General features: G+C 76.0%; 45 protein-coding genes and 1 pseudogene (1 of these 46 running past the window's edge). 18 read left to right on the top strand and 28 right to left on the bottom strand.

The annotated features are described in order from the left end of the window. Together ACFVVA_RS29805 and ACFVVA_RS29800 are read right to left on the bottom strand one after the other, a co-directional pair. Positions 1 to 988 (bottom strand): serine/threonine-protein kinase (locus ACFVVA_RS29805; protein WP_387693877.1); only part of this gene is annotated, 988 nt, incomplete at its 3' end. 29 nt (positions 989 to 1,017) lie between these two features. Beyond that, positions 1,018 to 1,797 (bottom strand): serine/threonine protein kinase, encoded by a 780-nt coding sequence (locus ACFVVA_RS29800; RefSeq protein WP_387693879.1) that lies wholly within the window; start codon positions 1,795 to 1,797, stop codon positions 1,018 to 1,020. Positions 1,798 to 2,105: 308 nt separating this feature from the next. Between ACFVVA_RS29800 and ACFVVA_RS29795 the strand changes: the two genes are divergently transcribed. After that, positions 2,106 to 2,513 (top strand): hypothetical protein, encoded by a 408-nt coding sequence (locus ACFVVA_RS29795; RefSeq protein WP_387693876.1) that lies wholly within the window; start codon positions 2,106 to 2,108, stop codon positions 2,511 to 2,513. Between the two features lie 288 nt (positions 2,514 to 2,801). After that, positions 2,802 to 3,584: a glucosamine-6-phosphate deaminase gene (gene nagB / locus ACFVVA_RS29790; protein WP_359899350.1), complete on the top strand. Its 783-nt coding sequence runs from the start codon at positions 2,802 to 2,804 to the stop codon at positions 3,582 to 3,584. Positions 3,585 to 3,693: 109 nt separating this feature from the next. Here nagB and ACFVVA_RS29785 read toward each other — a convergent pair whose 3' ends face one another. From ACFVVA_RS29785 to ACFVVA_RS29775, 3 genes are all read right to left on the bottom strand, one after another. Continuing rightward, the gene (locus tag ACFVVA_RS29785) at positions 3,694 to 4,824 is read right to left on the bottom strand and encodes an aminotransferase class I/II-fold pyridoxal phosphate-dependent enzyme (RefSeq protein WP_387693875.1); all 1,131 of its coding nucleotides are present in this window, start codon (positions 4,822 to 4,824) and stop codon (positions 3,694 to 3,696) included. Further along, positions 4,821 to 5,477: a transcriptional regulator gene (locus tag ACFVVA_RS29780; RefSeq protein ID WP_387693874.1), complete on the bottom strand. Its 657-nt coding sequence runs from the start codon at positions 5,475 to 5,477 to the stop codon at positions 4,821 to 4,823. Before ACFVVA_RS29780 ends, ACFVVA_RS29785 begins: the two co-directional genes overlap by 4 nt. A gap of 108 nt (positions 5,478 to 5,585) precedes the next feature. Next, entirely contained in the window at positions 5,586 to 7,196 is a 1,611-nt protein-coding gene (locus tag ACFVVA_RS29775; protein WP_387693873.1) for a beta-propeller fold lactonase family protein, read from the bottom strand. A 313-nt stretch (positions 7,197 to 7,509) separates the two neighbouring features. Between ACFVVA_RS29775 and ACFVVA_RS29770 the strand changes: the two genes are divergently transcribed. The 5 genes from ACFVVA_RS29770 to ACFVVA_RS29750 all read left to right on the top strand — a co-directional run bounded on the left by ACFVVA_RS29770 (position 7,510) and on the right by ACFVVA_RS29750 (position 12,324). Next, positions 7,510 to 7,971: an RrF2 family transcriptional regulator gene (locus ACFVVA_RS29770; protein WP_387693872.1), complete on the top strand. Its 462-nt coding sequence runs from the start codon at positions 7,510 to 7,512 to the stop codon at positions 7,969 to 7,971. Between the two features lie 73 nt (positions 7,972 to 8,044). Continuing rightward, complete coding sequence (locus ACFVVA_RS29765; protein ID WP_387693871.1) at positions 8,045 to 9,226, top strand: globin domain-containing protein; 1,182 nt, start codon at positions 8,045 to 8,047, stop codon at positions 9,224 to 9,226. 193 nt (positions 9,227 to 9,419) lie between these two features. Further along, complete coding sequence (locus tag ACFVVA_RS29760) at positions 9,420 to 10,184, top strand: (Fe-S)-binding protein (RefSeq protein ID WP_387693870.1); 765 nt, start codon at positions 9,420 to 9,422, stop codon at positions 10,182 to 10,184. Continuing rightward, complete coding sequence (locus ACFVVA_RS29755) at positions 10,181 to 11,626, top strand: lactate utilization protein B (RefSeq protein ID WP_387693869.1); 1,446 nt, start codon at positions 10,181 to 10,183, stop codon at positions 11,624 to 11,626. Before ACFVVA_RS29760 ends, ACFVVA_RS29755 begins: the two co-directional genes overlap by 4 nt. Continuing rightward, the gene (locus tag ACFVVA_RS29750) at positions 11,623 to 12,324 is read left to right on the top strand and encodes a lactate utilization protein C (RefSeq protein ID WP_387693868.1); all 702 of its coding nucleotides are present in this window, start codon (positions 11,623 to 11,625) and stop codon (positions 12,322 to 12,324) included. The genes ACFVVA_RS29755 and ACFVVA_RS29750 overlap by 4 nt, the downstream gene beginning before the upstream one ends. A gap of 6 nt (positions 12,325 to 12,330) precedes the next feature. On the opposite strand, the gene ddaH is transcribed toward ACFVVA_RS29750, so the two are convergent. After that, complete coding sequence (gene ddaH / locus ACFVVA_RS29745; RefSeq protein ID WP_387693867.1) at positions 12,331 to 13,158, bottom strand: dimethylargininase; 828 nt, start codon at positions 13,156 to 13,158, stop codon at positions 12,331 to 12,333. Between the two features lie 286 nt (positions 13,159 to 13,444). Continuing rightward, complete coding sequence (locus ACFVVA_RS29740) at positions 13,445 to 14,338, bottom strand: 4Fe-4S domain-containing protein (protein ID WP_387693866.1); 894 nt, start codon at positions 14,336 to 14,338, stop codon at positions 13,445 to 13,447. Positions 14,339 to 14,556: 218 nt separating this feature from the next. Between ACFVVA_RS29740 and ACFVVA_RS29735 the strand changes: the two genes are divergently transcribed. Continuing rightward, positions 14,557 to 15,339 (top strand): SGNH/GDSL hydrolase family protein, encoded by a 783-nt coding sequence (locus tag ACFVVA_RS29735; RefSeq protein ID WP_387693865.1) that lies wholly within the window; start codon positions 14,557 to 14,559, stop codon positions 15,337 to 15,339. A gap of 149 nt (positions 15,340 to 15,488) precedes the next feature. Here the strand turns inward: ACFVVA_RS29735 and ACFVVA_RS29730 are convergent. Next, a pseudogene (locus ACFVVA_RS29730) lies at positions 15,489 to 15,614 on the bottom strand (DUF2809 domain-containing protein); the annotation flags it as partial. A 387-nt stretch (positions 15,615 to 16,001) separates the two neighbouring features. On the opposite strand from ACFVVA_RS29730, the gene ACFVVA_RS29725 reads away from it, so the two are divergent. Continuing rightward, entirely contained in the window at positions 16,002 to 17,450 is a 1,449-nt protein-coding gene (locus ACFVVA_RS29725) for a DUF2252 domain-containing protein (RefSeq protein ID WP_387693864.1), read from the top strand. A gap of 86 nt (positions 17,451 to 17,536) precedes the next feature. Here the strand turns inward: ACFVVA_RS29725 and ACFVVA_RS29720 are convergent, their stop codons facing one another. Genes ACFVVA_RS29720 through ACFVVA_RS29710 form a run of 3 tightly spaced genes read right to left on the bottom strand, consistent with a single transcriptional unit; the run spans position 17,537 to position 20,365 of the window. Next, a complete protein-coding gene (locus ACFVVA_RS29720) occupies positions 17,537 to 18,232 on the bottom strand; it encodes an alpha/beta fold hydrolase (protein ID WP_387693863.1) in 696 nt (231 codons plus the stop codon). A 28-nt stretch (positions 18,233 to 18,260) separates the two neighbouring features. Continuing rightward, positions 18,261 to 19,805, bottom strand: coding sequence for an MFS transporter (locus ACFVVA_RS29715; protein WP_387693862.1), 1,545 nt, complete (start codon positions 19,803 to 19,805; stop codon positions 18,261 to 18,263). Beyond that, complete coding sequence (locus ACFVVA_RS29710; protein ID WP_387693861.1) at positions 19,802 to 20,365, bottom strand: helix-turn-helix domain-containing protein; 564 nt, start codon at positions 20,363 to 20,365, stop codon at positions 19,802 to 19,804. The genes ACFVVA_RS29715 and ACFVVA_RS29710 overlap by 4 nt, the downstream gene beginning before the upstream one ends. A 288-nt stretch (positions 20,366 to 20,653) precedes the next feature. On the opposite strand from ACFVVA_RS29710, the gene ACFVVA_RS29705 reads away from it, so the two are divergent. Beyond that, complete coding sequence (locus tag ACFVVA_RS29705; RefSeq protein WP_387693860.1) at positions 20,654 to 21,904, top strand: DUF5685 family protein; 1,251 nt, start codon at positions 20,654 to 20,656, stop codon at positions 21,902 to 21,904. A gap of 4 nt (positions 21,905 to 21,908) precedes the next feature. Here the strand turns inward: ACFVVA_RS29705 and ACFVVA_RS29700 are convergent, their stop codons facing one another. From ACFVVA_RS29700 to ACFVVA_RS29690, 3 genes are all read right to left on the bottom strand, one after another. Next, positions 21,909 to 22,106 carry a hypothetical protein gene (locus tag ACFVVA_RS29700; protein ID WP_387693858.1) on the bottom strand — a complete coding sequence of 66 codons (198 nt, stop codon included), beginning with the start codon at positions 22,104 to 22,106 and terminating at the stop codon, positions 21,909 to 21,911. After that, a complete protein-coding gene (locus ACFVVA_RS29695; protein ID WP_387693857.1) occupies positions 22,099 to 22,242 on the bottom strand; it encodes a hypothetical protein in 144 nt (47 codons plus the stop codon). Before ACFVVA_RS29695 ends, ACFVVA_RS29700 begins: the two co-directional genes overlap by 8 nt. Positions 22,243 to 22,502: 260 nt before the next feature. Further along, positions 22,503 to 23,066 carry a TetR/AcrR family transcriptional regulator gene (locus tag ACFVVA_RS29690; RefSeq protein WP_387693856.1) on the bottom strand — a complete coding sequence of 188 codons (564 nt, stop codon included), beginning with the start codon at positions 23,064 to 23,066 and terminating at the stop codon, positions 22,503 to 22,505. 100 nt (positions 23,067 to 23,166) lie between these two features. Here ACFVVA_RS29690 and ACFVVA_RS29685 point away from each other — a divergent pair, with 100 nt between their 5' ends. From ACFVVA_RS29685 to ACFVVA_RS29675, 3 genes are all read left to right on the top strand, one after another. Further along, the gene (locus ACFVVA_RS29685) at positions 23,167 to 23,649 is read left to right on the top strand and encodes a DUF1348 family protein (RefSeq protein WP_387693855.1); all 483 of its coding nucleotides are present in this window, start codon (positions 23,167 to 23,169) and stop codon (positions 23,647 to 23,649) included. A gap of 53 nt (positions 23,650 to 23,702) precedes the next feature. Continuing rightward, entirely contained in the window at positions 23,703 to 23,864 is a 162-nt protein-coding gene (locus tag ACFVVA_RS29680) for a hypothetical protein (protein ID WP_387693854.1), read from the top strand. Between the two features lie 130 nt (positions 23,865 to 23,994). Then, positions 23,995 to 25,062 (top strand): trypsin-like serine peptidase, encoded by a 1,068-nt coding sequence (locus ACFVVA_RS29675; protein ID WP_387693853.1) that lies wholly within the window; start codon positions 23,995 to 23,997, stop codon positions 25,060 to 25,062. A gap of 73 nt (positions 25,063 to 25,135) precedes the next feature. On the opposite strand, the gene ACFVVA_RS29670 is transcribed toward ACFVVA_RS29675, so the two are convergent. The 3 genes from ACFVVA_RS29670 to ACFVVA_RS29660 form a co-directional block, all read right to left on the bottom strand. After that, positions 25,136 to 25,720, bottom strand: a complete 585-nt coding sequence (locus ACFVVA_RS29670) for a hypothetical protein (RefSeq protein ID WP_387693852.1) — start codon at positions 25,718 to 25,720, stop codon at positions 25,136 to 25,138. A gap of 58 nt (positions 25,721 to 25,778) precedes the next feature. Beyond that, positions 25,779 to 26,174: a MarR family winged helix-turn-helix transcriptional regulator gene (locus tag ACFVVA_RS29665; RefSeq protein WP_387693851.1), complete on the bottom strand. Its 396-nt coding sequence runs from the start codon at positions 26,172 to 26,174 to the stop codon at positions 25,779 to 25,781. Positions 26,175 to 26,286: 112 nt separating this feature from the next. Beyond that, the gene (locus ACFVVA_RS29660; protein WP_387693850.1) at positions 26,287 to 27,183 is read right to left on the bottom strand and encodes an alkaline phosphatase family protein; all 897 of its coding nucleotides are present in this window, start codon (positions 27,181 to 27,183) and stop codon (positions 26,287 to 26,289) included. A 334-nt stretch (positions 27,184 to 27,517) separates the two neighbouring features. On the opposite strand from ACFVVA_RS29660, the gene ACFVVA_RS29655 reads away from it, so the two are divergent. Further along, positions 27,518 to 28,780, top strand: coding sequence for a serine hydrolase domain-containing protein (locus tag ACFVVA_RS29655; protein ID WP_387693849.1), 1,263 nt, complete (start codon positions 27,518 to 27,520; stop codon positions 28,778 to 28,780). 128 nt (positions 28,781 to 28,908) lie between these two features. Here ACFVVA_RS29655 and ACFVVA_RS29650 read toward each other — a convergent pair whose 3' ends face one another. Both ACFVVA_RS29650 and ACFVVA_RS29645 read right to left on the bottom strand, forming a co-directional pair. Continuing rightward, a complete protein-coding gene (locus ACFVVA_RS29650) occupies positions 28,909 to 31,293 on the bottom strand; it encodes an ATP-binding protein (RefSeq protein ID WP_387693848.1) in 2,385 nt (794 codons plus the stop codon). Between the two features lie 326 nt (positions 31,294 to 31,619). Next, entirely contained in the window at positions 31,620 to 34,268 is a 2,649-nt protein-coding gene (locus ACFVVA_RS29645) for a BTAD domain-containing putative transcriptional regulator (RefSeq protein WP_387693847.1), read from the bottom strand. 325 nt (positions 34,269 to 34,593) lie between these two features. On the opposite strand from ACFVVA_RS29645, the gene ACFVVA_RS29640 reads away from it, so the two are divergent. Beyond that, positions 34,594 to 37,464 (top strand): BTAD domain-containing putative transcriptional regulator, encoded by a 2,871-nt coding sequence (locus ACFVVA_RS29640; protein ID WP_387693846.1) that lies wholly within the window; start codon positions 34,594 to 34,596, stop codon positions 37,462 to 37,464. A 111-nt stretch (positions 37,465 to 37,575) separates the two neighbouring features. Here the strand turns inward: ACFVVA_RS29640 and ACFVVA_RS29635 are convergent, their stop codons facing one another. Both ACFVVA_RS29635 and ACFVVA_RS29630 read right to left on the bottom strand, forming a co-directional pair. After that, positions 37,576 to 38,214, bottom strand: coding sequence for a sigma-70 family RNA polymerase sigma factor (locus ACFVVA_RS29635; protein WP_387693845.1), 639 nt, complete (start codon positions 38,212 to 38,214; stop codon positions 37,576 to 37,578). 275 nt (positions 38,215 to 38,489) lie between these two features. Then, positions 38,490 to 38,867, bottom strand: a complete 378-nt coding sequence (locus ACFVVA_RS29630) for a hypothetical protein (protein ID WP_387693844.1) — start codon at positions 38,865 to 38,867, stop codon at positions 38,490 to 38,492. A gap of 273 nt (positions 38,868 to 39,140) precedes the next feature. Between ACFVVA_RS29630 and ACFVVA_RS29625 the strand changes: the two genes are divergently transcribed. Then, positions 39,141 to 40,118 (top strand): hypothetical protein, encoded by a 978-nt coding sequence (locus tag ACFVVA_RS29625; protein ID WP_387693843.1) that lies wholly within the window; start codon positions 39,141 to 39,143, stop codon positions 40,116 to 40,118. Between the two features lie 261 nt (positions 40,119 to 40,379). Here the strand turns inward: ACFVVA_RS29625 and ACFVVA_RS29620 are convergent, their stop codons facing one another. From ACFVVA_RS29620 to ACFVVA_RS29600, 5 genes are all read right to left on the bottom strand, one after another. After that, positions 40,380 to 40,886: an RICIN domain-containing protein gene (locus tag ACFVVA_RS29620; protein WP_387693842.1), complete on the bottom strand. Its 507-nt coding sequence runs from the start codon at positions 40,884 to 40,886 to the stop codon at positions 40,380 to 40,382. A gap of 139 nt (positions 40,887 to 41,025) precedes the next feature. Beyond that, complete coding sequence (locus tag ACFVVA_RS29615) at positions 41,026 to 42,267, bottom strand: S8 family serine peptidase (protein ID WP_387693841.1); 1,242 nt, start codon at positions 42,265 to 42,267, stop codon at positions 41,026 to 41,028. Then, complete coding sequence (locus tag ACFVVA_RS29610; protein WP_387693840.1) at positions 42,264 to 45,614, bottom strand: right-handed parallel beta-helix repeat-containing protein; 3,351 nt, start codon at positions 45,612 to 45,614, stop codon at positions 42,264 to 42,266. The genes ACFVVA_RS29615 and ACFVVA_RS29610 overlap by 4 nt, the downstream gene beginning before the upstream one ends. Positions 45,615 to 45,712: 98 nt before the next feature. Beyond that, positions 45,713 to 47,197: a hypothetical protein gene (locus ACFVVA_RS29605; RefSeq protein WP_387693839.1), complete on the bottom strand. Its 1,485-nt coding sequence runs from the start codon at positions 47,195 to 47,197 to the stop codon at positions 45,713 to 45,715. Between the two features lie 92 nt (positions 47,198 to 47,289). Continuing rightward, positions 47,290 to 47,727, bottom strand: coding sequence for a hypothetical protein (locus tag ACFVVA_RS29600; RefSeq protein ID WP_387693838.1), 438 nt, complete (start codon positions 47,725 to 47,727; stop codon positions 47,290 to 47,292). A 143-nt stretch (positions 47,728 to 47,870) separates the two neighbouring features. On the opposite strand from ACFVVA_RS29600, the gene ACFVVA_RS29595 reads away from it, so the two are divergent. Beyond that, a complete protein-coding gene (locus tag ACFVVA_RS29595) occupies positions 47,871 to 48,305 on the top strand; it encodes a DUF4259 domain-containing protein (RefSeq protein WP_387693836.1) in 435 nt (144 codons plus the stop codon). Positions 48,306 to 48,311: 6 nt separating this feature from the next. On the opposite strand, the gene ACFVVA_RS29590 is transcribed toward ACFVVA_RS29595, so the two are convergent. Further along, positions 48,312 to 50,720 carry a hypothetical protein gene (locus tag ACFVVA_RS29590; protein WP_387693835.1) on the bottom strand — a complete coding sequence of 803 codons (2,409 nt, stop codon included), beginning with the start codon at positions 50,718 to 50,720 and terminating at the stop codon, positions 48,312 to 48,314. Next, the gene (gene eccCa / locus ACFVVA_RS29585; RefSeq protein WP_387693834.1) at positions 50,720 to 54,682 is read right to left on the bottom strand and encodes a type VII secretion protein EccCa; all 3,963 of its coding nucleotides are present in this window, start codon (positions 54,680 to 54,682) and stop codon (positions 50,720 to 50,722) included. Before eccCa ends, ACFVVA_RS29590 begins: the two co-directional genes overlap by 1 nt. 203 nt (positions 54,683 to 54,885) lie before the next feature. On the opposite strand from eccCa, the gene eccD reads away from it, so the two are divergent. Beyond that, positions 54,886 to 54,958, top strand: the start of a protein-coding gene (gene eccD / locus ACFVVA_RS29580) for a type VII secretion integral membrane protein EccD (RefSeq protein WP_387693833.1). The gene runs 1,286 nt beyond the window's last position; only the first 73 of its 1,359 coding nucleotides appear in the window; it begins with the start codon at positions 54,886 to 54,888; its stop codon lies beyond the right edge, outside the window.

Here is a 54,958-nt window from a genome sequence, read left to right as displayed (position 1 = left end):
GGACGGCGGCGCGGCGGCGCCGGCCCGGCGGGGCGGCGGCCCGGGCGACCAGCAGGGCCAGCCCGGTCCGGGTCCGCTCCTCCCGCCCGGGGGCGAGGCAGGCGGTGACCACGGGCCGCCAGCGCGCCGGCAGCGCCTCGTCCAGCCGCAGCGGCGCGGCGCCCCGCGCGTACGCCTGGGCGGCCAGCGAGCGGGCCCGGGCGGTCGCGCCGAGGAAGGGGTGCAGGCCGCCGGTGAGCAGCTGGTGGGCGATCACGCCGAAGGCCCAGACGTCGGCGCTGGGGCGCACGGCGACGCCGCGGGCGCCGGTGCGCTCGGACCACCACTCGGGCGGGACGTGGTCGGGCGAGCCGAGCGGAGGGGCGTAGGCGTGGGTGCCCTCCAGCTCGGCGGTGAGGCCGAAGTCGGCGATCTTGGCGGTGCCGTCGGGCATCAGCAGGACATTGGCCGGTTTCAGGTCCCCGTGCACCCAGCCGGCCCGGTGCATGTGGGTCAGCCCGGCGCAGACCTCGGTCAGGATGCGTTCGGCGCCGGGCACCGCCGTACCGGGGCGGGCCTCGGCCAGCAGGTCCTGGAGGCTGCGGGCGGCGCGTTCCATCACCAGGGCGACGGCGCCGTCGAGCGCCGGGTGGTCCGGGTCCTCGACGGTGGCCACGGCGAAGGTGCGGATCAGGTGGGGATGGTCGGCGCGGCGGCTGAAGCGCTGCTCGCTGCGGGCCATCCGGGCCACGGTCCGGCGCTGGCCGGGGCTGAACCGGGCCGCGCCGAGGATCTTGACGGCGGCCGGGCCGCCGTCGGGGCCCTCGGCGGCGTGCACGCTGCCCCAGGCGCCCGCGCCGAGGAAGGCGCCGAGGCGGTAGCCGGCGATCGGGTAGCCCGCCGGGACGGCGAACGGCGGGCCACCGGGCGCGGTCCCGCCGCCGGGCGGCTCGGACTCCGGCCCGGGCGGGGCGGCGGACGGGTCAGCGGTCCCGCCCCCGGGCGTCACGGGCTCCGGCCCGGGCGGGGCACCGGGCGTCACGGCCGGGCGGCCGGGCGCCGGGGCGGGAGCAGTGCGAGGTGCTCCTCCCGGACGAGGTCGAACCTCAGCGCCAGCGCCACCAGTTCCTCGCGCTTTCCGCCGCCGGGGCCCTCCTCGTACGGCTCGCGCAGCCGCAGCTTGGTCGCCACCAGGTAGTCGATGTGGTAGTTGACCGCCGAGCGGCTCAGTCCGCGGCAGCCGGGCAGGGCGCGCAGCCGGGCGAGCACCTCGGTCACCCCGGGGACGGCCGCGGCGGAGGGCGAGCGCAGTCTGGGCTCGCAGAGCGCGAGCAGGACCAGGAAGTACTTGGCGGTCGGGTCCAGGGCGAACGGGCTGACGGTGCGCTCGCCCTCGGCACCGGTGGGCCGGCCGGCGAGGTAGGCGTGCTGCGGGGCGAAGACCTTGAAGGCGGCGGGCCCGCCGAGGGCGGGCAGCAGCACCCGGGAGAGTTCGAACGGGACGGGCGCGCCGATCCGGCCGGGCGCGACCTTGACGTGCTCCCCCGCGCCCTCCAGGTTCTCCACCACGTAGGTGGCCGAGGTGCTGAAGTTGGACAGCCGCCAGTAGTCCTCGGCCGCGACCACCTCTCCCGCCCGGCGGGAGACGCCCTGGTCGGGCAGCGGGATGGGGACCGGCCGGCCGGGCTCCCCGCGCCCGAACACCGCGGTCTCGCCCGGGCCCATCCGCAGCAGGCCGGGGGTTTCACCGGGTGCCACCTCGGGCCCCGGGCCGGGAAGTTGCACGATGACCGTGTCGACGCGGCACCTCCGTGGGATCGGGCCGATGGTATCCGTCCGATTCGCCCCGGGGGCAACCCGCCACCCGGACGGGTGAGCGGAGCACCGGGGCACCGCCAACCCCGCCGGGCCGTGCGCGGGTTGCCGACGTCACCCGCCGTTTCCCGATGAACTGATCGTCCGTCAGGACTGGAGTTGTCCGTGTGCTGAACGGGTGGCGAATGGTTGCAGGATGTAGTTGAACCGTCACCATGAGTGTGACGCAACGCACACACGCCGAGTTCACAATGTGTGCAAGACTCATCTCAAGGAGTGAGATTCCCTTAATTTCCAAGGAGGTTCGCATCATGCGCGCTCGGATCGCAGCTGTGGTCATGGCGGCGGCAGGGATAGCCGGCCTGTCGGCGGCCCCGGCCACAGCGGCCACGGCGACGTCCGGCACCGACGGCGCGGCCTGCGCCGCGGTGCTCAACCGGCCCTGCGTCTCGCACCAGGCCGACGGCGAGGGCATCGTGGGCGTCGCCCGGGTCAGCGCCGACCGGGGCCAGTTGACGCTGGTTCGGGTCGAGATCCGCACCCAGGCCGCCTGGGGCAGCCCGTGGAAGACGGTCGCCACCGCGACCACCGTGCGGTTCGGCTCCGCCGAGGCGGTCACCCCGCGGGTGACCGCCACCGGCCCCCGCGTGATCTGCGCGACCGCCGGCCCCGCGCTGGACGTCGCCCAGCAGGTCACCACCTGTACCAACCCGTTCTGACCGCGGGGCCGCCGAGGCGCCGCACCCGCCCGCCCCACGCCGTCCGTACGACCGGGCAGCCGTCCGGACGACCGGTGAGCGGGAAGCCGTAGAGGACACGAACGCCGGGCCGGCCGTCGGGACATCCCCCGACGGCCGGCCCCGGCCGTTCCCACCTGGCAGAACGGGCAGGGGCGGAAGATCGCCCGCCAGTCGGACCCGGGTGGACCTGGGGCACCCCTTCACGGCAAACTGGTCTAGACCTCGGAGGTCTAGACCTCAGACTCGCCTCAGAACGGTGGACCCAGTATGGAAATCGTGATCGTCCCTGACGCCCGTGCGGCCGGCGACCTCATCGCCGCGGCGATCACCGATCTGCTGACCGACAAGCCCGACGCCCTGCTCGGCGTGGCGACCGGCTCGACCCCGCTGCCGATCTACCAGGCCCTGGCCGAGCGGGTCCGCGACGGCCGGCTGGACGCCGCCGAGGCGCGCATCTGCCAGCTGGACGAGTACGTCGGCCTGCCCGCCGGCCACCCCGAGTCGTACCGGTCGGTGGTGCTGCGCGAGGTCGTGGAGCCGCTCGGCCTGACCGAGGACTCCTTCCTGGGCCCGGACGGCAACGCGTCCGACATCGCCGCGGCGGCCGTCGCCTACGACCGCGCGCTGGCCGAGGCCGGCGGCGTCGACCTCCAGCTGCTCGGCATCGGCACGGACGGCCACATCGGCTTCAACGAGCCCTGCTCCTCGCTCTCCTCCCGGACCCGGATCAAGACCCTCACCCGGCAGACCCGGGTGGACAACGCCCGCTTCTTCGACAGCATCGACGAGGTCCCGCACCACGTCATCACCCAGGGCATCGGCACCATCCTGGAGGCCCGCCACCTGGTGCTGCTCGCCACCGGCGAGGCCAAGGCCGAGGCCGTCGCGCTCGCCGTCGAGGGCCCGCTGTCCGCGGTCGTCCCCGCCTCGGCGCTCCAGCTGCACCCGCACGCCACCGTGGTGGTGGACGAGGCGGCCGCCTCCCGCCTCAAGCTCGCCGACTACTTCCGCGACACCTACGCGGCCAAGCCGGCCTGGCAGAAGCTCTGACCACTCCCGGGCGGCACCCCTGACGGGCCGGGGTGCCGGCCGCCGACTCCCCTCGGTGGCCGGCGCCCCGGCCGCTTCGCGTCCGCACCGGGCGCGCCCCGGGTGCGCCTCAGCGCTTGCGGAGCCAGTCGCCGAAGGCCGCCAGGCCGGGGCCCGGGTCGCGGCGGCCGAGGCCGATCCGGAAGCGGTCGGCCGGGGTCGGGGTCAGCTCCGAGCGGAAGATGCCGGCGGGCAGCAGCAGCACGCCCGCCTGTTCGACCAGGGCGGTGCAGAACTCCGCCACGTCGCCCGGGCCCCGGTAGCGCGGGTAGGCGACGCAGCCGCCGTCCGGCGCGCGCCACTCGAAGAGGTCGGCGAACTCGGCGAAGAAGGCGTCGAACCGCGGCAGGTTCTCGGCGATGATCGCGCGGTTGCGGGCCAGGATGTGCTCGCGGGCGGTGATCGCGATCCGGGCCAGCACCTCGCTCGGCGCCGAGTTGCAGATCGTGGTGTAGTGCTTGGCCCGCTCCAGGCGCGAACGCAGTTCCCGGTCCCGGCAGGCGATCCAGCCGATCCGCAGGCCGGGCAGGCCGAGCGACTTGGAGGTGACGTTGAGCGACAGGGCCCGCTCGGAGAGGTCGGCGGCCTGCGGCAGGGCGCGGGCCGGGTCGTGCTCCAGGCCGCGGTAGACCTCGTCCGAGAAGAGCCGGATGCCGCGCTCGTCGCAGAGCTCGGCCAGCCGGACGAAGTCGGCGGCGTCGATCACCTTGCCGGTCGGGTTGTTCGGGAAGTTGACCGACAGCACCCTGGTGTTGGGGCGCAGCGCCGCCTCGACCGCGTCCAGGTCCAGCGCCCAGTCCCGCTCCGCGTCCAGCGCGACGCCGGTGACCTCGCACAGCGAGAGCGGAACGGTCTCGGCGGACTGGTAGTTGGGGGTCAGCACCACCGCGTGGTCGCCCGGTTCGAGCAGCACCTGCATGGCGAGGTTGAGCCCCTCCTGGGCGCCGCCGAAGCAGATCACGTCGTCCTCGCCGACCTGCTCGTACATCCCGGCGACGGCGCGGCGCAGCCCGGGGTCGCCGAAGGTCTCGGTGTAGCCGAGGGCCAGGGTGTCCCAGGCCTCGCGGTCCTCGGGACCGGCCAGGGCGAGCAGTTCGGCCATCGTCATGGTCTGCGCGTCGGAGGCGGTGAGGTGGTACCGGGCGGTGAACTCCCAGCGCGAGAAGTGGGTTTCGAGCCGGAAGTCGGGGAGCTGGGTCACTGGTGGTACTCCTTGGCGGGGCCCGCCGGGTGCTGCTTGAGCTCGGCGAGCATGCTATACGCGGTGGAACGGGAGATCCGCAGCGCGGTGGCGACGACCGGGACGGCGCGCCGGACGGCGAACACCCCGGCCCGGTCGAGTTCGGTCAGGACGGCGAGCCGGTCCTCGCGGGTGAACCGCTCCAAGGGGCGACCCCGGTCGCGGACGTACCCGCCGACCACGTCGTTGATCCGCTCGGTCCAGTCGCGCTCGAAGAGCGGTTCGGGGCGCGGCGCGGTGGGGGCGGCGAAGCCGGCCAGCAGGGCGGCGGCCTGCTCCAGCGGGCCGCGGTCGAGGTTGACGCAGAGCACCGCCGTCGGCTTTCCGGTCTCGTCGCGCAGCACGGCGCTGACCGAGGAGAGCCGCCGGCCGTCGGGCAGCAGCTTCTCGTAGGGGCCGTAGACGTCGGGGGCGGAGGGGTCGATCCCGTCCAGTTCGCCGAGCAGCGAGGGGTCGCCGGGGGCCCGCGGGGTCATCGGGTTCCAGATGGCGAGGACCCGGTCGGTGGCGGTGTCGTGCAGCACCACCTCGGCGTACGGGCCGAGCAGCAGGGCCACGGCGCGGCAGACCGGGGACCAGGTCGGCACGCGTGGGTCGGGGTTTTCCGCAGACATGATCGGACTGTACGTCCGGGCCGGACACTTCGTCCAGGGCTTTCGCGCACCGGGCCCCGCCGAAGGATCTCGGCGGGGCCCGGTGCGGCTGCCCGTGTGCGGCGGGCGCTACTTGCAGGTGATCAGCAGCCCCAGGATCGCGGAGCAGCTGCGGGTGGCCCGGCTGGTGGCGGGCGACGGGTCGGCGGGCGCCCCGGCGGTGCGGGCCACGGTGACGTCCCAGCTGCGGAGCAGCGAGAACAGGCCGACCCCGACCGAGAAGTGCCGGGTGGTGCTCGCGCCCTTGGCCAGTGGCGCGGTCAGCGCGCAGCTGAGCTTCCCGGCGGCGACGGTGCAGTCGCCGGAGGTCGTGGTCAGTCCGGCGGGCAGGTCGGCGGTGACGGTGGCCGCGGCGACCGGGTCGGGGCCCTGGCCGGTGAGGGTGACGGTGTAGTCGACCCGGCTGGAGAGCAGCCCGGCCACCGGGGTCGCGGTGAGCGCGACGCCCAGGTGGGCGGCGGGGGCGGTGTAGGTGAAGCGGTCGGCGGCGACGGCCGCGCTGGTGCCGCCGGGCCCGGTGACCCGCACGTCCACCGGCCCGGTGACGGTGGTCGCGGGGGCGGTCGCGGTGCAGCTGGTCCGGGTGCAGCTGAACGAGGTCGCGGCGCCGGCCGCGCCAAAGGTCACGGCGGTGGCGCCGGCCAGGTCGGTGCCGGTGACGGTCACCGTGGTGCCGCCCGTCCCGGAGCCGCCGTTCGGGCTGATCGCGGTCACGTCCGGTACCGGCAGCGGGAAGTCCACCACGTCGACGGTGTTGCCGGTGAAGTCGGCGAGGTAGCCGTGCCGCCCGTCGGCGGTCAGGGCCAGGCTGTACGGGGCGGCGCCCACCGGGACGGTCGCGGTGACCGTCCGGCTCGCGGTGTCCACCACGCTCAGGGTGCTGTCGGCGTAGTTGGAGACGTAGGCCGCCGCGCCGTCCGGGGAGAGGGTCACGGCGTAGGGGCCGGAGCCGACCGCGACGGTGCCGAGGACCGTGCCGGCCGCGGTGTCGATCACCGCGGTGGTGCCGTCGTCGCCGTCGGCGGCCCACAGCCGGGTGCCGTCCGGGCTGAGCGCGAGCCCGAAGGCTCCGTGGCCGACCGCGACGGTGCCGCTCACCGTGCCGCTCGCGGTGTCGACCACGGTGACGGCCTTGTCCCCGGAGGCGGCGACGTACAGCCGCGCGCCGTCCGCGGAGACGGCCAGCCCGTGCGGTTCGGCGCCGACCGGCACGGTCGCGGTCACGGTGCCGGACGACGTGTCCAGCACGCTCACCGTGTTGGCGGCGGCGTTGCTCACGTAGGCCCGGGAGCCGTCCGGCGCGAGGGCGAGGCCCCAGGGCTGGGCGCCGACCGGGACGGTCGCGGTGACGGCGTTGGTCGCGGTGTCCACGACGCTGACGGTGTTGTCCAGGTGGTGCGTCAGGTAGGCCCGGTGCCCGTCGCGCGACACGGCGACGGCGTAGGAGCCGCTCCCGGCGGTGAAGGTGCCGGACACGGTGTTGGTCGCGGTGTCCAGCACGCTGACGGCGCCGCTGCTCTGGCTGGTCACGTAGGCGTGGCCGCCATCCGGCGTCAGCGCGACGCCCGCCGGGTAGGGCGCCACCGCCACGTGCGCGGCGACGGCCGGCGGCGGCGTGACGGCCTCGGCCGTCGCGGGCAGCGACAGCAGTGCGGCCGTGGTCGCGACTGTCGCGGCCACGGCCGTCCGGGCACGGAATGCGCGGGGTATGCGGGGTGCACGGGAGGCACGGGGTGTTCTCATGGATCTCTCCAGCTGCTCGGCACGTACGGGTGGTGCGGATGTGGTGGTGTTCGGAGCAGGGGGAAGCGTAGGAGCCTCTCTGACTTTCCGTCAGGGAGTGACTACTAATGTCGCCAAATGTTCAGATCCGATCGCAGCGCGGCACAGCCAGGCCCGGCATCCGCCTCCCCGGGGGCGACGTGACCACGGTCTCGGTCGGAGTCGTGCAGAAAATTGGAGTTGGAGAGTCGTATTCGGTAGCGTTCCGAACGTGAGGCTGACCAAGAGCACCGACATCGCCCTGCGGATCGCCATGCGACTGGCCGTCCTGGGCGAGGGCGACAACCCGACCACCCGCGAGGTGGCCGAGTCGGTCGGTGTGCCGTACACCCACGCGGCGAAGGTGGTCAGCCGGCTGCAGCACCTGGGGGTGGTGGAGGCCCGGCGCGGTCGCGGCGGCGGGCTGATGCTCACCTTCGCCGGGCGCACCGGCTCGATCGGACTGCTGCTGCGGGAGCTGGAGGGGGTCGGCGACGTGGTCGGCTGCGAGGACGACCCGCCGTGCCCGCTGCGGGCCGCGTGCCGGCTGCGCGGGGCGCTGCGGAACGCCCAGGAGGCGTTCTTCGCGGCGCTCGACCACCTCTCCGTCGCCGACCTGGTGGCCTCCCCCACCGGACCGGTCCTGCTCAGCCTCACCACCGGACCCCCTGACACCGCCGGACCCACCGGCTGATCAGCCCACCCGGGGCCGCGCACCTCTTTGCGGCCTTTAATGCGAATCTCAGATACCAATAAGGAGTCGTCTGATGCTGTCCGCGAAGTCCGCCGAGGTCATCGAGGCCACCCTGCCCGTCGTGGGCGCCGCCATCGGGGACATCACCCCGCGCTTCTACGACCGGATGTTCGCCGCTCACCCGGAGCTGCTGCGCGACCTCTTCAACCGGGGCAACCAGGCCAACGGCAGCCAGCGCGAGGCCCTGGCCGGCTCGATAGCCGCCTTCGCCACCGCCCTGATCGCCAACCCGGACCAGCGGCCGGACGCGATGCTCGCCCGCATCGCCCACAAGCACGTCTCCGTCGGCATCGCCGACGACCAGTACAAGATCGTCCACGAGCACCTGTTCGCCGCCATCGTGGAGGTGCTCGGCGAGGCCGTCACCCCCGAGGTCGCCGCCGCCTGGGACGAGGTCTACTGGCTGATGGCCAACGCGCTGATCGCCGTCGAGGACCGGCTGCGCGCCGAGGTCGCCGCCGGCGGCGACCCGGCCGACCTGTGGCGCCCCTACACCGTGGTCGCCCGCGTCCAGGAGACCGAGGCCGTCACCACCTACCTGGTCCGCCCGACCGACGGCCGTCCGGTGCCCGCCTTCCGCCCCGGCCAGTACGTCTCCGTGCGCACCGAACTGGCCGACGGCGCCCACCAGATCCGCCAGTACAGCCTCTCCGGCGGCGCCGACGGCGCGCTGCGCTTCAGCGTCAAGCGTGAGGACGGCGGCGAGGTCTCCGGCCACCTGCACGACCACCTGAAGGCCGGCGACCCGATCGACCTGGCGCCCCCGCTGGGCGACATCGCGCTGGCCGACGGCGACGGGCCGGTGCTGCTGGCCTCCGCCGGCATCGGCAACACCCCGATGACCGCCATGCTCGACCACCTGGCCACCACCGGCTCCACCCGGCGGATCGTCTCCGTGCACGGCGACCGCGACCAGCTGAGCCACGCCTTCCGGGCCGAGCTGGCACGGCTCACCGGCACGCTGCCGAACGCCACCTCGCACGTCTTCTACGAGCAGCCGCTCGGCGAGTGGCCGGCCGAGCGCACCGGCCTGGTGGACCTCTCCACCGTCGAGGTCCCGGCCGGCACCACCGCCTACCTGTGCGGGCCGCTCCCCTTCCTGCGCGCCGTTCGCGAGCAGCTGCTGACCGCGGGCGTCCCGGCGGCGGACATCCACTACGAGGTGTTCGGCCCGGACCTCTGGCTCGGCGCCTGAGGCCCTGAGGTCCTGAGGTCCTGACGACCCGAGGCCCCGGGGCCCGAGGTCCCGGGCCGAGGTCCCCCCGCGGCACCGGTCCGCTCGGTACGATCACGAGCGGACCGGTGCCGTTCGGCCTCCGGCGCCCTCCGCGTGTCCGCACGTCCGTACACCGGTACGTCCGGCGGGAGTTCGGCAGAAGGGAGCCCGGATGCGGGTCGCGCTGTTCGCCACCTGCGTCAACGACGCGCTGTTCCCCGCCACCGCGGTGGCCACCGTCCGGCTGCTGGAACGGCTCGGCGTGACGGTGGACTTCCCCGCCGGGCAGACCTGCTGCGGTCAGCCGCAGTACAACACCGGCTACCGCAGGGCCTGCGAGCCGCTGGTCCGGCGGACCGCGAAGGCCTTCGCCGGGTACGACCACGTGGTGACGCCCTCCGGCTCCTGCGTGGCGATGGTCCGGGACAACTACCCCCGGATCGGCGCCCGGGCCGCCGCCGAGGGCCGGGGCACCGAACTCGCCGACCTGGCCACCGGCCTGGTGCCCCGGGTGGTCGAACTGACCGAGTTCCTCACCGACGTGCTCGGCGTCGAGGACGTCGGCGCGTACTTCCCGCACACCGTGACCTACCACCCGTCCTGCCACGGCCTGCGCCTGCTCGGCCTCGGCGAGCGCCCGCGCCGGCTGCTGGGCGCCGTCGAGGGCCTGGAACTGGTCGAGCTGCCCGGGGCCGAGGAGTGCTGCGGTTTCGGCGGCACCTTCGCGGTCAAGAACGCGGCGGTCTCAGCGGCCATGGCCGAGGACAAGCTCGCCAACGCGCTCGGCACCGGCGCCCGGATCCTGTGCGGCGCCGACAACTCCTGCCTGCTGCACCTCGGCGGCACCCTGCGCCGCACCGGCGCGCCCCTGCGACCGCTGCACCTGGCGGAGATCCTGGCCAGTACCGAGGAGCACCCCTGGAGGCCGTCCGCATGAGCGCGCGCAGCGAGCGGACCGGGAGCCCGGCCGGCACCTTCCTCGGCATGCCCGCCTTCCCGCAGGCCGCCGCCGGGGCCGTACGGGACGAGCGGCTGCGCGCCAACCTCCGGCACGCCACCCGCACCATCCGGGACAAGCGGGCCCGGGCCGTCGCCGAGCTCGCCGACTGGGCGGAGCTGCGCGCCGCCGGGAAGGCGATCAAGGACCACACGCTGCGCCACCTCGACCGCTACCTGGTCGAGTTGGAGGAGACCGTCACGGCGGCCGGCGGCACCGTGCACTGGGCCGCCGACGCCGAGGAGGCCAACCGGATCGTCGCCGGGCTGGTCCGGGCCACCGGACGGACGGAGGTGGTCAAGGTCAAGTCGATGGCCACCCAGGAGATCGAGCTCAACGAAGCGCTGGCGGCCGAGGGGATCACCGCCTACGAGACCGATCTCGCCGAACTGATCGTGCAGTTGGGCGACGACCGGCCCTCGCACATCCTGGTGCCGGCGATCCACCGCAACCGGGCCGAGATCCGGGAGATCTTCGCCGACCGGATGGCCGCCTGGGGCCGCCCGGCACCCGCGGGCCTCACCGACTCCCCCGCCGAACTCGCCGAGGCCGCCCGGCTGCACCTGCGGGAGAAGTTCCTGCGCGCCGAAGTCGCCGTCTCCGGCGCCAACTTCATGGTCGCCGAGACCGGCACCCTGGTGGTGGTCGAGTCCGAGGGCAACGGCCGGATGTGCCTCACCCTGCCGCGGACCCTGATCTCCGTGGTCGGCATCGAGAAGGTGGTGCCGACCTGGCGGGACCTGGAGGTCTTCCTCCAACTGCTCCCCCGCTCCTCCACCGCCGAGCGGATGAACCCGTACACCTCGCTGTGGACCGGGACGACCGAGGGCGACGGCCCGTCCGAGTTCCACCTGGTGCTGCTGGACAACGGCCGCACCGCCGCGCTCGCCGACCCGGTCGGCCGCCAGGCGCTGCGCTGCATCCGCTGCTCGGCCTGCCTCAACGTCTGCCCGGTGTACGAGCGGGCCGGCGGGCACGCCTACGGCTCGGTCTACCCGGGGCCGATCGGTGCCGTCCTGACACCCCAACTGCGCGGCACCGCGAGCGCGGTGGACGCCTCGCTGCCGTACGCCTCCTCGCTCTGCGGGGCCTGCTACGAGGTCTGCCCGGTGGCGATCGACATCCCCGAGGTGCTGGTGCACCTGCGCGAGCGGGTGGTCGAGCAGGGCGGGCACCCGCTGGAGCGGGCGGCGATGGCGGCGGCCGGCTTCGTACTGGACCACCCGGCGGCGCTCACCGCCGCCGAGCGGCTGGCCGGGCGCACCCGCGCGCTGCACCCGCGCCGGCTGCCCGGGCCCGGGCGGGCCTGGACCGACACCCGGGACCTGCCGGAGGTGCCCGCCGAACCGTTCCGCGACTGGTGGCGGAGGAACCGCACATGACCACCCCCGACCGCACGCGACCCGACGGCCCGTCCGGCTCGCGGGAGTTGATCCTCGGCCGGATCCGGGCCGCGCTCGGCGACACCGCCGGGGTGGCCGAACAGCCGCCGCCCCGCGACTACCTGACGGCGCACGTGCCGACGGACGACCCGGCGGCGCTGCTCGACCTGCTGCACCGCAACCTGGCCGACTACCGGGCCCTGGTGCACCGCTGCCGCGAGGACGAACTGCCGCGGCTGATCGCCCGGTTGCTGGTCGAGCGGGGCAGCCGGACGGTCGTGGTGCCGGCCGGCCTGCCGCCCGGCTGGCTCGCCGCCGCCGAGGCCGAGGGGGTCGCGCTCCTCCCGGACGACGGGACGCCGACCGCCGCCCGGCTGGACACCGCGGACAGCGTGGTGACCGGCTGCGCGCTGGCCGTCGCCGAGACCGGGACGATCGTGCTGGACGCCGGCCCGGGTCAGGGCCGGCGGCTGCTCTCGCTCGTCCCCGACCACCACGTCTGCGTGGTGCGGGCGCCGGAGCAGGTCGTCGCCTCGGTGCCGCTCGCCCTGCCGCGGCTCGATCCGGTGCGCCCGCAGACCTGGATCTCGGGGCCGTCCGCCACCAGCGACATCGAACTGGACCGGGTGGAGGGGGTGCACGGGCCGCGCACCCTGGAGGTGCTGCTGGTCACGGCGGCGGAACGGGACGCCGGGTAGGGCGGGTCAGTGCGGCCTGAGCTCCAGGGTGCAGCACTTCGCCCCGCCGCCGCCCTTCAGCAGCTCCGAGACGTCCACCGGGACCGGCTGGTAGCCGTGCTCGGCCAGACGGCCGGCCAGGTTCTTGGCCGCCTCCGGCAGCAGCACCCGGCGGCCGTCCGAGACCGCGTTGAGCCCGAACACCTCGGCGTCGGCCCGGTCGGCGAGGACCGCGTCCGGGTACAGCGCGCGCAGCACCGAGCGGCTGTCGGCGTCGAACGCCTCCGGGTAGTACATGACGTGGTCGTCGGCGAGCACCGCCAGTGCGGTGTCCAGGTGGTAGAAGCGCGGGTCGACCAGGGTCAGGGTGACCACCGGGACGCCGAACAGCTCCCCGGCCTCGGCGTGCGCGGCGCGCGAGGTGCGGAAGCCCGTCCCGGCGAGCACCCGGCGGCCCACCACCAGGTGGTCGCCCTCGCCCTCGTTGACGTGCCCGGCCCGGCGCACCTCGCGGTAGCCGTGCTCCCGGAACCAGGCCAGGTAGGCCTCCGACTCGGCGGCCCGCTCCGGGTGGCGGAAGGTGGCGACCAGGGCCCGGCCGTCCAGCACGGTGGCACCGTTGGCGGCGTACACCATGTCGGGCAGGCCGGGCACCGGGTCGATCAGCTCGACGGTGTGGCCAAGCCGGCGGTACGTCCAGTAGAGCCGCTCCCACTGGCGCAGGGCGAGCGCGGTGTCGGTGGGCTGGGACGGGTCCATCCACGGGTTGATCGCGTAGTCCACGGTGAAGTGCGTCGGCCGGCACATCAGGTAGCGCCGCGGCCGGGCCTGGCGCTCCGGTGTCTGCGTGAGCATGACTCAACCATCCTTGGATCGCGGGGAGTTCGTCGCACGGAGTTCGGGGTTCGCGAGGCCGAACACCTTCGTTCCCAAGGCGGCTGCCCCGGCGGAACCGTTCGCACACCCGGGCGGGCGCTCCCGGCGGTCGCACGCCCCCGCGCACCCGGCGCAGGCACCGGCGCACCGGCCCTCCGGCGCCCGCGGGCGGGCCGCGCCGCCCGTGGACCCCGGCCGCCCCGACGGACCGCCCTGCCCGTGGACCGCGGCTACCGCGACGGACGGCCCTGCCCGTGGAGCCCGGCTACCAGCGGACCGCGCCGAAGTCCACCGGCCCGGGCCGCAGCTCCCGGCACCGCTCCGCCAGCGCCCGCAGCCGGCGGTCCGCCTCCTCGGCGGACATCCGGCGCCGCCCGCCGTGGCCGGGCAGCAGCCACTCGAAGCGCAGAACGCCCAGGCCGCGCCGCAGCGAGGCGGCGAGCTCCTCGATCGAGTACCAGGTCACCGACTCCGCCACCTCGATGTCCCCGGTGGTGCGGGACCAGTACAGGCTGTCGCCGCTGAAGCAGTACCGCTGGTCCGCGAGGTAGAGCACGCTGCCCCGGGTGTGGCCGGGGAACGGGTGGGCGACCAGGCCGGGCGAGACCTCCGTCGGCCCGGTGCCGCGCAGCACCCGGTCGGCGTCGGGCGCGGCCTCCAGGTCGCCCTCGTGGATCCAGAGCCGGGCCCCGAGGCGGTCGGCGTACGCCCGGCCGTGCGCGGCGTGGTCGCGGTGGGTGAGCAGGACGTCGGTGACCGGGCCGAGCGCGGCGTACCGGGCGGCCAGGGCCTCGCTGTAGCGCGGCGTGTCGACCATCACCCAGCCGGTCGGGCGGCGGCAGAGGTAGGAGTTGGCGCCCGCGATGCGGCGGGAGTTGTGGCCGAGCAGCAGCAGGTCGTCGGCGAGGGCCAGCGGGAACGGGTCCTCGGCCGGGTCCAGCGGCCCGGTGCCGGGGCGGATGGAGCGGGTCGGGCAGGCGTGGGCGGCGGCGAGCAGCTGTCGGCGCTCGGCCGCGTCGCGCGGCTGGCGGACCAGCTCGGAGCGGCCCTCGTGCTCGCGGACCAGGCCGGGCGCGAGCTGCCGGGCGACGTCGCAGTTGGTGCAGCGGTCGTCGATGGACCAGTTCCCGGGCGGGCCGGGGCGCGGGTCGGTGGTCATGGATGCCTTCCCCCAGGAGGACTGCGGCCGGAGCCGGCCGCTCCCTTCGAGCATCCGCCGGACGGGCCGGAAAGCGGAAGGGGGTGCCGATCTTGTGCTTTCCGGGGACCGGGTCTCTGCGGGCGCAAGCGCCCGGTTCGGGTACGTGGCCCATCTCACGTGCCGCCGGGGTCACCTACGGTGGCGTAGGTCACTTGATTAGGTGAACTATCTCTTTCATGCCGAATCTCCAGGAGACCCTTGACCTCGATTCGTACGCCGCCCTCGGGGACAGCTTCACCGAGGGTCTGAACGACCCCGGCATCGACGGCAGGTTCGCCGGCTGGGCCGACCGGCTCGCCGGAATCCTCGCCGACGGACGCCCGCCGGGCGACTTCCGCTACGCCAACCTCGCCGTGCGCGGCCGGCTGCTGGACCAGATCACCGCCGAGCAGGTGCCGCAGGTCCGCCGCCTCCAGCCCGACCTGGTCACCTTCTGCGCGGGCGGCAACGACATCCTCCGGCCGGGCAGCGACCCGGACGAGGTGGCCGGACGCTTCGAGGCCGCCGTCGTCCAACTCACCGAGAACGCCGGGACGGTGCTCGTCTGCACCGGCTTCGACACCAAGGACGTGCCGCTGCTGAAGCACCTGCGCGGCAAGATCGCCACCTACAACGGACACGTGCGCGCCGTCGCCGACCGCAACGGCTGCCAGGTGGCCGACCTGTGGTCGCTGCGCGCGGTGCAGGACCGCCGCGCGTGGAGCGAGGACCGCCTGCACCTGTCCCCCGACGGCCACCAGCGGGTCGCCCTGCTGGCCGCCCGCTCGCTGGGCCTGCGCACCGCGCAGGACCCGGAGGCCCCGTGGCCGGACGCCCGCGTGCTCACCCCCGCCGACCAGCGGCGGGAGAACATCCAGTGGGCCCGCGAGCACCTGCTGCCCTGGGTCGGCCGGCGCCTGCGCGGCGAGTCCTCGGGCGACCACGTCGAGCCCAAGCGGCCCGAGCTGCTTCCGCTCTGACGGTCCGTCGGTTCACTCCACCGGACGGCTCCGCCGGCCGCTGCGACTCGGGAGGTTCGCAGCAGCCGGTGGAGCGCGCCGGCACAGCCCGCGCCGACCAGGTACCAGAACAGGTCCGGCGGGTTGAAGGTCGAGCCCAGCACCAGCCGGGCCAGGACGCTGTGCCGCCCCCAGGCGTCCGGCAGGCCGGTGAGCTGGAACAGCTCCACCGCCCAGCTCAGCGCGGCGGCCAGGACGGCGGCCCGGCCGGGGCGCAGCCTCGGCGCGGCCAGCACGAGCAGGGCGTACAGCAGGACGGTGTAGAGCGCGTCCCCGGCGTCCTTGGCGAGGTCCCCGCCCAGCGCCGCCCGCACCCCCAGCCCGGCCGCCACGGTCAGCGCGGCGGCGGCCCCTGCCGCCAGGCGCACCCGAAGGCCTGTCCCCCCAAGATCGTTCACCCGCCCCACGCTACCCCGCGCCGCACGCACTCCGCCCCGGCCTCCCGCCGCCTCCCCGGAGCCCGCACGCTCCGCCCCGCGCCCGATCCCGACCCGCGCCACCTGCGCCCCACAACCGGACCCCCTTCCCCCGGAACCACCGCGCGACGCCGCACGTCACTCCCCCCGACGAACGTCCGCGCAGGTCGCGGGCGGGACGAGGACCGGAAGGGACGGGCGGGACAAGTGGCGCACGCGGGTGGGGCCGAGGCGGCCGAGGATCGGTCGGGGCCGACGGCGGGGCGGGACGAGCGGACCCGGCGCGGGTTCGCGGTGGCCGGGTTCGCCCCGGCGCAGGACGGGAGGGCGCGGGAGCGCGGCAAGGAGCTGCGGGCGCGGGTGCCCCGGGAGCGGCACGCGGAGTTCGCGCCCGCGCCCGACCGGCCGACCGCCGTGTCCGCGCTGGAGACCTCCAACACCGGCCGAATAGCCCGGCTGGTACCGATCCGGGTCGGCCGGATGGCCGCGAGCCCGTTCGCGTTCCTGCGCGGGTCGGCCGGACTGATGGCCGCCGACCTCGCGGGCACCCCGGTGACCGGGGTCGGCGCGCAGCTGTGCGGGGACGCGCACGCCGCCAACTTCGGCCTGTACGGCGACGCCCGCGGCCAGATCGTGCTGGACATCAACGACTTCGACGAGACCGTCCCCGGCCCCTGGGAGTGGGACCTCAAGCGGCTGGCCGCCAGCCTGGTGCTGGCCGCCCGCGAGGCCGGGGCGAGCGAGAGCACCGCCCGCGAGGCCGCCCAGCACGCGGCCGGCTCCTACCGCCGGACGGTGCGCACGCTCGCCAAACTCCCCGGGCTGGACGCCTGGAACGCCATCGCGGACGAGCAGCTGGTCTCCTTCGCCGAGGCGCACGACCTCGCCGAGGTGCTGCGCAAGGTCGGCGCGAAGGCGCTCGGCAACACCAGCGCGCGGTTCGCCGCCCGCAGCACCGCCCGCACCGCGGACGGCGGTTGGCGCTTCACCGCCGCTCCCCCGGTGCTCACCGAGGTGACCGACGCGACCGCCCGCGCCGTCGCGCACGCGCTCGGCCCGTACGTCGAGACGGTGCCGGCCGAGGTGCGCACCCTGCTGTCCCGCTACCGGGTGCAGGACGTGGCGTTCCGGGTGGTGGGCACCGGCAGCGTGGGCACCCGCTCGTACGTGGTGCTGCTCACCGACCACCGGGACCAGCCGCTGGTGCTGCAGGTGAAGGAGGCGCGTCCCTCCGCGCTGCTGCCGTACCTGCCGGCCGGGCCGCGGTCCGTGCCGGACGGGCACGAGGGCCGCCGGGTGGTGCTCGGGCAGAAGCACATGCAGGTGGTCAGCGACACCCTGCTGGGCTGGACCACGGTCGACGGACTCCCCTACCAGGTGCGGCAGTTCCGCAACCGCAAGGGCAGCGTCGACCCGGCCGCCCTGCAGCCGTCCCAGCTGGACGACTACGCCCGGATCACCGGCGCCCTGCTGGCCCGGGCGCACTCCCACACCGCCGACCCGGGCCTGCTGGCCGGGTACTGCGGCAAGGGCGAGACCCTGGACGAGGCGGTCGCCGCCTTCGCGGTCGCCTACGCGGACCGTACCGAGGCCGACCACGCCGACCTGCTGACGGCGGTGCGCAACGGGCGGCTGCCCGTCGAGCACGGCGTCTGACCCACCCGGCCGCGGCCCCGCTCAGCGGGGCGGCGGCTCAGCGGGCCGGCGGCTCAGCAGGCCCTGCGGATCGGCGGGCCGGCGGCTCAGCGGGCCAGGAACGGCGCCACCGCGGCGACGAACTCGGCGGGCCGGGCACCGTGCACCAGGTGCCCGGCCTCGACGGTGACCAGGCGGCAGTCCGGGATCAGCCGGGCGAGTTCGGCGATCCGCTCCTGCGGGATGTGGCTGGCCGGGCCGCCGGCCACCGCCAGGGTGCGGGCCGTGATCCTCGCCAGCCCCGCCCGCCAGGCCGGGTCGGGGTCGTCGAGCTGGGCCCTGACGGCCCGGACCATCGCCCAGTCGAAGTGCACCTCCGGGTCCGGATCCTCGGGCAGCGCACTCGCCGGGCGCGGGTACAGCGCGGGGATGTCCTCCAGGACCAGCCGGTCGATCCGCCCCGGCGCGGCCTGGGCGAGCAGGTAGGCGACGGCGCCGCCCATCGAGTGGCCGACCAGGTCGACGCGGGCGAGTCCGAGGGCGTCGAGGAAGGCCAGCACGTCGTCCCGCATCGCCTCCAGCGAGTAGGCGGCGGTGCGGGAGCTGCCGCCGTGGCCGCGCAGGTCGAGCGCGTACACGTGGTGGCCGGGGGCGAGCCCGGGCAGGACGGGTGCCCAGTCGGCGGCGCGTTCGCCGAGGGCGTGCAGCAGGACGAGGGGAGGGCCGCCGGGGCGTCCGCTCTCCCGGTAGGCGAGCGTCACCCCGGGCAGGTCCACGGTCCGGTTCCGTACGGCGTCGGTCATGCCCGCCACGGTACGCACGGACCACCGGCTAGCGGACCGGCGTTCGCCCTCGGCGGATCGCGACCGGCTCGCCCTCGCGCTGCTCGCGGTCCGCGGCGCGGCCGGCGAACACCGAGGCCAGGACGGCGAGTCCGGCCACCGCGGCGCACACCGTGCTCGCCGTCAGGAAGGCCGAGCGGTGCCCGCCACCGCCGGCGGTCTCCCGCAGGTAGACCCCGGACAGGGCCGAGATCGCGACGGCCGCCGCGATCCGCTGCGCCATCTGCAGGATCGCCCCGCTCACCCCGGCCGCCTCGGCGGGCGCGTGGCGCAGCACGAACGCCTGGTTGGTGGAGCCCATCAGTCCGACCGAGGCGCCGCCGAGCAGTTGCAGCAGCGCCAGCAGCCAGGGCAGGACGGCGGCGGGCGCCCAGTGCGCGAGCAGCCCGCTGAGCAGCATGGCGAGCGCCGAGCCGACCATCCCGGCGGTGACGGTGCGCCGGCCGTAGCGCTGGACGACCCGCCAGGCGAGCGCGGAGGCCGTGCCCATGGCCACGGCGGAGGGCAGCGCGACCAGCGCGGCGCCCATCGGGGACAGGCCGAGGCCGTCCTGCAGGAACATGGTCAGGACCAGCGAGGCCGCGAGCGAGGAGCCGAACTGGGCCATCGCGGTGGCCGTCCCGAGGGCGTACGGCGCGGAGCGGGTCAGGGCCGGGTGGATCAGCGGCCGGCCGCCGGCCCGGGCGTAGCGGCGCTGCCACCAGGCGAGCGCGCCGAGCAGCAGCAGGGCGGTGGCCGCGAAGGCGAGCCAGCCGGTCCAGCCGGGTGGCCGGACGAAGGGCAGCATCAGGGCGAGGGTGAGCGCCCCGACCAGCAGCAGGCCGAGGAGGTCGAGGTTGGCGCCGCGCGCGCTGGGGCGGGGCCTCGGCAGGTGGCGGGCCGCCAGGACGACGGTGGCCAGGCCGAACGGGACGTTGAGCAGGAAGGTCAGCCGCCAGCCGTTCTCGGGGCCGGCCAGGGCCAGCACGGCGCCGCCGATCGGCGGGCCGAGCGCGAAGGCGAGGCCGCCGGTGACGGCGTACATGCCGAGGGCGCGGGCCCGCAGCTGGCCGTCGAAGACGTCCTGGAGGGTGCCGATCATCTGGGAGTTGACCAGGCCGGCGCCCGCGCCCTGGAGCAGCCGGGCCGCGATCAGCACCCCGGGCTCGGTGGCGGTCGCGGAGACCAGGCTGACCAGGGTGAACAGCGCGAGGCCGGTGACGAAGAACCACTTGCGGCCCTTGACGTCGCCCAGCCGCCCGCCGGGGATCAGCGCGAGGCCGAAGGCCAGCGAGTAGCCGGCGACGATCCACTGGAGGTCGGCGGGCCCGGCGTGCAGGCTCTCGCGCAGGGCAGGGATGGAGGTGTTGAGGACGGACTGGTCGAGCAGCGTGGTGAAGCCGCCCGCGACGCAGACCAGCAGGATCCGGCGCCCGGCGGCGTCGAAGCGCTCCTTGGGCTTTCCGGATCCTCCGGGCTTCCTGCTGTCCTCGGGCTCCCTGCTGCCCTCGGGCTTCCCGGGCTCCCCGGCTATCGGGTCGGCGGCGGCGCTCACGGTTCGACCACCACCAACGCGTACCGGGCCTCGTCCGGGCCGAGGCTGCGGAAGCGGCTGGTGACGCCGACGTAGCGCAGGCAGTCGCCGGGGCGGAGCGGCTGCGGCTCCCCGTCCACGGTCAGCTCCAGGTTCCCCTCGAACAGCCACAGGTGGTGCTCCCGGCCGGGCGTACAGGCGCGGTCGTACGCGATGTCCGCGCCGGCCGGCAGCCGGCCCTCGATGATCTCCGCCCGCAGCGAGCCGTGCGGCGGCGAGACCGACCGGCGGACGAACCCGGTCGTCCCGTCCCGCCAGACCTGCTGCTCCCCGGCCCGCACCAGCCGGGCCGGGCCGGACTCCACCTCGGCGAGCAGCCGCGACATGGTCCGCCCGTACACGGCGCACAGCCGACCGAGCAGCGCGGCCGTCGGACTGACCTCCGCCCGTTCCACCCTGGACAGCGTCGAGCGGCTGACGTCCGCCAGCCGCGCCAACTCCTCCAGGGTCCATCCGCGTTCCAGCCTCAGTTCGGCGAGCCGTTGTGCCAGCCGCTCGTCGGCGGCCGTGTCGATTCCCATATTCGCGATGCTATCCCGGATCTGAGATCATCTCACCGGCTCCGGGCCCGCGACTCCGGCCGGCCGGCGCAGCCGGGACGGCGGGCAGGGGGGCGGGCAGGGGGCGGGCAGGGGGCGGGGCGGGGCGGCGAGTGGCGGGTGTCGGGCGGCGCACCCCCGGGGAGGCGCGTCCGTCACCTCCGGCCGGTCGCCGGGGCTTGACGGGGCCTCGGCCCGAGCGGGGCGCCGATCATATGATGTGCGGCGGATCGTGGCCGGTCGGCGGCCCGTGAAGCAAGGGGGACCAGCGTGTTCGGCATCATCAGACCGTGCAGGCACCGATTGTCGGAGCGCCTGCAGACTTCCTGGATGGCCCACCTGTGCGGGCTCTGCCTCGCACTGCGGGACGACCACGGGCAGCTGGCGCGAACGGCGACCAACTACGACGGTCTGATCATCTCCGTGCTGGTCGAGGCCCAGGCCGCCCGGGAGGACTCCTCCTGGCGCCGCACCGCCGGGCCCTGCCCGCTGCGCGGCATGCGGACCGCCTCCGTCGCCAAGGGCGAGGGCGCCCGGCTCGCCGCCGCCGTCTCGCTGGCACTCGCCTCGGTCAAGATCCGCGACCACGTCGAGGACCGCGACGGCGTCTTCGCCCGCCGCCCGGTCGCGGCCGGAGCCCGTGCCGTCACCCGGCGCTGGGACCGGCAGAGCGCGGGCAGCGCCTCCACGGTCGGCTTCGACACCGCAGTGCTGCTCGACGCGGCCTCCCGGCAGGGCGAGTTGGAGCGCTCACTGCGGCCCGGCGGGTCCGTCCTGCTGGTCACCGAGCCCACCGAGACCGCCACCTCGGCCGCCTTCGCGCACACCGCCGTGATCGCCGGGCGCCCCGGCAACGCCGCCCCGCTCGCCGAGGCCGGACGGCTGTTCGGCCGGCTCGCCCACCTCCTCGATGCCGCCGAGGACCAGGCCGCCGACGCGGCCTCGGGCGCCTGGAACCCGCTGACCGCCACCGGCACCGACCGCGCCGAGGCCGAACGGCTCTGCCGTGACGCCGTCCACGGCATCCGGCTCGCGCTGCGCGAGGTCGAACTCGCCGACCGCACCCTCGTGCACGTCCTGCTCGCGCACGAGACCGAGCGGGCGGTGGAGCGGGTCTTCGGACCGGCCCGGCACGGGGCGGCCTGTCGCCGCCCGGACGCGGCGGGCACCGCCACCGGCGAGCACCCGCGCCAGGCGCCGCCGCAGCAGACGCCGCCCGGCCAGGCGCCGATCCCGCCGTGGGTGCCGCAGGGCCCGGGGTTCACCCCGCCCGGCGAGAAGCCGCCGAACCCGCGCAACCTGCTCGCCGGGTGCGCGATGTGGGCGCTGATGGCCTGCACCTGCCAGCTGCTCTGCTGCGACCACGAGGACCCGTTCAGCCGCGAGCGCCGCGAGGGCTTCTGCGTGCGGAACGACTGCGAGTGCGGTGACTGCGGCGGCTGCGGCGACTGCTGCCAGTGCTGCGACGGGGACTGCTGCGACGGGTGCGACTGCTGCTCGTGCGACTGCGGCTGCAGCTGACCGGTCAGTCCCTCCGGTCGGCGCCGCCCTCCCGCTCCCGGCCGCCCACCACCGGCCCGGGGTGCCCCCGCAGCACCCCGGGCCGGTCCGCGTTCCACTCCCGCCCGGCCTCCCCGCGCCGCCAGAGCGGCAGCACGGCCACCGGCAGCACCGCCACCGGGCCCGGCCCGGCACACTCGGGCGGCTCGGCGCACTCAGGCATCGCGCCCCGCCGCCTTCCGGTCCACCACCAGCGAGTCCTCCAGCCGCGCCAGCAACCGCCGGAACCGCTCGGTGTCCTGCTCCGTCATCCGCCCCTCGGGCGACACCCCCGGCCGCTCGGCCGCTCTCTCGTCCATGCGCCCGAGGCTAGGCGGTGGCGATCAATGGGCGATAAACGCGCGTTCGGGCGAAAAGCACTCGCCCGGTGCGGTTCGACCGGGAACGGCCGCCCCGCGTGGCGTCCCCTCCGCACCGCCGGCACCGCCGACACCATCGGCACCGCCCGAGGCCGCCCGGGACCACCCGCCGCCGACGGGCAACGACGGCCCGCACGCGGCGTTCGCCACGGGCGACGGGTGCGCTCGCCCCCCGGCCCCGCCTCGGCCCCCTCCCCCGACTACCGCCCCGGCGTCGCGGCCAGCAGCAGCCGGGCGGCCTCCCTCGCGTCGGCGGCGGCCGTCGGATCGCCGTGGACGGCCGCGCTGGTGATCGCCCCCTCGGCCAGCAGGGTCAGGTGGACGGCCGTGGCGGACGGGGCTCCGGCGGCCTGGGCCAGGCCCGCGAGGTAGCTCCCGAACTCCGCCTTGTGGTGCCGGGCAGCGGCCACCACCGCGGGGCTGACGGCGCCCAGTTCGCCGAGCGAGTTGACGAACGCGCAGCCCCGGAAGCCGGGTTCGGCGAACCACCGGCCGAGCCAGTCGTAGACCGCGAGCAGTTGCTCCCGCGGGTCGCCGCCGGTGCGCGAGACGTACTCGGCGAGGCTCGCCCGCCAACGGCCGTCGCGGCGCAGCAGGTAGGCCTCGACGAGCTCGCCCTTGGACGGGAAGTGCTGGTAGACGCGGCGCATGGTCATGCCGGAGGCGGCCCGGACGGCGTCCATGCCGACCGCCTGGATGCCCTGCCCGTAGAACAGCTCCTCGGCCGCGTCGAGGATCAGGGTCCGCGGGTCTTCCTGCTCCATCTGCCGTGCCCTTTGCGTGAGAACGATGATTCTCCTATCGTATCCACCAGAGTGAGAACGATCGTTCTCACCAGCGGAACGCCCATTCCGAGGAGCATCCATGCCCGAGACCGGCACCGAGCAGCGCCCGCCCCTGCCCCCGTTCACCGAGGAGACCGCCCGCCGGAAGGTCCGGGCCGCCGAGGACGCCTGGAACACCCGCGACCCCCGGCGGGTCGCCCTCGCCTACACCCCGGACAGCCGCTGGCGCAACCGCTCCGAGTTCCTCGCCGGCCGCGAGCGGATCGCCGACTTCCTCACCCGCAAGTGGCAGCGCGAGCTCGACTACCGCCTGATCAAGGAACTCTGGGCGTACGACGGCGACCGCATCGCGGTCCGCTTCGCGTACGAGTGGCACGACGGCGACGGCCGCTGGTACCGCTCCTACGGCAACGAGAACTGGGAGTTCGACCGCGACGGCCTGATGGCCCGTCGGCACGCCTCCATCAACGACCTGCCGATCACCGCCGAGGAGCGCCTGTTCCACTGGCCGCTCGGCCGCCGACCGGACGACCACCCGGGCCTCACCGACCTCGGCCTCTGAACCGCCCCCGCCACCGGGGCGAGATCGTCTACGCCAACACCCCGGCCAACGAGGTGTACCTGTACGACGACTGCATCCGCCCGGCGACCCAGGACCTGGGCAAGGGCTCGCAGCCGGCCCTCGCCCCGGACGGCATCAGCACCCTGCCCGCCGACGGCTCGGCCGCGCCGACCCGGGTCTCCACCGTCAAGGGCCTGCCCTCCTACCGGCCCTGATGCCGACTCAGGCAGACCGGCGGCCACCGGTACAGGACCGATACGCCGTTACCGGAACCTGATCGTTTCGACGGCCGGCCGAGACCCGATCCACACGGGAGCCTGACGTCCCGCGCCTACGGTGCCGTGCATGCCGAAGACACCCGGAACACCGACCACCCGCCGCGCACTGCCCCGCAGGCTCGCCGCCGTGGGCGCCCTCCTGCTGAGTGCGACCACGGCGGCGGTGCTGCTGCCGAACACGGCCCTCGCCGCGGAGCGCGATACCGTCACGACGCACACCGGCGCCACGACCGCGCAGGAACGCGGCCGGATCGACGCCTACTGGACACCGGACCGGATGAAGCTGGCGGGCGCCCTGGTCCCCGAGATCACGCCCCTGCCCGAGGACGACAACACGCCGAACGACCCGCGGCCGCTGCCCGCGGACACCCCGGACCCCGGGGCCGTGTGGACCCACGGCGGAGCGGTGGACCGGAGCGTCGGCCGGCTCTTCTTCACCTTCTCCGACGGCTACGACGGCAGTTGCACCGCGACCGTCGTCAACAGCGCCAACCGCAGCACCCTCCTCACGGCGGCGCACTGCCTGCGGGGCGTCGGGGCCCCCGCGACCGACGGCACCTGGAACCACAACCTCTACTTCGTGCCCGGCTACCGCAACGGGACCAAGCCGCTCGGCGGCTTCAGCATCAGGACCATGGCCACCTCCTCCCGCTGGGACGCCGATCCGGGCGGGACGACCTCGAACGACGTCGCCGTGGCCGGCTACGACACCGGGGTCCTGGTGGCGAACCCCTCGACCGGGGGGCGGCGGGTCGCCGACATCACCGGTGCCCAGCGGATCGCGTTCACCCCGCCCACCGAGGGCGAGTTCGTCCACACCTTCGGCTATCCCAAGAACCGGCTGAACGACCCCTCCGCCGCATACTCCGGTTCGCGCATGATCCACTGCGCCGGACCGGCCCGCCCCGGCCCCAAGGCCCCGGTCCTGTGGGGCGAGTCCTGCGACATGTCGCACGGGGCCAGCGGCGGCCCCCACTTCGCCCGCTTCGACCCGGCCACCGGCACCGGCACCCTCGTCGGCGTCACCACCACCTCCGAGGAGCTCGCGGGCGGCACGGTCAACACGCTGTACGCCACCCGCCTCGGGGACAGTGCCCACCGGCTCTACGACTGGGCGCAGACCCGGGCGCTCTGACCCCCTCGGCCCCGAACCCGCCCGGCCGGCAGCTCCGCCGGCCGGGCCACCGGGGCCGCACGGGCCACGAGAGCTACAGCGGCTTCGCCAACTCGGCGCGCAGCTCGGCCAGGTGCTCGTCGGCCGACTCGTGCGGCAGGAACTCGACCACGTCGAGGAAGCGGAACAGCACCCGGGTCCCGGTGACGGCGTACTCGTAGTCGCCGAACCCGACCACCGCGCCCGTGCCGCCGCGCACCGCGCCCCGGACGGCGGCCGAGGTCAGCTCGTCCGCCGTGTCCCCGGTGCTCGCCCGCCGCCGGGCGTTGGGGCGCGCCAGGTACGGGCAGACCATGGCGGCGTAGAGCATGCAGGACCGGTGGCCGGGGCCCTCCATGGTGGGCGCGAGGTTGCGGTACGGCTGCCCGGCCGCGAGCGCCCCGGCGATCTCCGCGCTCTCGGCGGCGCCGACCACCCGCCACACCGGTCCGCGCTCCATGAACCGCCCGCACACCGAGCACCGCCGCTCCAGCGCGCAGTCGGCGCTGCGCCCGTAGTCGGTCAGCGCGAACTGCGGGACGTCGCCCTGCCACGGCGTGATCGCCGGCACCGGGTAGCCCCGCCCGTCCCGGGGCCGCGCCCCCACGCCGTCCGGCACCGGCACAAGTTCGAATCGCACGCCCCTATCGATACCGGGGACGGACGCCGCGGGTCGACCCCGGCCGCCGCCCCGGGGCCTACCGCTCGCCCTCCTGAGCGAGCATCACCTTCCGCAGCAGGTCCGCCAGCGTGCGCCGTTCCTCCTCGGAGAGCACTCCCGGCAGCCGCCGCTCCTCCCGGCCCACCACGTCCAGGGCCTCCTGCCAGGCGGCGCGTCCGGCCTCGGTCAGCACGATGCCGACCTTCCGGCGGTCCTCCGTGGCCGGCGTGCGCAGGACGAAGCCGCGCCGTTCCAGGGTCTCCAGCCGGCCGCTGACCGAGGCGGGGGCGAGGTTGAGGTCGGCCCGGAGGCCGGAGGGGGCGGCGCGGGCACGGCGGCGGTGCCCGGCGCCCGGCGGCACGGCGCCCGGCGGACCGCCGGAACCGCGCCCGGGCCGGCGGCCGAACAGCCACCGGCCCGGACCCGGGCTCACGATCGGGCTCGGACCCCGGATCAGGACCCGGACCAGGCCCGGGAGCAGGCCCCGGGACGGGACCGGACCCCGGGTCAGGACCCGGCCGGGATCAGGGCCTGACCGCCGCCGTTCAGTTCCAGATACCGGTGATGTCGGCGGCGGAGGCCGCGTTGCCCGCGTGGCCGGAGGTACCGGCCAGGTCCTCCAGGGTGCGCAGCACGTTGTAGTGGTTGTAGGTGGTGGCGCTGCTGCTGCCGGGCGTCACGTGGGCGCCGTAGATCACGGTCGGGATCCGGTTGCCGGACAGCTTGTTGTCCTCGTCGAAGGTGACGACCAGCAGGCTGTTGTGGGTCTGCGCCCAGGTGGCGTACGCGCCCAGGTTGTTCTTGATCCAGGTGTCGCCGGTGCCGACCGAGCAGTCGTGCATGTCGCTGCAGAGGTTCGGCACCACGAAGGAGACGTTCGGCAGGGTGCTGTAGTCGGTCGGGAACTGGGCGAAGGTCTTGGCGGAGCCGAGCGGGACGTTGCCGAAGCCGAACCAGGGGTTGTGCTTCTGGGCGTAGCTGCCGCTGCTGCACACGGTGCTGCCCTGGCTGGGCAGGGACTCGTTGTAGCTGCCCCAGGTCTTGCCGGCGGCGATCACCTCGGAGGCGAGGTTGGCGGCCTGGAAGCCGCCGACCGTCACACAGCTGTCGTCGACGGTGCCCTGGGTGGAGCCGGAGAACAGCGCGTAGTAGTTCGGCTCGCTCGGGTGGGTGATGCCGAAGGACTGGGTGAGGTTGGCCCCGCCGGCCTTCAGGGTGTTGTTGATGTACGGGGCGCTGCTGCTGCCGATGACCTGGGTGTAGGCGTGGTTCTCCATCACCACGACGACGATGTGGTCGGGCGTGGGCAGCGCGGCGGCCTGGGCGGTGGTGGCGGTGGCCGCCCAGAGGCCGGCGGAGGCGGCGAGCAGGGCGACGGCGGAGCCGATCGCGGTCGCGGTGCGGCGGGAGCGGGGGCTCAGGGCCTTCGTGGACGAAGTCATGACAATTCCTCGGGTGGAAGACGGCCCGGCGAGCCGGGCACGGGACGGGAGGTGCCTGCCGCCGGTGTGCGGCGTCCGGGGCGCCGCGCCCGGGGTACGGCCGGGCGCAGAGCGCCCGAACAGCATCGGGCGCCGCGTTCGACGCGGGTAGGCGACGGCAGGTGAAACCTTGGCCCCGGCGCGGGAAACGAACGGTGCGGCCGCCGACCGCCGCATCGACAACGCGAAATGCGGGCGAACCGGTTCACATTGCCACGGACCGCCCGGGCCGGTGATAGTGATCTTCGAACGACGCGGTCCGACGCCGCGTCAGCTCACGAGAGAGCCGAGGAACATGGCGAAGACCAGCCTTCTGCGCCCGCTCGCGGTGGCCGCCGCCGGCGCCGTCCTGGTGGCGACCGGTGCCCTGCCCGCCGCGGCCGCCGGCCGGAACACCACCGACGCGACCGCCCCCGACCTCGCCGGTGTGCGCGCCGCCCTCCAGGCCACCGTCTCGGCCGGCGCCCCGGGCGCCTTCGCGGTGATCCGCGACCACGACGGCGGCGACCGGACCCGCTCGGTGAACGTCGGCCTGGCCGACCTGGACGGGACCCCGATGAACTCCTCGTGGAGGTTCCGGGTCGGCAGCAACAGCAAGATGTTCACCGCCGTTCTCGTGATGCAGCTGGCGCAGGAGGGCCGGATCGACCTCGACCGGCCGCTGCGCGAGTACCTGCCCGCGGGCACCCTCCCGGACGGCTGGACCATGACGGGCCGCCAGGTGCTGGAGCACCGGGCCGGGATCTTCGACCACACCAACGACCTGCTGGAGCAGGCCGGCGAGGAGACCACCAGCGCCTTCGAGGCCCGCATCCGCAGCACGGTCTACGACCCGCGCGAGCTGGTCGCGATGTCGGTCAAGCACGGCCTGCAGTACACCCCCGGCACCCGCTACTCGTACTCCAACACCGACTTCGTGCTGATGGGCCTGGCCATCGAGCACCTCACCGGCCAGCCCTTCCCGGAGGTGCTGAACGAGCGGATCATCCAGCCGCTCGGCCTGCGCAAGACCTCCTTCGTGGTGCCGGACCAGGCGATCCGCGGCGCCCACGTCACCGGCTACCTCACCAACGACGACCGCACCAAGCCGCTGCTGGACTCCACCGAGCAGAACGGTTCCTGGGTCTGGGCCGCCGGGGCCGTCATCTCCACCGCCGAGGACCTCGACCGCTTCCTCACCGCGCTGACGGCCGGCGACAACGGCGGGCTCGTCTCGACCGCCTCGCTCCAGCAGATGACCGCCGCCCTGCCCACCCCCACCGCGAAGATCTCCTACGGCCTGGGCCTGCGCCGCATCTCGCTCTCCTGCGGGGACGTGTACGGGCACGGCGGCATCGTGCAGGGCTTCAACACCCAGTCCTTCACCACCCCGGACGGGCGGCGCAGCGTGGTGGTCTTCGCCAACGCCTCCAACAACGGCTCGGTGACCCAGGGTCTGATGAACACCCTGGAGCCGGCCTTCTGCGGCAAGCAGCCCACCGTCGCCCCGCGGACGGCCTTCGCACCCGCCTCGGCACCGGTCGACTCGCTGCCGGTGGTGGAGGACACCCGGATCTGACCGGTCCGACCGGCCGCTCCGGCCCGCGCGCCCGCCCGCTTCCGGTGAGACCGGAGGCGGGCCGGGGCGTTTCCGGCTACGGCCGACCGGCTCCGGGCGCCACCGGCAGTGCTCCTGGGGAGAGCCGGTCAGTGCCGGGCGCCCGCGCCGTGGGGGCCCTCCGCGCTCAGATCGGTGAGCGCCTCGGTCAGCAGTTCGCGGGCCTCCTCGGCGCGGCCCTGCTCGATCAGCGCGGTGCCCAGTTCGGTCAGCGTCTTGGTCATGCTGTCCGGGCGGCCCACCGCCTCGAAGTGCACCAGGGCCTGCCGGTAGGCCTTCTCGGCGGCCGGCCAGCGCCTCAACGCCGCACGGTCCAGACCGAGTTCGTGCGCGGTCATGGCCGCCAGCAGGTGCATCAGCGGCGAGGACCAGCGCTCCACCAGCTCCAGCGCCCCGGCCAGGGCCCGCCGGCGCGAATCCGCCGCCTCCTCCGCCCGGCCGGACTCCCGCAGGCAGTTGGCCGCGCCCCGCAGGGTGACCAGCCGGCCGATCATCGCCGAGCGGCTGGCGAGCTCGGCGAAGGCGTCCGCCGCCCGGCGGAAGGCGTCGGTCGCCTCCCGGTGCCGCTGGAGGTGGCGCAGGCCCGAGGCGAGGTAGGTGAGCGCCCAGCCCTGCTGCTCCCGGTCGCCCACCGCGAGGGCCAGCTCCAGCCCCTCGGTGGCCAGTTCGATGCCGCGCTGGTAGCGGTGCAGGCAGGTGATGTACGTCCAGGCCAGGTAGTTGACGTGCACCGCCTCCACCCGCCGGTCCCCGGTCGCGCGGGCGGCGTCCGCCGAGAGCTGGAACACCTCGGCCCAGATGCCCCAGCTCAGCAGCCGGTCGGAGAACCAGTGCATCGCCTCGGCGGTGTCCACCACTTCCTGGTAGCGGCCGGCCAGTTGCGCCTGGTGCAGGGCGGCCAGCCACTCGGGGTGCTCGTACTCCAGCCAGGCGGCCGCCTCGGTGAGGTGCGGGGGCGCGGCGCCGCCGGTGCCGGCCGCGTCCGTGGCGTGGTCGGGGTCGAATCGCAGTCCGTACTCGGCCGCCCGGCCGAGGATCCATCGGCCGGCCCGGGTGCGGGCCTCGGCCAGCTCCTGGCCCGTCTCGTCGGCGGTCAGCCGCTCGCCCGCGTAGAGCCGCACCAGGTCGTGCAGGCGGTAGCGGTCCGGGGTGGCCGCCTGCATCAGCCCGGCGTCGACGAGCTGCTCCAGCACCAGCTCGGTTCGGGCCGCCGACAGGCCCGCGTAGGCCGCGGCGATCTCCGCGGTGAAGTCCTGCCCGGCGGTCAGCGCGCAGCGGCGCAGGACCAGTTGGGACTCGGCGGGCAGTCGCCGGTAGGACAGCTCGAAGGCCGGGCGGACGGCCAGGTCGCCGGTCTCCAGCAGGTCCAGCCGGTTCTCCTCGGCGGTGAGCTGGCGCACCAGGTGGGCGACCGGCTGCTGCGGGCGGGCGACCAGGCGCTGCCCGGCGATCCGCAGCGCGAGCGGCAGGTAGCCGCAGAGCCTGGCCAGCTCGGCGGTGGCGTCGGGCGCGGCGTCGATCCGCTCGCGGCCGGCGATCCGGGCCAGCAGCCCGGCCGCCTCCGCCGGGGAGAGCACGTCCAGGCTCAGCCGGTGCACCGACTCCAGGCCGGGCAGCACGTTGCGGCTGGTCACGATGGTCACGGCCGGGCCGGAGCCGGGCAGCAGCGGACGCACCTGGCCCTCGTCGGCGGCGTTGTCCAGCACCAGGACGAGCCGCCGCTCGCGCACCAGCGCCCGGTAGAGGCCGGCCCGCTCCTCCGTCCCGGCGGGCACCGCGGCATCGGCCACGCCCAGGGCGCGCAGCACCTGGCCGAGCGCGTCCCGGGCGAGCAGCGGCTGCGAGGACATGCCGCCGAGGTCCAGCGAGAGCTGGCCGTCCGGGAAGCGCTCGGCCAGGACGTGGGCGGCGTGCAGGGCGAAGGCGGTCTTGCCGAGGCCGGGCTGGCCGCTGACCAGCACCACGCGCGGGTGGGCCGGCCGCTCGTCCTCGGCCAGCCGGGCGAGCAGGGCGAGGGCGTTCTCACGGGCGGTGAAGTCGGCGATGTCGCGGGGCAGCGCGAGGGCGCTCTGGCCGGCCTCGGCGGCGGGCACGGGCGGGGCCGCGGCGCGCGGCGCGTCCGTACGGGCGCCGTCCGTACGGACGGCGGCCTCGTGCGCGGCGGACCGAAGGGGCCGGGCTCGGCCCCCGGCGGGCGCCGAGCCCGGCCGCACCCCGCGCGGGCGTCCGGACTGCGCGGCCCGGTCCAGCGCCTCCGCCTGCCCGCCGTCCAGCCCGAGCGCCTCGGCCAGGGCCCGAACGGTGCGCCGCTGCGGGCCGCGGGTGCGACCGCGCTCCATGTCCCCGAGGGCGCGCAGGCTGACCCCGGCGGCCGCGGCGAGCTCCTCCTGGGTCAGGCCCGCCGCCACCCGGTGCCCCGCCAGCAGACAGCTGAACTCGTTCGCGTCCGTGTCCGTACCGCCCCCGGCCGCCATTCCCCGCCCCCACTCACTCGGTCCTGCGCAGTTCCGCACTTCTGCCTGGAGTCGCCTCCGGCGGTTCGTTCCAGGCAGAAGTATGCCCGGGCGGAAAGATTCCTCCCAGTCGCCCCTCCCTCAGGATATCCACCCAGGTCAGGAGGGATGCGTGCGGGCGGGGCGACGCGGGCGGGGGCGGTTGCGCGGGAGCGGACCGCCGATAGTTCCGCCTGTGGTTCCGCCGGCCGATCAGCGGTTTTCCGCCACGGACGGCCGGTCCCGGCCGCCGCCCGGCGGTTTCCCGCCGCCGGGGCGGCCGGGACAGGACCCGCCGGGCGGCGGCCCTACACCGGGCGCCTCGCCTCCGCGCCCTCGACGGTGCGGCCGAGGGCGTCCAGCAGGTCGGCGAGCAGGCCGTGGGAGCGGGCTTCGAGGGCCGGGTCGCCGACGGTGCGGCCGAGGGCGACGGCGAGCCGGGCCGAGGAGAGCGCGGCGTCCCGGCGGCCGAGCGCGTGCAGGGCGCGGGCCCGGCTGTGGGTGGCGAGGACGGCCTCGGCTCCGCCGGAGCGGGCGGTGGCGGCGCGCACCGCCTCGTCGGCGTGGCGCAGGGCGGGCCCGGGGTCGCCGGCCAGGACGAGCGCGTCGGCGAGGTCGGTGAGCGCGCGGACCAGCAGGTGGTCGGTGGCCGGGGTGCGGGCGGCGGCCACCAGGTCGCCGAGCATGGGCACCGCCCGCTCGTACCGGCCGGTCCGCAGCAGCGCGGCCGCCACCCGGCTGCGGCAGTGGTGGCGCAGCGCCGCGTCGCCGGCCCGGTCGGCGGCGTCGACCGCCCGCTCCAACTGGTCGGCGGCGGTGCGGTGGGCCGCGCGGTCGACGTGCAGGACGGCGAGGTCGGTGCCGAGCCGGGCGACCGCCGCCTCGTCCCGGTCCGCGTGCGCGGCGCGCAGCCCGGCCTCGACCACGGCCCGCCACTGCGTCCGGTCGTGGCCGGTGGTCTCGTACAACCGGCCGACCCGGTGGGCGAGTCGCCAGGCCGCGGTGGGCCGTCCCTTCTGCTCGGCGCAGAGCACGACGGCGCGCAGGGCGCTCTCCTCGCGGCGGAACCAGGCCGCCGCCGAGCCGCTGTCCCCGGCCGCCGCGCCCCCGGCCCCAGCCCCCTCGCCCGCCCAGTCCGCGGTGACGTCGAGGTAGTGGGAGATCAGCCGGTCGAGAGCCAGGTACCGCTCCTCGCAGGCGAGTTCGGCGGCCTGCGCGGCGGCGTGGCGGCGGACCAGCTCGCGCCGGGCGTACCGGCCGGGGCTGGTCTCCTCCAGCAGGTGCACGGCGTCGAGCCGGGTCAGCAGGGTGCGGGCGGTGGCGGGCGGGAGGTCGGCGAGGGCGGCGGCGGTGTCGGTGCCGATCTCCGCGCCGGGGTGCAGGCCGAGCAGGGTGAACAGCCGGGCGGCGTCCGGGGCCAGCGCGCGGTACGTGCGGTCCAGCGCCGTGGTGAGGCCGAGCGGGCCGCGGTCGGTGCCGGTCCCGGCACCGGAGAGGGCGGCCAGGCCGGTCTGCTCGTCGGCGAGTTCGGCGGTGAGGTCGGCCGCGGACCAGTCGGGCCGGGCGGCCAGGCGGGCGGCGGCCAGGCGCAGCGCGAGCGGCAGGTGGTCGCAGCGCTCGGCGAGTTCGGCGACGGCCTCCGGCTCTCCGGCCGTGCGGTCCGGGCCGAGGATGCGGGCGAGCAGGTCGGCGGCCTCGTCGGCGCCGAGCGCGCCGAGCGGCACCGGTATGCCGCCGGTACGGACCAGCAGGTGGCGCAGCCGGCTGCGGCTGGTGACGATCGCGACCGGGGCGGGCTCGCTGTCGGTGGCCGGCGGGTCGGGCAGCAGCGGGGCGAGCTGCTCGTAGGAGGCGGCGTCGTCCAGGACGACCAGCATCCGCCGGCCGCCGATCAGTTCGCGGTAGCGGTGGGCGCGTTCCTCGGGTTCGGCGGGCAGCGCGTCCGGGTCGACGCCGAGGGCGGTGAGGAGTTCCCCGAGCACCTCGCCGGGTTCGCGCGCCCCGTCCGGGTCGAAGCCGCGCAGGTCGGCGCGGAGGACGCCGTCCGGGAAGTAGGCGTCGCCGCGCCGGGCCGTCCACTGCCGGACCAGGCTGGTCTTGCCGACCCCCGCGGGCCCGGTGACGAGGATCGGCCGGCCGTCCCGTGCGGCCGGCAACACCTGGTCCAGCCGGGCGAGTTCGGCGCTCCGGCCGACGAACCGGCGGTCGGCGGCGGGCCGGGCGCCGGCCAGCTCGCCGGCCCGGCGCAGTTCGGGGCCGGGCGGCCAGCTGAGCCGGGCCACCGCCCGCTCGTAGCGCTCGCGCGCCTCGGCGCTCCGCCCGTCCTGCTCCAGGCAGCGCACCAGCCGGGCGGCCAGCGGCTGCCGGGCGGGGTGGCCGTCGGCGGCCTCGTCGAGTTCGGCGGCCAGTTCGCCGCCCCGGCCGGCCCGGAGCAGGCCGTCGGCCAGGAGCTCCAGGGCGCCCAGCCGCAGGTCGGTCAGGTACGGGAGGGTCCGCTCGCGCAGCAGGGCGGAGCCGCAGTCGGCGAGCGCCGGACCGCGCCAGAGGTCCAGCGCGGCGCGCAGCAGGGGCAGTGCCCGGTCCGGCGCGGCGCCCCGCGGCGGGCCGGCGGGCTCGGGGAGCAGCACGCCCGCCTGCTCGCAGAACCGGGCGAAGCGCAGCACGTCGATCCGGTCGGGCTCACCGGCCAGCAGGTAGCCGGAGCCGCGGGTGTCGAGTTCCAGTCCGGGGCCGTCCAGCAGCTGGCGCAGCGCCGCGACGTGGCCCTGCAGGGCGGCCCGCGCGGTGGGCGGCGCGCAGCCCTCCCAGACCAGCTCGATCAGCTCCTCGGTGGCCACCGTCCGGTTCAGCCGCACGGCGAGCGCGCTCAGCAGCGCCCGGCGCTTGGGCGCCGAGGGCGTCACCGCCGTCCCGTCCTCCCGCCGCACCACCACCGGTCCGAGCAGATCGATGTGCACGCGCCCGTCCCCCTCCCCCGTCCTCGACTCCCCGGCCCGACCGAGGATAGGGCCGACCAGGCCGTTCGCACCGGTCCGGGGCCGTCCTCGGGCACCGTACCGCAGGGGTACGACACGGCGTCCCGGCCGAACCGAGGGGTACGGCACGGCGTCCCGGCCCGTTCCCCCGCCGGCGCAACCATCGGCCGCTCCCGACGCGTCAACCGGGGGCAGGGACGACCGACCGACATGACCGGACATCTTCTCGCACTACACTGCTCCACCCCGAGGGCCGATGGCCGCTTCGGGGTGTGATGCGCGGTTCTGCGGTGAAGTGGGGGTACTGGTGCGGATTCGGCTGCTCGGGCCGGTGGAGTTGCGGATCGGGGCAGGCGGCTTCACGAGCGTGGCGGGCGCGCAGCGGCGGGCCGTGCTGGCGCTGCTGGCGCTGCGGCTGGGGCACCTGGTCACCGTGGACCAGCTGTGCGAGCTGCTGTGGGACGAGCAGCCGCCGCCGAGCGCCCGGGCGGCCGTGCAGGGCCACGTCGCCGCGCTGCGCAAGGTGCTCGCCGGCACCCCGTTCGAGCTGCACACCCGGGACTCCGGCTACCTGCTGGCCGGGCCGGCCGACGAGGTGGACGCGCTGCGCTTCGAGGAGCTCACCGGCGCCGCCGACCGGCAGGCCGGCCACGGCGACTGCGCCACGGCGGTCGCGCTGCTGGAGGGGGCACTGCGGCTGTGGCGCGGCGAGGCGCTGGCCGACCTGCCCGACACCCCGCTGCGCTCCGCCGCGGTGGACCGGTTGCGGCAGTCCCGCACCGCCGCCCTGCTCCGCTGGGCCGGACTGCGGCTGGGCCAGGGCGCCGGGGCGTCGGCCGTGCCGCTGCTGGAGCAGGGCGTCCGGATGGACGGGCTGCGCGAGGAACTGGTGGCGCTGCTGATGCGCTGCCTGCACCAGGCGGGCCGGCCGGCCGAGGCACTGACCGCCTACCACCGGGCCCGGATGCGGCTCGCCGAGGAGCTGGGCATCCACCCCGGCCCGGCGCTGCGGGCGGCGCTCGCCGACGTGCTGGCCGACGACCGCACGGTGGAGCCGCCGTCCGCCGCTCCCCCGGCCGCCGAGCCGGCGCCGCAGGACCCGCCGGTACCGCCGGTGCCGCCGGTCCCGCTGGTGCCGCGCCAACTGCCCCGTCGCCACCCGGACTTCGTCGGCCGCACCGGCGACCTGGCCCGTCTCGACCGGGCCTGCGGGCCGGGCCCCGGCGGGGGCGGCCGGGCCGGGGACGGCCCGGTGCTGGTGGTCGGCCCGGCCGGGGTGGGCAAGAGCGCGCTGGTCGCCGCCTGGGCGCACCGGGTCGCCGACCGCTTCCCGGACGGCCTGCTCCACGCCGAGCTGCACGGCCTCGCCCCGGACGGCCCGGCCCGGCCCGAGGCCGTCCTGGCCGGCTTCCTGCGCGCGCTCGGCGTGCCGCGGGACGGCATCCCCGCCGGGCGTGCCGCCCGGGCGGCGCTCTACCGCGAGCGCACCGGGGGCCGGCGGCTGCTGGTGCTGCTGGACGACGCCGCCGACGCCGACCAGGTCGCCGACCTGCTGCCAGCGGGCCCGGCCGGCACCGCCGTGGTCACCGGCCGGGGCGCACTGGAGGGCCTGGTCGCGCTGGAGGGAGCGACCCTGCTGCGCCTGGCCGAGCTGTCCGAGGACGACGCCCTGGAGCTGCTGGAGCGCGCGCTGACGCCCGAGCGGCTGCGCTCCGAGCCGGAGGCCGCCGCCCGTCTCGCCGGGCTCTGCGACCGTCTGCCGCTCGCCCTGCGGATCGCCGCTGCCCGGCTGGCCGCCCGGCCGGACTGGACGATCGCCGAGCTGGTCGCCGAACTCGCCGACGAGCGGACCGGGCTGGCCGCCCTGGACGCCGACGGCACGCTCTCCGTCGCGGGCCGGCTCCGGCTGACCCACCGCCGGCTCTCCGAGCCCGCGGCCGAACTGCTGGCCGTCCAGGCCGCCCACCCCGGCCGCGAGCTGGACCCTTCGGCGAGCGCCGCGCTGCTCGGCAGCGACACCGCCACCGCCCACCGGGCGCTCGGCGAGCTGACCTCCCACCACCTGCTCACCGGCACCGCCCCCGGGCGCCACGTCCGCACCGACCTGGTCCGGCGCTACGGCGCCGGACTGCTCGCCGAACGGCCCGAGCGGCACCGGCGGCTGCTGCGCGAACGCCTGGCCGACCACTACCTCACGGCCCTGCGGCACTGCGGCTCCTTCCTCGACCCCGGCCAGGAGGACACCGCCCCGCCCGCCGGCCCGGCGCAGTCCCTGCCGGCCGCCGTCGACATCCGCACCGCGCTCGACTGGTTCGACACCGAGGAGCCGGCGCTCTCCGCGCTGGTCGCCTCCCCCGACACCGACCCGGCCCGCGCCTGGCGGCTCGCGCTGACCTGCGGCTCGCTCTACTACGGCGCCGGCCGTTTCACCGACTGGCTCGCCTGCGCCCGGCTGGGGCAGACGGCGGCCGAACGGTGCGGCGACCCGGTCGCGCTCGCCCTGCTGCTCAACTGCCGGGCGCAGGCCCTGGTCGCGCTGGAACGCCGGCAGGAGTGCGCGGAGGCGGCCCGGCGGGCGGTGGCCGCCGCCGAGTCCGGGACCGGGCCCGCGGCCGTGTCCGCGCACGTCCGGGCGCTCGCCACGCTGGCCATGGTCACCGCGATGCTCGGCCACGGCGCCGAGGCCGAACGGCTGGCGGCCGAGGCCACCGCGCTCGCGCTGGAGTCCGGCGACCGCCGGCGGCTGGTCGACGCCAAGGTGCACCAGGGCTGGGTGAGCCTGGCCGTCGGGGACCGGGAGGGCGCCCAGCGCCGGTCCCGCGAGGCCCGGGAGCTGCTGCCCGCCACGCCCGTCACCCAGGTCCACCTCTGGTCGCTGCTGACCGAGGCGCAGGCCCTCCCGCCGACCGTCCGCGACGTCGCCGCCGACCTCGCCTGGCACCGGCTGCTCGCCGCGTGCGAGGAGGCCGGCCTGCTGTACCTGCACGCCGTGGCCGAACAGTCCTACGCCGCCCACCTGTCGGCCCGGGGCCGGGAACCGGAAGTGGGTGCCCGGCTGCGCTCGGCGCTGGACCGCTTCCGCTCGCACGACCGGCGCGCGGGCTACCGGAGCGGGTTCACCACCGGCCTGGAGGAGTCGCTCAGGCTCCGCACCGGGCGGCGGCCGGCGGACGGCTGACCCGGGCGGCGGCCGGCCCTGGCGGGGGCCGGCGGGAGCCGGGAGCCGGGATCCGGGCGGCGGCGGCCGACAGCCGGCCGGCCCAGGCCGCCCGACGGGACGGCGGCCCGGTCAGCCCGCGGCCGAGGCTGCCCCGCGCCCCGTCGGGGCGTACCCGTGCTCCGCCGCCAGCACCGGGCGCAGCGCCCGGATCGCGTAGAAGTTGCGGGACTTGACCGTCCCCGGCGGCACCCCCAGCCGGGACGAGGCCTCCAGCACCGAGCGGTCCTTGAGGTGCAGCTCGACCAGCACCTCGCGGTGGTGCTTCTGCACCCGGCGCAGCGCCAGCGCGATGTCCCGGGCCACCACCACCCGCTCGTAGGGGTCGTCGGCGACCGGCCGGTCCTCCATCGGCTCGCCGATCACCTCCTTGGCGCGGGCGGCGGCCATCCGGTAGTGGTCGATCGCGATCCGGCGGGCGACCGTGAACAGCCAGGGCCGGCTCGCCTCCGGCCCGGCGGACAGCGCCTCCGGGTGCTGCCAGGCGCGCAGCAGGGTCTCCTGGAGGATGTCCTCGGCCTTGCCGCGGTCCCCGCCCGTGGCCCGCAGCAGCGCGCGCAACAGGTAGCCGCCGTGCAGCCGGTGGATCTCGGCGAGCGTGTCCGGGTCGAGGGTCGGACGGACCGGGGCGGTGACGCCTTCCGGCGCGTCCGCCGGACCCTCGGACGACGGGGTGACGGACGTGGGCTGGGCGACGGACGGCTTCGACACGCGCTACCTCTCAGGTCGGGCAGGGGCGCAGCACGGGCAGGGCGTGCTGGGCAGCGACCGGACAATCCCCCGGCGGTGGCTGCAACAGCACACTGCCGGAGGCCGCCAAGTCCGCACCAAGGCAGCACCAACGCCCCCGCCCGGGGCACTCGGCGTGGTCCCGGGTGCCACCGTTGGCGGGCGCCGACGACTGTTGGCCGGTCGTTAGCGGCCGTGGGCCGCGGCGCCCGGACCGCCCCGGGCCCGGGGCCGACACCGCCCCGGGCCCGGCGCTGTCAGCCCCCGCCGAGCGCCCGGAGCAGCTCCTGCACCCCGTCCTCGCCCCGATGCTCGATCAGCACCGCGACCCAGCCCGTCAGCCGCTGCCGCTCCGCCTCCGACCACTGCGGGGCCGACGGGTGCTCGTCCACCACCAGCGCCGTCGCCATGTCCAGCAGCGCCGTCGCGGGCCGCGGCCACCACCGGCCCTCCGGCACCACGCGCAGCGCCATCCGCCGGGCGACCGCGATCACCTCCTCCGCCTCCGCCTCGGGCACCGCCAGCGCGGCCGGCCCGTCCGCGCTCGGTGCCCCGGCCCGCACCAGGGCCGCGACGAACTCCCGCGCCTCCGGCCCGTCCGCGGCCATGCCGCGTCCCTCCCCCGTCCCGTTCACGGGACTCACGCTCCTTCCGACTCGGTGGCACTCGGCAGGCGCCGGGTGCCACCGGATGACGGTACCGATCGGTAGCCGGTGGGGCGGAGGGTTTTCCGATGCGGACCTCCCGATGCGACCAGGGGTGCTCCGTGCACCCTGCCCCGCTCAACGGGCCCCCCACCGGGGGCGGTTCAGTGAACCGGAGGGACGCCTTCAGCCGTACTCCCGGCTGTACGGGCCGGCCGAACCGGAGGCACCGGTCCGGCGCACCCTGGACCGGGAGGTCATCCGATGGCTTTCTCCGACGGCACCGCGGGCGCGGGCAGCACCACCCCGGCCGCACCCGACTACTCGCCCGCCGCCTGGCCCGAGCCGGTCGCCCTGCTGCCCCGGCGCCCGCTCGACCCGCTCGGCACCGTCCTCATCCCGCCCGCCGAACGGCAGCTGTTCACCCGCGCCGTGACCGCCGAACCCCCCTCGGCCGTCCCGCCGGCGGAACCGTCGGCCCGGGACGCCGACACCGGCGCGGCACCCGGACCGCTGCCCGACCCGCCCGCACAACACCCCCGGACGGACCTCCCGCGCGCCCTGCGGCTCGTCCTGCCCGGCGGCGGGGAGGCACGACGGCGGCGCCTGGTCGAACGCGTCCGGGTGCCGCTGCGGGCCTGCCACCGGATCGCCGTCCTGGGCGGCCCCGCCGAGGGGGCCGCCGCCGTCCTCGGCGGCCTGCTCGCCGAGCACCGGGCCGACCCGGTGCTCGTCCTGTCCACCACCGGGCCCGCCGGGAGCGAGTGCCGGACCGGCGGCCGGCTCGTGCTGCGATCCGTACGACCGGACCCGGCCGCCGTACGGGAGGCCCTCGACGAGGCCCGCGGCCACTACCCGGTCGTCCTCGCCGACACCACCGGCGCCCCGGCCGAGGTCCAGCTCGCCGCCGTCGACCGGGCCGACCAGCTGATCCTCTGCGCCCGGGCCTGCGCCGACGGCGCCCGCACCGCCGACGCCCTGCTCGACCACCTCACCGCCCTCGGCCACGACCGGCTGGCCCGCGGGGCCACCGCCGTCTTCACCCCCGCCCCGCCCACCGAGCGCCCGGTCGCCGACCGAGACCTCCTCCCCCACTTCCGCACCCGCTGCCGCGGCGCCCTCGCCCTCCCGCTCCCGGGCCGCCCCCAGGCGGCCCCCGCCGCCCTGCGCCCCCGGGCCCGCCTCGACTACCTCGAACTCGCCGCCCTCGTCGGCGACGCCATGGCCGAGCGCCGGGGCTGAGGGAGGCCGGAGAAGGAGCGGGGACCGGAGAAGGAGCGACCCACCGCCCGCGCCCTACCGGACGGGCGCAGGTCGGGCCGCTCCCCGGCCACCCGGCGGGCGCCGGGAGGCCGGGGAGGAGACGGCGAGCAGCGGCGGGGGCACCGCCTCACCCACCCCGCGCGGAGGCCCTCCGCGGTCCACCCCACGAGGAGGCCCTCCGCGGTCCACTCCGGGAAGCCCGCGCGGCAGGCGGCCCCCGCTACCGCGTCCGGGCGCGGCTCAGCGCCACTTCTGGGTGGCGGACCCGTTGCACTGCCACTGGCCGGCGACCGCACCGTTGTGGGTGGCGTCGCCCCAGATCTCCAGGCACTTGCCCGAGTTCGCGTTTCCGAGCTCGCCGGTGGAATACCAGTACCACTGCTGGGTTTCCGACCCGTTGCAGTCCCACTGGCCGGCGCGGGCGCCGTCATTGGTGGCGTCGCCCCAGATCTCCAGGCACTTGCCCGAGTTCACGTTGACGATGGTGGCCCAGACGCCGTTGTAGGACAGCCGCCATTGCTGGGTGGCCGATCCGTTGCAGTCCCACTGGCCCGCGCGGGCGCCGTTGCCGGTGGCGTCGCCCCAGATCTCCAGACACTTGCCGGAGTTGACGTTGACGAAGGTCCTCTCCCCGGCCGACAGCGCAGGCGCTGTCGCGGCGCCGGCGGTCGGTGCGCCCGCGAAACCCGTGGTGATCGCGATTCCGGCGACGAGCGCCGCTGTTCCCTTACCGATCCGAAGATTCACAGCTCTCCCTGAAGGTAGGTGGCACCACCTGCCTTCCCTGCCGGGTTCCGGGGAAGCCGCGGCACGGGCGAATGGCGGGAAAGCACGAGGGCCGAGCGGGAAGTCGACCTCACCGGCCTCCCCCGTCCCTGCCGACCCGTCAGCGCTCCTCCGCCCGGCCCGGGCGCCAGCCCCGGGCGCGGGCGCGGGGGGCCACCGCGCCCGCCGCCGCGACCAGGGCGACGAGGGCGAGGGAGGACAGCGCGATCAGGCCCGCCCGGTGACCGGCGTCGGTGGGGGGCGGGACGGGGGGCATGGCGGGGGCGGCGGCCGCGGTCGGCGGGGCCGGGGCGGCGGGGGCCGCGAGGCGGGTGACGGCGGCGACGGGGTCGACGGTGCCGTGGCCGTACTGGGGGTCGGGGCTGCGGTAGGCGGTGGCTTCCAGGCGCTGGGTCAGCTGGTCGACGGTCAGGTCCGGGCGGTAGCCGAGGACGAGGGCGGCGGTGCCGGCCACGAAGGCGGTGGCGAAGCTGGGGCCGGCGCCCGTGTAGTAGCCGCCGGGGGCCGGGCCGGGGCCGGTGACGGCGTCGCCCGGGGCGGCGAGGTCGACGCGGCCGCCGACCGGGACGGCCGAGGGGCCGTCCGGGAGCGCGCCGCCGGGGGCGAGGTCGCGGACGGCGAGCACCTCGGGGTAGGCCGCCGGGTAGGCCGGGCCGGCCTTGGCGGTTCCGGAGCCGTCGGTCGGGACGGTGTCGGGTGCGGCCGGGGCGACGATCAGCGCGCCCTTGCCGCGCGCCGCGCGGACCGCGGCGGCCAGGGCGTCGGTGCCGTTCGGCAGCGCCACCCCGACCGCGATGACCCGCGCGCCGCGGTCGGCGGCCGCGGTGATGCCCTGGGCCAGCAGGTCCGCCGAGGGGGTTCCGGCGTCGTTGGTGACCGGGACGGCGAGGATCCGGGCGCGCGGCGCGAGGCCGGCGAAGCCCGCGCCCTCGCGCTGGTCGGCGGCGATCAGGCCGGCCAGGAAGGTGCCGTGGCCGACGCAGTCCTGGGCGGGGTCGGGGCCGCCGGGCAGCTGGGCCAGGTCGAGCCGGCCGGCCAGCAGGCCGCTGCCGTCCTTGACCCCGGAGCCGAGGACGGCGACGGTGACGCCCTCGCCGCGGCTGAGCGGCCAGACCCGGTCGGGCCGCAGGAAGGTCTGCGGCCAGGGGGTGAGCTGGGTGCCCTTGGTGGACGGCGGCAGGCAGCCGGCCGACCGTCCGCTCGCGTCGCGCCGCTGCTGGCTCACGCCGGGCAGGGCGTCGGGGCCGGCCGGCGTGTCGGCGGCGGCCGTACCCGCCACGGGCAGCAGCAGCCCGGCCAGGAGCGGCGCGGCCACCGCCCGGGCCAGGGGCACCCGCTTCATGCGAGGCTGCCGATCCGCTCGGCCGGGATGTCCTGCGGCAGCAGCAGGCTGAGCTCGTCGAGGTCCGCGATGTCCAGCCGGGACAGCCGGCCCGCCTGCCGGGTGATCATCGCCTCCAGCACCTGCCGGGCGAACCGCCCGTTGCCGAAGGAGCGGTCGCGCGGGACGGCCGCGAACAGCGTGCCGAGCGCGGCCAGGGTCTCCGGGGTACAGGTGTAGCCGGCGGCCTCGGCCTGCACCCGGACGATGGTGACGAGTTCGTCGTCCGCGTAGTGGTCGAAGGTGATCTCCCGGGAGAACCGGGAGGCCAGGCCGGGGTTGGAGGCGAGGAAGCCTCGCATCTCCTCCTGGTATCCGGCCACGATCACCACGACCTCGTCGCGGTGGTCCTCCATCAGCTTCATCAGGGTGTCGACGGCCTCCTGCCCGAAGTCCCCGCCGGAGCCGTTGCGGGGCGTCAGGGTGTACGCCTCGTCGATGAACAGCACGCCGCCGCGGGCGCGTTCGAAGGCGTCCCGGGTGAGCTGGGCGGTGTGGCCGATGTAGCGGCCGACCAGGTCGGCGCGGGCGGTCTCGATCAGCTGGCCCGAGGGCAGCACGTCGAGTTCGGCGAGGAGTTCGCCGTAGAGCCGGGCGACGGTGGTCTTGCCGGTGCCGGGCGGGCCCGAGAACACCAGGTGGTGGCTGATGGTGGCGGCGGGCAGCCCGGCCTCGACCCGGCGCCGGGTCTGCCGGGTCAGGTTGACCAGGTCCTCGACCTGCTCCTTGGCGGCGGCGAGGCCGACCATGGCGCGCAGCCGGTCGAGCAGGCCGGGTTCGTCGGCCTTCGCCTCGTCGGCGGCGGCCTGCTCGCCCACGTCGGCGGGCAGCAGCCGGGTGAGCGCGTCGTTGTCGAAGTGCTCCAGTTCGGCGAGCCTGGAGGCCTGCCGGTCGACCATCTCCTCGAACACCTTGCGGGCGGCCCGGCCGTTGCCGAAGTCGGCACCCTTGGGCATCCGGTCGAAGTGCGCGGCGAGCGCCTCCCGGGTGCCCTCGACGAGTTCGTACCCGTGCCCGGCGGCGGCGTGCTCGACGATCGTGGTGAGCTCCTCGTCGCTGTAGTTCCGGAACTCGACGGTGCGGCTGAACCGAGAGGCCAGGCCCGGGTTCGAGGCCAGGAACTCGCGGATCTCGGCCTCGTACCCGGCGACGATCACCACCAGGTCGTCGCGGTGGTCCTCCATCAGCTTGACCAGGGTGTCGATGGCCTCGCGGCCGAAGTCCGGTCCGGTGCCGCCGGAGCCCGCCGACAGGGTGTACGCCTCGTCGATGAACAGCACCCCGCCGAGCGCCTCCTTGACCACCTCGGTGGTCTTCAGGGCCGTCCCGCCGATGATCGAGGCGACCAGGTCGGCCCGGGCGACCTCGACCAGGTGGCCGCTGCGCAGCACGCCGAGCTCGGCGAGGATCGCGCCGTAGAGCCGGGCGACGGTGGTCTTGCCGGTGCCGGGCGGGCCGGCGAAGACGAGGTGCCGGCTCATCGGCAGGGCGGGCAGCCCGGCCTGCTCCCGGCGCCGGGCCAGCTTGTTGAGGTTGACCAGGGTGGCGACCTGCTCCTTGACGCCCTGCAGCCCGACCAGGGTCTGGAGGACGGCCTGCGGGCCCTGCGGTGCGGCCGGGGCGGGAGCCGCGGCGCCCTCGGCCGGGGCCTCCGACCCGTCGCCGGCGGGGGCCGCGCCGGGCTCGGTGGTGGCGACGGCCGCCGCGCCGTGGGCGTCCGGGGCGCGGTTGTCCCGGCTGTCGAGGTTCTCCACGGCGAGGCGGTCGGTCGGCTCGGTCTGCCGCAGCCCGGCGCCCTGGTTCTCGGCGGCCACGCAGTCGGTGAGCCGCACGGGCTCCACGGAGTCGGAGCGCAGCCCGTCCACGGTGTTGTCACTGAGCTGGCAGGCGGTCAGGGTGGCGCGGGCGCCGGACCGCAGGTGCAGCCCGTGCCGCCGGTTGGTCCGCAGCCGGGTGCGGGTGGCGGTCAGGTCGCCGCCGTGCTCGACCTCGGCGCCGTCCAGGGCGTTGTCGGCGGACTCGACGTCGCGCAGGGTGGCGATGCCCTCGGCTCCGATCGAGATCCCGCAGGATCCGCTGCCGCGCACCAGGCTGCCGCCGAGGTAGGTGTTGGCGCCGTCGGCGATCCGCACCCCGTGCCCGCCGGCGTCGACGACGGTGACGTCCTCCAGCCGGCCGCGCCCGTCGCGCAGCGCCTCGATCCCGTGGCCGCCGGCGGCGGTGACGGTGCTGCGGCGCAGCAGCGGGTTGGCGCCGTCGCGCACCACGATGCCGACGCCGGCCGCGTCCCGGACCTCCAGGCGGTCGAACTCGGCGGCGCTCTCCCCGGTGAGTTCGACGCCGTCCGTCCCGGCGTCGCGCACCACCGCCCGCACCAGGCTGGGCCCGGCCGACTCGCCGACGTGGATGCCGGCCAGGGCGGGGGCGGTGACCTCGCAGTCCTCCAGGGTGCCCCGGGCCCGGCCGGCGATGTGCAGGCCGTGGCCCTGGGGGCGGACGGCGCGGCAGCGGCGCAGCAGCGGGTCGGTGCCGTTGGTGAGGACGTAGCCGTGGGCGCGCACGGCGGTGACGGTGCAGTCCTCCAGCACGACCCGGGCGGTGGAGCCGATGAAGACGCCGAGCGCGCTGTCCCGGATCTCGGTGCGCAGCAGCCGGGTGGTGCTCTGCTCCTCCAGGGCGACGGCGGGCTTGTCGGTGGCGGAGATCTCGCAGTCCTCGACGAGGCCGCGCGCCTCGCCGTTGGCGCACAGGCCGTTGCCGCGCGCGTCGCGCAGCACGCAGCGCCGGACGGTCGGGTTGGCCCGCTCGCCGATGACCACGGCCGAGGTGCCCAGGTGCTCGATGACGCTGTCCTCGATCACGCTGGTGCCGGTGGAGGTCTCCACCAGCCCGGCTCCGGCCGGGTTGGTCACCCGGCTGCCGCGCATGGCGAGTTCGCCCTGCTGGCGGGTGAGCACGGCGGTCCACGCGTTGCCGATCACCTCGCAGTCCTGCATGGCCAGTTGGCCGCGCGGGACGTCGACGGCGGGCAGGTCGTCGTCCTGCCCCTGGAGCACCAGGCCGGTGAGCTGGACGGCCTCGGTGAGCACCTGGACCACCGAACCGCGGCGGGGACTGATCCGCACACTGCCCCGGACGTCCTCGGCGGTGATGCTCACCACCTTGGTGAGCACCAGGTTCTCGTCGTACCGGCCGGGGCGGACCGAGATCACCGCGCCGCTGCGGGCAGCCTGGAGGGCTTCGCCGATCGTGCGGTAGGAGCCGGGCTCCCGCTGCTCCGCACAGACCGTCAGCACCGGGCGCGACATGCCTGGGGTTCCCTTCGTCGTGGGGCGTTGTTGTTCGGGTTGTTCGGGTGGTTCGGGTGGTTCGGGTGGTTCAGGGGATTCAGGGGGTTCGGGCGGGGTCAGGCCGTGCAGGTGGCGCGGACGGCGGCGGCGGCGTGGTGGGCGAACGTCTCGGTGCTGCCCGACCAGTCCAGGCCGCGGCTGTGCAGCGTCAACGAGATCGGGCCGCGGTAGGAGAACGGGCCCTGGTTCACCCAACTGCCCCGGCTGGCCGTCTGGTTGATGGAGAACGAGCCGATCTGGCCGCCACCGCTCTGCACCGTGTAGAGGCTGGGGTTGCCGCCGACCTGCTTCACGTCGCCGCTGGCCGGGATGTAGACGGACAGGGTGCAGCTGCTGACCTTGTCCACGGTGAAGGTCCAGACCACCGAGTTGCTGTTGTCGTCCTTGTTCGCGTCGCCGGACATCGGCATCGAGGCGTACGTGCCGTTGCAGCCGTCGCCGCTGTAGCCGCCCGAGTTGTTGCGCCAGCCCTTGGTGCCCTGGTCGTACCAGCCGTTGGGCTTGTACTGGCCGCCGCTCGAGCAGTACGGGCCGGCGATCACGGTGACCGGTGCCGGCGGCTTGGCGGCGGCCGGCGGCGGCGCGGGCTGCTGGGCCGCCGGTGGCGGCGCGGCCGGCGGGTTCGCCGGGGGCTGGTTGGGGGCCGGGTTGGCCGCGCCGCCACCACCCGTGCCGCCGGAGGCCGAGCCGCCCGAGGCGGCCGCCGCACCGCCCTGGGAGCGGTCGGTCCCGCCGCCCGGGGCGGGGTTGGCCGCGCCGCCGCCGGGACGGGCGGCCGCACCGGCACCGCCGGTGCCGTTGGGGACGACGGCGCCGTTGGGAGCCGAGGCCGCCTGGTCGCCCGGCGAGGGTGCGGCCGAACCGTCGGGCAGCGGGACCACCGCACCCGGCTGCCCGTCCTGCGCGGTGCCCCCGCCGGTGCCGCCGTGCTCGTCGAAGCCGGGGACGTAGCCGTTGCCGCCGTCCCCGCCGCCCTGCCCGTAGCCGGGCGGGACGTCGGCCTGGGCGGGCCCGTGCTTGGGGTCGTTGCCGCCGAGCTGGGTGACCACCACGGAGGTGCCGACCAGCACCAGGCCGACGGCAACGGCCGCGGCGATCATCGGCCGGGAGACCCGGCCGGGGCGCGGCCCCGGGTCCGTGGTGCCGTCACCGGCCGGCTCGGCGGACGCGACGGCGGCGAGCGCCACCGCCTCGGGCGCCCCGGGAGCGGTCGAGGCCGCGACGGGGGACGGCAGCGGCGCCGGCCCGATACCCGTCGGCGCCGCGGACTCGGGCTCCGCCTCGGGCTCGGCCTCGGGCTTCGGTCCGGCCTCGGGCTTCGGTCCGGTCCGTGCCCCGCCCGTCGCGGCGCCCGCGGCACCGGCACCCGCACCGGCACCCGACGACGCCGGGAGCACCGCCGTCGCGGCGCTCGCGGGCTCCTGCGCAGGCTCCGCCCGCTCCCCGGGGTCCGCCTCGGCCGCCAACGCCCAGTTCACCGCCGGGAGCTGGAAGCCGCCCGCCCTCCGCTCCGGCTCGCCGCGCTGCTCCTCGCCCACCATGCATCCCCTGCGTTCGACGACACTCCTGTGGGGAGCTACGGCCCGCGTGGCCCAACCGGTTCAGCCGGACCGGTTCGGCCGGCCGGCGCGCTTCAGCTCCCGACCGTCCAGACCGGCTCCGCGGCCGCCTCCGGCGGGGACAGCACGAAGGACACCGCCTGCTCCAGCACCGCTGCCGAGGGCTGCGTCCACGGCTCGTCGAGCTGCTCGCGCACGTGGGCGAGCAGCTCGGGGTCGGGCGCCAGCCCGTACTCCTCCAGGTAGTACGTCACGGTGTCGGTCCAGATCCACCGGCCGTCGGTGCGGAAGCCCATCGGCACGACGCCGCGCCGCCCCGGGTCGACCACGTCGTCCATCAGCATCGGCGTCAGCAGCACCGTCGCCCCGGCCCGCAGGTACCGGGCGACGGCCTCGCGATCCGCCCCCGCCGCCAGCCGCGGCCGGTCCGGCGCGAACCCGGGCCCGGTCACCGGATCCACCGCGTCGAACACCGCCGCCAGCCGGAACCCGCCGTTCACCGTCTCGCCCATCCCCGTACTCCTCCTGCCGATCACCACAGCCCTACGTTCCGTCCGACGGCCGACCGGCGGCCCGGGGTTCACCGGGCACCCGCGGGCCGCCGCTGTCGGTGCCCGCTGCGAGAATCACCGCACAGTGACACGAGGAGAGCACCATGGGCGCCTGGGGCATCGGCCCGTTCGAGAACGACACGGCCGCGGACTTCGCCGACGCCCTGGACGAGACCGCCGAGGACGCACGGGAAGCCCTGGTCCGAGCGGCGCTGATCCGCGCCGTCCGGACCCGGGACCACCTGGAGTACCGCGAGGGAACGGAGGCCGTCGCCGCCGCGGCCCTCATCGCCGCCCAGTGCCCCGGCGATGGACCGGTCACCACGAGCTACCGGCCCGACCGGGCTGTTCCCGTCCTCGCCACCGACCTGCGGCCGCTCGCCGTCGAGGCGCTCGACCGCGTGGTCGCCGGGGCGTCCGAGCTCGCCGAGCTCTGGGACGAGGCGCCCGGCGGCACGAAGTGGCGCCACGCCGTCAGGCGCCTGCGCGCCGTGCTCGCACCCGATCCCGAGCCGCAGGACGCGCTGTTCGACCTCTAGGGTCTGTCAGGCGGCGCCCAGGGCGAGGGCGTAGCGGGAGGGGTCGGCGGGGCGGACGCGGTCGGCGGGGGCGACGGCGTCGCGGCGGGCGAGCCAGGTGCGCAGCCGGTCCGGGCCCGGGCGGACGCCGCCGATCTCGTGGAGCAGCACCCGGGCCGGACGGCCCTCCTCCGGGGCGGCCGGCTCGACCTCGACCACCTCGAACTCCGTGCCCGGGGCGAAGATCACCGTCGGCTGGTCGCCCGGACCGCCGAAGGCCGAGCTGCGGCGGCCGCTGACGGACCAGATGGCGAACTCGATCCCGATGTCCTCCCCCAGGTCCGCTCCGGGCGCCGCCAGGCCGGTCACCGGGGCCCGCTCGGTCAGCACCGCGCCCGGGGCGTACGCGGCGAGGTCGCAGTCCTGCGCCGGGCCCGCGACCAGCACGCCGCCGTAGTGGCTGGGCAGCCGCCGCAGGCCCGCTGCCAGGCAGCGCAGGTACGGGCCGTAGGGGCCGGGCGCGCCGGACCGGGCCGCCGCGAGGAGTTCGGCGCGCGGGGCCAGCGGGCCGCAGTCGCCGTGCTGCAGCAGGACGGCGACCAGTTCGGGGCCCTGCTCGCCCTCCTCCGCCCGGGCGCGCAGGGCGGGCAGCCGGGAGGCGACGTCCTCGGCCCGCCGCGCCAGGCGCTGGTAGGCGGGGCCGAGCCGGGCGGCCAGGGCCGCGCCGTCCTCGGCGGGGGTGGCGGGGTCCGCCTCGGTCGGCGCCGCCGACACGGGCGGGGGCGTCACGGGCGGGGGCGGGGGCGTCACGGGCGCCACCGGTGTCACGGGTTCGGGGGCCGGCTCGGGCTCGGGCTCAAGCTCGGGGACCGGCTCGGGCTCGGGGACCGGCTCAGGCTCGGGGACCGCTTCGGGCTCCTCGCCGATCGCCTCAGGGAGCAATATTGTTCCTTCGCTGGTTTCCCCCGAGGTCTCCGCCACGAAGGCCCCGCCCGAGGTCGACACCCTGGCAGCGGGCTCCGGCACCGTCACCGATTCAATTTCGGGATCGGGTTCGGGATCGGGATCGGGCACGGCCACCGGCACAGGCTCCGACTCCGGCTCCGGCTCCGGCTCCGGCTCCGGCTCCGGCTCCACCGCAGCCTCGACCGCGCCCTCGGCGTCGACCGCGGCCTCGGCCCGGGGCCACGGCTCCACCGCCGCACCCGCCGCCACCGACTCCGCCCCGATCCAGTCCAGCCCGTACAGCCGCGCGCAGAACCGCCCCACCGCCGCCGACTCCACGTCCAGCATCCCCGCCACCGCGAGCGCGAGCCGCGCCGCCCCGGTCGGGAGCGAGCCCAGCAGCGCACCGAGGTGGTCCCAGACCGTCTCCGGCACCGGACGGCCCGGCGTGCCGACGACCAGCACCGGCCGCGCCGGGTCCGGCCGGCGCAGCCGGGGTCCGCGGTCCGCGGTGGCGGCCGGGCGCAGCCACAGTCCGGCCGCCACCGCCTCCAGCTCCCAGCCGGGGAAGGCCGGGTAGCGGGCCGTCCCGGGGGCCGGGGGCAGGTCGGGGCGGGTGCGCCAGCCGACGGCGGTGACGGTGCGTTCGCTCGGGCGGGCGACCAGCTCGGTGAGGTACGGTTCCCAGCCCTCGCCGCCGTCCGCCGCCACGTGGACGGTCCGTACGTCGGGCCCGGCGGCCCCCGCCGCACTCACCGGCACGCCGATCGCCGCCCGCACCTCCTGCCGGAGCGAGGCCGCCAGCACCGCCGCCAGTTCGATGAGTTCGACCGGTGCGGCCCACGGCGCGCTCAGCACGAGGTGTTCCGTCCGTCCGGCCGTCTCCTGCAGCAGCACCGCCGCGTTGGCCAGTTGGGCGCCGCTGGGCAGCGGCCCGGCCGGCTCGCCGATGATCAGCAGCAGCCCGTCCCGCGGTGCGGCGGCCCGCTCCAGTACGGCGGGCCGGGCGGGCCCCACCGCCGCCTCGGTGACCCAGAACGCCCCGCCGGCCAGCGGGGTGATGGTGGCGGCGGCGGGCCAGCGGCCGCCGAGCGGTTCCGCTCCCCCGCCGGGCCGGCAGCGCCACCACGTCCCGTTCACGGCCGGCAGGGTGCCGTCCGGCTCGACGCTGACCACCGCGTCGGGCGCGACGACGGTCAACCCGCAGCGCCTGGCGAGCAGTTCGGCGGGCCGGCGGCCGTCCGGGCCGAGCGCCGCCAGCCCGGAGGCGGCCAGCACCAGCACGTCGGCGTCGCGTTCGCGCGCGGCCCGGGCGAGCTCGTCCAGCGAGGCCAGCAGCACAGGCGCCGCGTCCTCGGCGGCGGCGAGCAGCAGCAGGGCCCGCGGTTCGGCCCGTACCGGCGCCAGCGCCTCGGCCAGTCCGTCCGCCTCCGCGCCGGGCGGTGCGATCACGTAGTGCGGGCCGAGCGCCCGCAGCGTCGAGGCGCCCATCACTCCTCCTCCGCCAGCTGCCCGGTCTGCACCTGCACGGTCCGCCGCCGGGTGATGTACAGGCCGCGGCCGGCCGGGAACTGGCGGGGCTTGAGGTTGCCGAACAGGTAGCCCTCGGAGGGCGGGCAGGACATCAGCAGGGTGGGCGAGTTGACCTCCTGGAGCTTGCGGATGAGCGGGTCGCCCAGCGATCGCCCGATGCCGTTGGCGCCGCGCGCGACGACCACGTGGAGGCCGATCTCGGTGCCCTGGGCGAGGTCCTCCAGCAGCACGTTGAAGGGGTGGCCGCCGCTGCCGGAGCCGACCAGGTCGTAGTCGTCGACGAGGATGAACAGCTCGGGGCCGGTCCACCAGTCGCGCAGCCTGAGCCGGGCGGGGGTGATGTCGGCGGGCGGGACGCGGTTCTTCATCGCCCGGGACGCGCCGTCCACGATCTGGCGGAGCTTGTCGACGGCCACCGCGTAGCCGAGCCGGTACTCCTCCGGCACCGCGTCGTACAGGCCGCGCCGGTAGTCGACCAGCATGATCCTGGCCTCGGCCGGGGTGTAGGCGGTGGTGATGGCCTTGATCATCAGCCGCAGCAGGTTGGTCTTGCCGGATTCGCTGTCGCCGACCACCAGCAGGTGCGGGTTCTCCTCGAAGTCGTGCCACAGCGGCGAGACCTCGGTCTCCTCCAGACCGATCGGCACCCGCAGCCGGCCCTCGGGGGCGGGCAGCCGCTCGGCGTCGAGGACGAGCGGCAGCATCCGCACCTCGGGGGCGCGTGGCCCGGTCCAGTGCGCGGCGACGGCGTCGACCAGGTCGGCGACGCCCTCGCCGAGGTCGTCGGTGCTCCCGGAGCCGTCGATCCTGGGCAGTGCGGAGAGGAAGTGCAGCTGCTCGTCGGTGAGGCCGCGGCCGGGCAGCTTGGGCACCTTGGCGGCGGCCCGCATGTTGATCATCGAGTCGACGGAGTCGCCGAGCCGCAGCTCGAAGCGGGTCTGCAGCTGGTCGCGCAGACCGCCGGTGATCTCGCCCCAGCGGGTGGTGCCGACGACCAGGTGGACGCCGTAGTTGAGGCCGCGCTGGGACATCAGGGTGAGCGGCTGGACGAGGTCGTTGAACTCCTGGCGCAGGGTGTTCCAGCCGTCGACCACCAGGAAGACGTCGCCGTGCGTCTCGTCGGGCAGCTCGCCCGCGGCCCGGCGGCGGCGGAAGGACGCGACGGAGTCGATGCCGAGCTCGGCGAAGTACTTCTCCCGGCGGGTGATGATCCCGTTGACCTCGGCCACGGTCCGCAGCACCCGCTCGCCGTCGTGCCGGCCGGTGACTCCGCCGACGTGCGGCAGGCCGCGCAGCGCGGAGAGCGTGCCGCCGCCGAAGTCCAGGCAGTAGAACTGGACCTCGCGCGGGGTGTGGGTGAGCGCGAGCCCGGTGATCAGGGTGCGCAGCAGGGTGCTCTTGCCGCTCTGCGGGGCGCCGGCGATGCCGACGTGGCCGCCGGCGCCGGAGAGGTCGGCGGTGAGCAGGTCGCGCAGCTGGTGGAAGGGGCGGTCGACCACGCCGACCGGCAGGCCGAGGGTGCCGTGCCGGGCCCGGTCCTCGGTGGTCAGGCCGCGCTCGGGGTGCGGTACGAGCGGCGGCAGCAGCTCGTCGAGGGTGGGCGGGACGTCCAGCGGCGGCAGCCAGACCCGGTGGGCGGGCGGCCCGGCGTCGCGGAGCCGGCCGGACGCGATCTCCAGCAGCGAGCCGGCCGAGACCTGCTCCTCCTCGGTCTCGGTCGCCGCCGCCGGCAGCTGCCGGGGCATCACGTAGTCGGTGCCGTAGGCGACGACCTGCCCGGCGATGGCGGCCTGCTGGGCGGCACGGCGCTTGGGACGGTACGGGCCGGAGACGTACGCGGCCTTGAACCGGGTGAGGGTGGAGATGTCGCTCCGCAGGAAGCCGTTGCCGGGCTGGGAGGGCAGCTGGTAGGCGTCCGGGACGCCGAGCACGCCGCGGCTCTCCATCGCCGAGAAGGTGCGCAGGCCGATCCGGTAGGACAGGTGGGACTCCAGGGCGCTCATCCGGCCCTCGTCGAGCCGCTGCGAGGCCAGCAGCAGGTGCACGCCGAGCGAGCGGCCGAGCCGGCCGATCATCACGAACAGCTCCATGAAGTCCCGGTGCGCGGACAGCAGTTCGCTGAACTCGTCGACCACCACGAACAGCGTGGGCAGCGGCCGCAGCGCGGTGCCGGCGGCGCGCGCGGTCTCGTAGTCCAGCAGCGAGGCGTACCCGGCCTCGCGCAGCACCTCCTGGCGGCGGACGAGTTCGCCGTGCAGGGCGTCGCGCATCCGGTCGACCAGGGCGGCCTCGTCGGCGAGGTTGGTGATCACGGCGGAGGTGTGCGGCAGGGTGTCCAGGCCGAGGAAGGTCGCACCGCCCTTGAAGTCGACCAGGACGAAGTTGAGCACCTCGGAGGAGTGGGTGACGGCGAGCGCCAGCACCAGGGTGCGCAGCAGCTCGGACTTGCCGGAGCCGGTCGCGCCGATCAGCATGCCGTGCGGGCCCATGCCGCCCTGGGCGGACTCCTTGAGGTCCAGGTCGACGGGCCGGCCGTCCGGGCCGAGGCCGAGCGGGACGCGCAGCCGCTGCGGGATGCCGCGCTGCGTCCAGAGGGCCTCGACGTCGTGGGCGTGCAGGTCGGGGATGCCGAGCAGGGCGGTGAGGTCGAAGTCGGTGGCGAGCGGTTCGGCGGCGTCGACGCCGTCGGCGATCCGGTAGCGGGCGAGCCGGGCGGCGAGGCGGGTCGCCGCGGGCAGGGGGAGCCCGTCGGGGCGGCCGAGGTCGGTGACGACGTCCTTGCGGTTGCGGTCGGCGCCGACCATGGTGAGCCGGCCGTCCTCGATCCGCAGCCGCAGGGTGGTGCGGGCCGGGCGCCACTCCAGGGAGTCGGCGAGGTCGATCAGGACGGCGTTGCGGTAGCCGGCCAGCGCGGCGCGGCTGCCGGAGTGGGCGCCGGGGCCGTCCAGGACCAGGACGGTGAACGGCTCGTCCCGGGCCGGTACGGCGTCCGGCTCGAAGCCGGGACGGCCGGTGAACTCCTCGCCGAGCAGCTGCTCGACCTCGCCGAGGCTGCCGGCGACCAGCCGGACCGGGCCCGCGCCGTCGGTGTCGGTCGGGTGCAGGGCGTGCGGCAGCCACTTCGCCCACTCCCACTCGGCCCGCCGCTCGGGGTCGGTGACGACGGCGATGCACAGCTCGTCCGGGCCGTGCACCACGGCGAGCTGGGCCAGCACCGCCCGCACCAGCGAGCGGGCGGCCTCGGGGTCGTCGGAGCGCAGCAGCAGGTGGGCGAAGCCGCGCAGGTGGATCGCCATCGGCTGGTCGGCGAGCGTGCCGTAGGCGTGGATGAAGCGGCGCAGCGCGTGGGCGCAGAGCGGCTCCAGGTCCTCCACCGGCTTGGTGGCCAGCGGCGCGAGCGGGGTCGCCAGGCGTTGGGCGCCGAGCGCGATCCGGACGTCGCTGAAGTCGGGGTGGGAGGCCCGTCGCTCCCACAGCCGGGTGGTGCCGACCAGCGAGCCCAGTTCGGACGGTGCCGGGTGCCGCCATGCCAGGGCCTTGCGCTGGGCGTCGATCGAGCGGCGCACCTGACGGCGCATCTGGGAGAGGTAGCGCAGGTAGTCGCGGCGCTCGGCGCGCAGCTGCTGCTTGCGGTCGCTGGAGCCGCGGATCAGCTGGGTGACCAGCATCCCGACGGCGGACAGCGCCATCATGCCCATCGCGACGTAGCTGAGCATGCCGCCGCTGCCCTCGCCGCCGCCCGGGTGCAGGAACATGAACACCATCGACAGCGAGCCGAGCGCCATCGGCGCCATGCTGATCACGCTGGCCATGCCGCTCTGCTTCTCGGGCAGGCCCGGCGGTTCCTGGAGCTGGATCTCGCCGTCCGGCATCTCGGGCCCCGGACGCCGGGGCGTCCGGTTGATCAGCTCCACGCTCACTCAGGGCTCCTTCTCACCACGGCCGTTCCCTCTGGGTGACGGACGGCGCGGCACCGGAGGTTCAGCGGTGCGGGGTCCGACCGCGGCACACCGGTTGAACGCAGCACGCCGGGCAGGCCGTTCATCCGGGCGGAGAGGCGGACCACCGCCCAGCGAACCGGAGGACCGGCGTGAGCAGCAGTGTCGTGGCAGGACTGTGCCGATTGAGGTTCCATGCGCCGGGGACGGCCTTCGAGCTGGCCGTCCCCGCCGATGTGCCCCTGGCCGACCTGCTGC

The organism is Kitasatospora sp. NPDC058048, from assembly GCF_042885555.1.
Classification (GTDB): Bacteria; Actinomycetota; Actinomycetes; order Streptomycetales; family Streptomycetaceae; genus Kitasatospora; species Kitasatospora lactacystinica.
This window is presented reverse-complemented; position numbering and strand designations above follow the sequence as displayed.

What these genes read in the sequence shown, in the direction of transcription:
- ACFVVA_RS29755 (WP_387693869.1), top strand. Translation starts at nt 10,181, where the DNA reads ATGAGCGCGCGCAGCGAGCGGACCGGGAGCCCGGCCGGCACCTTCCTC.
- ACFVVA_RS29660 (WP_387693850.1), bottom strand. Translation starts at nt 27,183, where the DNA reads ATGACTTCGTCCACGAAGGCCCTGAGCCCCCGCTCCCGCCGCACCGCG.
- ACFVVA_RS29595 (WP_387693836.1), top strand. Translation starts at nt 47,871, where the DNA reads ATGGGCGCCTGGGGCATCGGCCCGTTCGAGAACGACACGGCCGCGGAC.
- ACFVVA_RS29625 (WP_387693843.1), top strand. Translation starts at nt 39,141, where the DNA reads ATGGCTTTCTCCGACGGCACCGCGGGCGCGGGCAGCACCACCCCGGCC.
- ACFVVA_RS29765 (WP_387693871.1), top strand. Translation starts at nt 8,045, where the DNA reads ATGCTGTCCGCGAAGTCCGCCGAGGTCATCGAGGCCACCCTGCCCGTC.
- ACFVVA_RS29655 (WP_387693849.1), top strand. Translation starts at nt 27,518, where the DNA reads ATGGCGAAGACCAGCCTTCTGCGCCCGCTCGCGGTGGCCGCCGCCGGC.
- ACFVVA_RS29615 (WP_387693841.1), bottom strand. Translation starts at nt 42,267, where the DNA reads ATGAAGCGGGTGCCCCTGGCCCGGGCGGTGGCCGCGCCGCTCCTGGCC.
- ACFVVA_RS29750 (WP_387693868.1), top strand. Translation starts at nt 11,623, where the DNA reads ATGACCACCCCCGACCGCACGCGACCCGACGGCCCGTCCGGCTCGCGG.
- ACFVVA_RS29795 (WP_387693876.1), top strand. Translation starts at nt 2,106, where the DNA reads ATGCGCGCTCGGATCGCAGCTGTGGTCATGGCGGCGGCAGGGATAGCC.
- ACFVVA_RS29740 (WP_387693866.1), bottom strand. Translation starts at nt 14,338, where the DNA reads ATGACCACCGACCCGCGCCCCGGCCCGCCCGGGAACTGGTCCATCGAC.
- ACFVVA_RS29735 (WP_387693865.1), top strand. Translation starts at nt 14,557, where the DNA reads ATGCCGAATCTCCAGGAGACCCTTGACCTCGATTCGTACGCCGCCCTC.
- ACFVVA_RS29720 (WP_387693863.1), bottom strand. Translation starts at nt 18,232, where the DNA reads ATGACCGACGCCGTACGGAACCGGACCGTGGACCTGCCCGGGGTGACG.
- nagB (WP_359899350.1), top strand. Translation starts at nt 2,802, where the DNA reads ATGGAAATCGTGATCGTCCCTGACGCCCGTGCGGCCGGCGACCTCATC.
- ACFVVA_RS29675 (WP_387693853.1), top strand. Translation starts at nt 23,995, where the DNA reads ATGCCGAAGACACCCGGAACACCGACCACCCGCCGCGCACTGCCCCGC.
- ACFVVA_RS29605 (WP_387693839.1), bottom strand. Translation starts at nt 47,197, where the DNA reads ATGGTGGGCGAGGAGCAGCGCGGCGAGCCGGAGCGGAGGGCGGGCGGC.
- ACFVVA_RS29650 (WP_387693848.1), bottom strand. Translation starts at nt 31,293, where the DNA reads ATGGCGGCCGGGGGCGGTACGGACACGGACGCGAACGAGTTCAGCTGT.
- ACFVVA_RS29700 (WP_387693858.1), bottom strand. Translation starts at nt 22,106, where the DNA reads ATGCCTGAGTGCGCCGAGCCGCCCGAGTGTGCCGGGCCGGGCCCGGTG.
- ddaH (WP_387693867.1), bottom strand. Translation starts at nt 13,158, where the DNA reads ATGCTCACGCAGACACCGGAGCGCCAGGCCCGGCCGCGGCGCTACCTG.
- ACFVVA_RS29780 (WP_387693874.1), bottom strand. Translation starts at nt 5,477, where the DNA reads ATGTCTGCGGAAAACCCCGACCCACGCGTGCCGACCTGGTCCCCGGTC.
- ACFVVA_RS29710 (WP_387693861.1), bottom strand. Translation starts at nt 20,365, where the DNA reads ATGGGAATCGACACGGCCGCCGACGAGCGGCTGGCACAACGGCTCGCC.
- ACFVVA_RS29685 (WP_387693855.1), top strand. Translation starts at nt 23,167, where the DNA reads ATGCCCGAGACCGGCACCGAGCAGCGCCCGCCCCTGCCCCCGTTCACC.
- ACFVVA_RS29590 (WP_387693835.1), bottom strand. Translation starts at nt 50,720, where the DNA reads ATGGGCGCCTCGACGCTGCGGGCGCTCGGCCCGCACTACGTGATCGCA.
- ACFVVA_RS29760 (WP_387693870.1), top strand. Translation starts at nt 9,420, where the DNA reads ATGCGGGTCGCGCTGTTCGCCACCTGCGTCAACGACGCGCTGTTCCCC.
- ACFVVA_RS29690 (WP_387693856.1), bottom strand. Translation starts at nt 23,066, where the DNA reads ATGGAGCAGGAAGACCCGCGGACCCTGATCCTCGACGCGGCCGAGGAG.
- ACFVVA_RS29600 (WP_387693838.1), bottom strand. Translation starts at nt 47,727, where the DNA reads ATGGGCGAGACGGTGAACGGCGGGTTCCGGCTGGCGGCGGTGTTCGAC.
- ACFVVA_RS29610 (WP_387693840.1), bottom strand. Translation starts at nt 45,614, where the DNA reads ATGTCGCGCCCGGTGCTGACGGTCTGTGCGGAGCAGCGGGAGCCCGGC.
- ACFVVA_RS29695 (WP_387693857.1), bottom strand. Translation starts at nt 22,242, where the DNA reads ATGGACGAGAGAGCGGCCGAGCGGCCGGGGGTGTCGCCCGAGGGGCGG.